Raw genomic sequence first — 57,671 nt, 5'->3', positions numbered from 1 at the left:
AACCAAAGGAAATTAATATGTTACTTAAACTTAGTAAAAAGAAAGTCAAAAACTTAAGCACATCAAACAAAGCGCTTAACCTGCAGCAAACTCCTCAGATCGGTGGTGGTCAGGGCCTAGATTCTCTGGGCTGTTTACCTACTGTTAAGTGTCCTGTTTCTTGGCAGTGCTATTCTGATAACTGCTAACATACCCCACACTTTAGCAGTCTTTAACCCTTGTTGTTGTAGGCCTTAATTGGCCTACTATAAAATATTACTCAGCCCCTGAATAAACTACTTCTAACCTGTTCAGGCAAATTGCATCTCAACAAACCGCACCGATTTCATACCGTAATACTTATTTCCTGTAGCACGATTAAAGTGTGTGCTGTAGTATCTTTTAACGCTAAAGTGCGCTAATTATTCAAAAGGAAGTTAAATGGAAACCACCATTAAAAATGTTGTATTTGATATTGGAAATGTTGTAGTTCGTTGGTCCCCAGAAGACATTATCAGCATGGCATTTGGGAAGTCACACCTTCAAACAGGATTAGTCGAAAGCGTATTTCACTCTGATATTTGGTTGGACTTAAACAAAGGCTTAATGACAGAGGAAGAAACAAAACTCAGGTATCAAAAGGAGTTAGACTTGAGTCAAGGTGATTGTGAACGCTTGTTCCATTATATTAAGCATTCTTTGATCCCTGTATACAACTCAGTAGCTTTGATAGAACGAGTTAAAAAAGCAGGTTATAAAGTCTATGCACTTACGGATAATGTCCATGAGATTGTTGACTACTTAAAGGCAACCTATCAATTTTGGCCGTTATTTGAAGGTGCTATTGTGTCGGCAGATTTAGGTGTACTCAAACCACAACCTGCTATATACGATGCATTACTGACACACTTTAGCCTAAACGCAAATGAAACCGTATTTATTGACGATATGCCACATAATGTAGCCGGCGCACAAGCGATGGGCATTGAAGCAATTCAATTTAAAGATGCAGGGCAATGTGAAGAAGAGCTTAAAAAGTTAGGATTAGCGTTTTAAGCTAAGCTTATAGAGTAGGCAAATTAAGCGCCAATGAGAGTGTACCTAGCTTGATTATGCCAAATAATAAAACTTTAATAATTTTCTAAAAGTTGGTGGTGATAAACCACCAATGCGATTTGATTACACGAGTTCTGAGTTATTCAATCTCTTTTTCTCTAATACGGATGTTTTCTCTGTACGATAAATAAATAGACTTTTTGTATTTCAGGTTATTGAAACAAAGTTGAAATTTTTAGGTTTGGAGCCGAATCTAACAGTTGGAAATAAGTAAATTTGCTTTTGGGTTTAGCTACCTTGCCTTGATATTTGCATCTTGAATTGCCAAAAATCGAAACTTAAGAAACAAATTCTTTGTAACGCCTCATGTATCAATGCTGAAAAGTAAGTATTACTTACTATATTTGTATGAAGTAGCGAACAAATAGTGGTCCTTCATGAACCTTAAAAGCCTCCAAGTAAAATACTCAATGCTTTTCATTGCGATTTCTGTGTTTTTTATCGTCGTTGTTTCAATAAATCTATTTCTTATTAGTAAGACCGAACGAAGTTTGGATGAGGTTGGTAATAAGTTTAACCCAGCTATTTCCGCTGTTATCAATGCCGATAGAGACTTGTATCAAGCGCTCTCTGCTGAGCAACATGTTTTGTATATAACGGAGTTACAAGCAGGTTACCAAACGTTATACGCAGCCTATCAAGAAAACGCGCAACAAGCGTTAGATCGGATGAATAAGTACCGAGCTTTCATGGCAGATTACCCCAGTGCACTTGCACCACTACGTGGATTTGATAGCCAATATCGAATCTGGTTAAGTGATTCACAAAAAGTTTTTGACCTTATTCGTCAGGGCGAGCGTGATGCCGCGATTGTCCAAAGTGAAGGTGCGGCGACGCAAAGTTTTAATGCGCTTAGAGATTATTTCAATGTTGCCGGGGAGGCTGCTGACAAAATTAGTAGCCGCGTAAGTTCAGAGTCCATAAGTGAGGTGAACAGTACTTTAACTGTGATCCTTATTTTCAGTGCTATTGTGATTGCGATGATCATCGCCATCGGCTTGATTGCACCTAAGAAAATGGCCAACGCACTTAACGACCTCGTTTACCAATTGAGAGATATGAGTAAAGGCGATGGTGATTTAACTAAACGAATAAACTCAACGCGTGAAGATGAGTTGGGCGATGTCGCGAGAGAGTTTGACAACTTCGTTGCTGGGTTGTCAGAGTTAATTCGTACGATTGTTGACGAGACCGTTGCTGTTACCAATGGCGTTGAGGCTTTGGAGAGGGGCTCTAAAAGTATTCATGATACATGCTCTAATCAGCTACAGGCGATAGAGGTCATCGTAACCGCAGTGAACGAGATGTCTTATGCGATTAAAGAAGTTGCAGAAAATGCGAGTTCAACGGCGCAGGACCTTTCTGATGTAAACCAGCTGACAGATGAAGGCACTAAAGTCACTAACAAAACAGTTGCGGAGATCAATCAGCTCTCGGATATTATCGCAACGGCCTCTCAAACTATTTCTAAAGTATCTGAAGATTCTACCAATATTACTTCTGTACTAGATGTGATACGTGGTATTGCTGAGCAAACTAATTTACTTGCGCTTAATGCGGCTATTGAAGCCGCTAGAGCAGGTGAGCAGGGAAGAGGTTTTGCTGTTGTTGCAGATGAAGTGAGAACGCTTGCTAGCAAAACGCAGCAGTCTACAGAAAACATTCACGAGATGATTGCAAACTTACAGCAGGGGGTAGATCAAGCCGTTACCTCAATAGAAAAAGGCAATGACTCTACACAGTCAACAGTGGAATGTTCAGCGCAAACGCTAGAGTCTTTGGGTGAAATAGCGACTGCCTCACAGCGGGTGTCTGATATGGCTTTACAAACAGCGACAGCAACAGAAGAGCAAAGTAAAGTGACAGATGATATTAGCAGCAACCTAACTCGCATGTCTGAGGGTACACGCGAAAACTTTGACACCGCAGTTGAAAATGAGTCCGTTGCCGACCAAGCAATGGCAAGTGCTAGTAAATTAAGGCAGGCCGTTGGTGGGTTTAAACTTGATTAGGTAATGACCGCTCTAGCCAGTGGGAGTTATGTTCACCTTCATGCTTATATATTTCAAGGGGATACCGTTACCAACTGAGTCTGCCGTATAATGTGTGAGCTTGTATCTTGTATTAGTTTGATAAAGAAAATTAAGGAGTACTCAGATGGCAAAGGTTTATCAAGGAGGGTGTCTGTGTGGAAATATTCGATTTGAGGCGTCTGGTCCCCCAAAAAATCCGCATACTTGTTCATGTAAAATGTGCCAGCGTCATGGTGGTTCGTTAACACAGGCATGGGTCGAATTTGAAAAAGGTCATGTCGCGTGGGTTGGTGCGGGTGGTGTGCCGAAACAGTGGCGCTCTTCAGAATATTCATCCCGCAGTTTCTGTAATAAATGTGGCAGTACAATCGGTGCCATTGATGATGCGCCTGTAATTGCATTAGTTTTGGGGATATTTGACTGGCCTAATAAAACAGAATTGCGCCCAACTTCGCACTCATATATTTCCAAGAAACCTAAATGGTGGTGTGTACATGTTGAAACGTAATTTCCTATAGGCCGTTTCAGCTTGTTTTACTGTCTAGGTTGGCGTTAGTATTCGTATACAGTGATAACTATAATTTGAAATTCTGTCAAAGTTTACGGAGCTTTAAAAGATAAATAAGAAATAAAAAAGGTTTAATATGAACCAACACGAAAAACTTAACTATGTAGAGTTTGCTGCAAAGAACTTGAATGCGACTAAAGCATTTTTCAGTGCAGTTTTTGCTTGGGAGTTTGTCGATTATGGGCCAGAATACACGACATTTTCAAATCAAGGTTTAGATGGTGGGTTTTACAAGGCAGACATGTATAGTCAGTCAAGTGGAGGCGGTGCATTATTGGTCTTTTACAGTAACAATATCCAGACGACCCTTGATAAAGTGGTGCAGCATGGTGGCAAGATAGTAAAGCCGATTTTTGATTTTCCTGGCGGATGTCGCTTTCATTTCAAAGAGCCTAGTGGCAATGAATTTGCGGTTTGGTCGGAACAAAAGTAGTCAGCTATGATTCTTTGCCAAACACTGTGATCCCTAATTAATTTTGCTTCGTTTAAGAAAGCGAAGCAATTAACGAGGTCGGTTATATGTTTGGTATTTTTAAATCCAATCCATCAAAAAAATTGAGAAAATCACATAGTATACTGCTTGAAAAGGCAATGCATGCGCAAAGAAACGGCGATATTAGAGGGTATGCTATGCTCACAGCTGAAGCTGACTCCTTGTGGCAAGAAATACAACGTATAGAGAAGCAGAATTAAATACTACTGAAAATTTAACCACTGTATTCGGCTTTTCTTAATGTTTTAAATATAAAATTTATATTAAAGTTTCAGGAACAAGGTAGCTTAAATTCGTCCCAAAAAACATAATAGTAAGGAACAATTACGCTAGCAGGGACACATAAAACGAAATATTTACCACTTGCGTGTGCACTTTATCTGAAGCAAAAGTACCTTGTAGTGTAAGCGGAACATTTGAGTTTGAGGTGAAGGCCACAGGCAAAGTCAACGGAGAAATTTTTCTGAATACTCAAGAAAATCTCCGAGATAGCCGCTCTGTTAGCATAGCCTTATCACCAGGAGTGATAAGAGCGTTTATTCGCAAAGAAGGACTCAGTCCTAAGGTTTAATTTTATAGGCAAAAAATTCAGGTCACTGGAGAGGCGAAAAGAAAGCAGGTATTTTTGAAGTCTAACGGTATAAAAATGTTAGCTACTTTTTCCTAACTGAAATTTAGTGTAACTTCTTTAGAACAGATTAAAGAAATCTAAACAGCTCTTCAAATAGTACTTGAATAGAAAACGAGCTTAGGAGCACACATATCCTAGCTCTTTTCAGGTCATTCCTACCTCGCGGGTATTTTAATTTTCATAATCTTGGTTTCTAGCTGTTTTTATCATTAAAACTCTATATCTTGTTATCGGTAGAAAACAGTATTGTTTTTAATTTTTACCGTATTAACTTCAAGCACTAAAAATAAGAAAATTTATGAAAACAAACTTTGCAGTATTACAACAACTTAAACTTGTCCTTCTTGTAGCCATATGCTTTTTCACTTCACTGTTTGTAAAAGCAGATGAAGTAGATACGATTATTACGCAGATAATGGCGGACCGCCATATTCCTGGTTTGCAACTGGCTGTCGTTAAAGACAAGAAGATTATAAAAACTCAAGGCTATGGCGTAGCAAATTTGCAAGATGATATTGCAGTGACTAACCATACAGTATTTTCCATTAACTCTATGACCAAAGCCTTTACTGGCGTAGCGCTTTTACAGCTGGTGGAAAAGGGCGTGATTAGCCTTGATGACGAAGTCGGTAAGCACCTTCCTGAGTTACCAAAGGCTTGGCATAAAATTCAGATTAAGCATTTGATGGCACATACATCGGGCTTACCTAAAATACTAAGTGGTTATTATATTGATTTGATTGTCAGAGGTGATCCGAAAGCTGCTTGGAAGAAGGTACAAACTTTGCCAATGATATCTGACATAAACACGCGTTTTGATTACAACCAAACAGGCTATGTAATCGTTGGTAAAATCATCGATAAATATGTTGATGGGAGCTTTGTTGAATTTATAACCGATCATCAATTAAAGCCAGTCGGTATGCATTTGACGGCAGAATCGGGTTTCGAATACATGACTCCGGTGATAAAAAATCAAGCTCGGCAGTATTTATACGAACGTAAAACCAAGCGCTTTGTTAATATCTATGGGCGATTTTTCTATATGATGAGAACGGCGGCGGGTATGAATTCAACTGCGACTGAGCTTGCACAATACTTAATCGCATTGCAGTCCAACAAGCTCGTTAAAAATACAAAACTGCTTTGGAACCCAATCAAATTAAACAATGGTAAAATAGGTGGCTTTAGTAAGTTGGAAAATGGCTATGCGATTGGCTGGCAAGTATTAGACCGCAAGCATTACCCTGCGGTAAGTGCAAGTGGCGGCAATGCGGTAACTATGATCCATTATCCTGAAAATAATGTTTCGATTGTCGTGTTAACAAATTTAGCTGGTGCTCTGCCTATCCAATTTGTAGATAACATTGCTGCTCACTACATTGAAGACTTTAAGCTCTAAACTGGGTTTATTTAGCAAAGCTTAACTCGGTTAATTAGGTGATTTGTGCAAAGTGCTCAAATCACCTACGGGTAATCACTTACGAAGTGAAATTGAAGTAGCTTCTATGTCAATTATACCTTGCTTGAAGAGTCCACCAATTGCTTTTTTGAAGTTCGCTTTACTGGTTGAAAAAGCTTGCTTAATTTGTTGAGGATCTGACTTATCACCCAGTGGTAAAAAGCCATTGTTCTCTTCTAGCTTGGCTAGAATTTGCTCACCTAAGCCTGAAATTTTCTCAATGCCTGGCTTTTCAAGTAAAACATCAATTTTGTCGCCATCACGTACTTGCTTTATATAGCCTTTCATACGCTGGCCAATATACATGCGCTTGAATACGGTGTCAAAAAACACCATACCAAAATGGGTTTCATTAATGACGACCTTGTAGCCAAGGTCGGTTTTTGAGGCAATGATCAGGTCCACTTCTTCGAACTTGCTGTAGTCCGCTGGTGTTTTATTTACAAACTTATTGATATTGCTCGATGCGCACAGGCGTTTACTGGCGTTGTCTAAGTAAAGCTTAACTAGATAGCTATAGCCTTCGCGCATTTTAGGCTTTTGCTCGTTGTAGGGCGCTAGCACGTCTTTAGCAATACCAAGATCCATGAATGCACCTACTTTGTTGATTTGTTTAACTCGAAGTAGTGCAAACTCTCCAACTTGAGCAATGGGAGCTTTCGTTGTCGCGCAGGGGTGCCCTTGGTTATCTGAATAGATAAACACTTCGACGTTATCGCCTTCTTCTAAATATTCAGGCTTTTCATCCAAAGGTAAAAACACATCACCGAGCTCTTTACCGTCTAGATATGCGCCTTCAGCGCTGATCTCTTCAATCATTAAAAATTGCTTAGTACCTAGCATGGTTTATTCCTCGGCTGGCTTTGGTTTTCTGCGAAGTGGTGAATTTCCATCCACATCAAATGGCGCTGCAATTGGCTTTTTAGGCGCCTTAGGCTTTTTCGTAAACTTGCGTTTGTGTTCAGGCTTTTTACCAGCAACAGGCTTTTTACCTTTATAAGCTGGCTTTTTAGGCTTTTCTTTAAAGCCTTTGAATTTACCTTCAAGACCTTCAATTGTGTGGAAAGTCAGTTTTTCTTTTAGATACTGTGCGATTGCTTGATAGCTATTCCAATCTTTTGGACCGACTAATGAAGCTGCGGTGCCTTTAAAGCCCGCGCGGCCTGTTCGTCCTATGCGGTGTACGTATTCTTCCGCTTGTTTTGGTAAATCAAAGTTGATTACGTGCGTGACGTTTAATAGGTCAAGGCCACGCGATGCCACATCTGTTGTGACTAACACTTTATAAATACCACGGCTAAACGCGTCCATAATATCAAGGCGTTTGTTTTGCGCTAAGTCGCCCGCTAAACCAATAGCTTTAATACCCATTTCGTTAAGTAAGTCACTCAAACGAGTTGTATCTTGACGCGTTGCAGTGAAGATAATGCATTGTCCAACTTCATCTTGTTGCACAAAGTGTTTAAGTAACGCTTCTTTGTGGTCTAGGTGATCTGCAAAATACAGGGCCTGTTGAATATCTTCGTGCTTTTCATTACTGCCGCTTAAAAGGATCTTTTTCGGCGACTTTAATAGTGCCTTTGCGGTAAGTTCTACTTGCGCATGCTCTAGTGTCGCTGAAAATACCATGGTTTGACGAAGACGGTGATCTGCTTGACTATTAATGGCATTGAGCTGTTTATCAAAACCTAAATCAAGCATACGATCTGCTTCATCAAAAATTAAAAGCTCAAGGCCCGCAAGGTGCAGAGACTGTTGTTCAAGGTGGTCAGTAATACGACCGGGTGTACCTATTACAAAGTGTGGGTTTTTACGCAGCGCTTTTACTTGGTCGTTAAAGTTTTCACCGCCAAGCACTTTGGTAGCTGTCATTGAAGTACCGGCAATTAGTAGGCGGCACTGGGAAAATACCTGATTGGCTAACTCGCGGGTAGGGGCAACGATGAGTACACGAGGATCGCGTTTACTTAGCGCTTTTTGCTTCATTACACGCTGGACAGCGGGTAACAAAAACGCCAAGGTCTTTCCTGAACCGGTTTTTGACTGTGCAAAAACATCGTGGCCTGCTAAAGCTGTGGGGATGGCATGTGCTTGAATTTCAGTAGGCTCATTAATTCCCTGATGTTGTAGTTGCTTTTCAAAGCGAAGGTCAAGGCCGAGTTCGGAAAATCTCAAAGTTACTTTCTCCAGTCATTATTCTAAAAAACGCGCCATTATAGCAAAGAGCTAGATAAAGGCACTACATAAATCTCAGTTTAAAATTGTTTTTGCTTTCGTTTTAATCACTTGGAATAAAAACTTAGCACTTGATTCCGCGCTTTTTGCATTTGTTCTATAAATCCGTAAAATACACGCCTCAGCGCCGGATTTACGATTCGGTTTGTGCCTACGCGTCGTGTTTAAGTGTAGGTTGTTTTAAAGCTTACAAAAGAGAATTATTATGACTAAACCTTATGTTGTTTGCGCAATGTATAAGTTCGTTTCGTTGCCTAACTTTGAGCAGATCCGTCAACCTTTATTGCAAGTAATGGAAGAGAATGAGGTACGTGGTACTTTACTGCTTGCAGAAGAAGGTATTAACGGTACTGTGGCTGCAAAACGTGAAGGTATTGATGCGTTACTTGCATGGTTGGACAAGCAACCGGATCTGGACAACATTGTTTATAAAGAATCTTTTGACGAAACATGTCCGTTCTACCGCACTAAGGTGAAGTTGAAAAAAGAGATTGTGACCATGGGTGTACACGGTATCGACCCGAAAAAAGTAGTTGGTACTTATGTTAAGCCTGAAGATTGGAATGCACTTATTTCTGACCCTGAAGTTGTATTAGTCGACACGCGTAATGATTATGAAATCGAAATTGGTACTTTCAAAAACGCAGTAGATCCTAAGACTAAAACTTTCCGCGAATTCCCCGAGTGGGCTGAAAAAAACCTTGATCCAGCAAAGAACAAAAAAGTTGCTATGTTCTGTACGGGCGGTATTCGCTGTGAAAAATCTACTGCTTACATGAAAGAGCAGGGCTTTGAAGAGGTATATCACCTTGAAGGCGGTATCCTTAAGTACCTAGAAAATGTGCCAAAAGAAGAGACAATGTGGGAAGGTGAATGCTTTGTATTCGACAACCGTGTAGCTGTAGATCACGACTTAAACAAAGGTTCTTACGAGCAATGTCATGCTTGTCGTATGCCAATCACTGAAGAAGAAATGAAATTAGAGCAGTACATGGAAGGCGTATCTTGCCACTACTGCTATGATAATGTGACTGAAGAACAAAAGGCACGCTTCGCTGAACGTCAAAAGCAAATGGAGTTAGCAAAAGAGCGCGGAGAAGGTCACATCGGCCATGAAGCGCAAGAAGCACTTCGTCAACGTAAAGAACAAAAGCAAGCGCAAAAAGAAGAGCAGCGTAAGCAATCAGCTTAATTTGCCCTAATTTTTAAATAGTTTTATCTATTTTAGACGCCCTCAGCCATTTTGGCTGGGGGCGTTTTTATTTATGCTCTTCACAAAGTCCACTCTAGTTTAGTCTGTTTTTGATGCATTCGAATTTTTTAAAATATGCATATATTCAGAAATTTATAATCATTCAATAAATGTGAGCGCGCTCAATTGTGATTGTTACTGATTTGGGCTCCTTGATGGTGAGCGCTTATACTGAAACGAGATAAGTTTATACCGTACAACAATAATGAATGTACCAACTCGGTCAGAACTGACAATTTAACTCCAAGCATTTTCAAAACAAAGTTACCAGTTTTGGTCATTACAGCTCCTTGGGTGGCTCGGATATACAATGGTGGTGTTTATTTCCATCATTCCCCCCGCAGTTTGACGACAACGATTTTAACTTAAGAGGTCAGTTGCTGAATTGATCTGTTGAGGTGATCTGTGGCTTCATTTTGTTTTTTAATGTGGTCGATTATTAGGCGGATTGTACATTGGCCGCTTAAGCGAACTTTGATTGCGAGTTTTGCTGTACTTGGTTTAGTGTTTAATGTCATCAAGTTGGTATCATACAAAACCATTGTATATCACCAAGTTTGGTACCAAGAGCTCAATATGACCGAGTTTTTGGGGCTGGTTTTTTTCAGTTTCTACCTTGTTTGTGTGGACTGCAATATTTTTCATTATGTTATACAACGCGCGTTTGCAAAAAGAGCATGAAATGTCGCTCAGAGCCCAAACCGCTGCCAAAGGGCAAGTGTTAGCTTTTAATGCTGTAGTCTCGATGATGCTGGTTGTTTTTGCAGTAAATCAAACGAGAGTACTGGCAATGTGGGCCATGCTAGCGGTCGGCTTGTTTAACTCTATTATGTTCCCAACAATTTTTAGTTTGGCCATTTCTGGTTTTGGCAAAGAAGTAAGTTGCGGCTCTGGCCTGTTGTGTTTAATAATTATTGGTGGTGCGATCATTCCCATTTTGCAAGGATTACTTGCTGATATTATTGGCCTACACGGCTCATTCTTTTTACCCGCAGCGTGTTATATCTTCATTGCTAATTTTTGGTCTTTGGGGGTGTCATAAAAAATCAAGTAAGGAAGCTGCGCAATGAAAAACATCAAACAAAAAGCCTTATTATGCGTTTGCGTGGTGAGTCTACTCAGCGCTTGCGAACAATCCAAGCAACTTGAAACACAAACAGCGAAAGATAAAGAACCATCAATTTGGCCTTATATTACATCGGAGGCCGTTGTTTCGAAAGATGTTGAATCGCGTGTTAAAACTACTTGCCGAAATGACAACTGAGCAAAAAGTAGCGCAAATGATTCAGCCTGAAATACGTGATATCACAGTTGAAGATATGCGCAAATACGTTTTCGGTTCTTATTTAAATGGTGACGGGGCATTTCCAAATGGCGATAAGCGTGCTTCTGTGGGTGGCTTAAAGGCAGGCGCACAGTCCGTTATGGCATCCTTTAATAGCTGGGATTGTGATAAGATCCATCGCAACAAGTATTTGCTGACTACTGTACTAAAAGATCGCATGGGGTTTGATGGGTTTGTGGTAGGGGATTGGATTGGTCACGGGCAGATCCAAGGTTGTACGAATGAGAGCTGTTCTCAAGCAATCAACGCAGGGTTAGACATGTTTATGGCCCCAACTAAAAGTTGGAAGCCTTTGTTCTATAACACTGTTAACCAAGTCAAAGATGGCACGATACCTTTGAGCAGAGTAAATGATGCGGTAAGCCGAATTCTTAGAGTGAAATTACGAGCTGGCTTATTCCGTAAACCAAGCCTAACACAGCGGCTTTACGCAGGTGACAGTAACATGATGGGTAATCAGCAACACAGAGCGCTCGCCAGAGAAGCTGTGCGCAAATCAATGGTGCTTCTCAAAAATAAAGTACGTATTTTGCCACTATCACCAAAACAAAATATCTTAATTACTGGTGATGGGGCACACAACATCGGTAAACAGTCCGGAGGATGGACCATTACTTGGCAAGCGACAAACAATACGAACGCTGACTTTCCCCGGTGGAACTTCAATCTTTGAAGGCATTAAGCAGCAAGTAGAAAAAGCGGGCGGTGAAATTACGTTAAGTGCGAATGGCTCATTTGAGAAAAGTAACCACGGCTTTACAGAAGATTTAAGTGCTTATGTAGAATCGAACGCATACTTAACTTTTGATATCTCAGTGAAAGAGGGTGCTATTTCTAGGGCTACAGTTGGGATGAACTGCATCAGTGAAGTGCAATGTGAGTCCGTGGTGAAAATACCGCATTCAAAACTTAAAAATCAATGGCAACGAGTTGCGGTGCCTATGGCATGTTTTGAAAGCCTTGGCGGAGGTTAGCTCATACTGAGTTTCCTTTTAATATTGCGTTAAATGGAGATGCTAAACTTGAGTTAAGTAAAATCGCGTTGCGAACATCAGCAGCTAAGGCGTTGGTTATTGCGTGTAATTGAAGTAATAGTTACCACTGGTAAAATGTAACCTCTGTGCGCACGTGCCAAGTTGATATTTAGAAGAACTATTGCACAAATTGCATTTGCGTGGCATGGTTTCTAACAGGTTACCCTGCCAAGAAAAATTAGCACAGAGGAAGCAATGACAGAAGAAGTTTTACCTAAGTCAATTACAGACGAACCTGCAAAAATGCACTTTTACATAGTATCAGCGAGAAAGCTTTGGACGCTCAACTTAATGACTTTTGGGTTTTATTCCGTTTACTGGTTTTATGAGCATTGGAGCGAGTATAAAAAGAGCTCTGGTGAGGATATTTGGCCTATTGCGAGAGGTATTTTTTCAATCTTTTTTGCTCACTCGCTGTTTTCACTATTTGAAACCAAACATGAAATAAACTGCAAAAAAAAGCCAAGTAGAATAATACATTTTGCAACCGTATTCGTTTTGATATCCATTCTTGGTAACATTTTAGGTCGTTTAGCTGACAAAGGAATAGGCTTACCACTCAGTGCATACGCAATGTATGTTACTTTGTTTGTTGCAAGTTTTTGCCTATACAAGGCGCAAACACTTGTGAACTTGGCCAGTTCAGATCCTTCAGGCAGTGCTAATGACAGATTCACATTATTAAATTTTGTATGGATTTTTATTGGTTTAGTATTCTGGTTTTTAGTGCTTATTGGCACACAAATGACCTTAACAGGGCAGTAAAGTTATTTACGTCGGTGCAACCTAAATTGATACATGCCTGACACATGTATATTCAGAACGAGGGCCAGATTAAATCAATTGGCCCTCAAATGGAGATTTATTGGTTTAGAATCATATTCGCTGCCATAACGACTAACAGTACTGAAAAGATTTTCTTTACCGTTGAAACTGGCAAGTAATTTGTCGCTTTGGCGCCTAAAGGCGCGGTAAACCAAGAGGTACAAACAATCCCCAGTAACGCAGGCAAGTAAACAAACCCAGCAAAGCCGTCTTTCAAATCAAAGTGCGCAATGCCAGAACTTATGTAACCGATTGAACCAAAAAGCGCGATAACGATCCCACATGCTGATGCACATCCAATTGCTTTTTTCATGTTCACAGAAAAGAAGGTCAGCAACGGAACTAATAAGGCTCCACCGCCTATGCCAATCATTGCAGACAGCCCACCAGTAATCGTTGTTAAGACCGTTAATAGGCCTTTGTTTGGCATCTTACGCTCTTCATCACTTTTAGCACTGCTATAAAACATTTTCACAGATATGAGCGCGACGCTTATAGCAAAAACCCACCTGACTATTTGCTCTGGTAACATTGCTGCTAGGAATCCACTTATCAGGGCACCTAGCGCGACGCCAGTCATTATCCACGGCGCTAGCTCCCAAGGGACGTTGCCATTTTTGTGATGCGCAATGGCTGAAGATGTCGATGTAAAAAGTATAGATGCCAATGACGTTGCAATTGCAGCTACAACCACTTGCTCAGCAGGTAACACTTCAAATTGAAGTAAAATAATACTTAATATAGGGACTATGACTAATCCGCCACCAATACCGAGTAGCCCGGCCAAAAAACCAACACCGCTGCCTAGCAGTGCACAATATACAATCAACAACAACAATTCACTCATTCCATTCACATTTTTTTATATTTGGGGCTGCAATACTACATGAATGAAATTACGTTCGCACCATGACGTTTTTAAGCATATTTAACTAGGTAACACCCAATAATTAACTTTTCAAATTAAATGTAATTTATAAAAAACAATAACTTAATTTTATAATGTGATGAAATGGCGGCTGATATTGAGAAAGTAAATCTAATTATGAATTTACCTCACGTTTAACATTAATTTCCATCAAGATGGCTAGATGTCCTTTGTGGGCCGCGGTTTCATTGGTTATGAATTTTACTCATGATCAATTTGAATTTATAACATTTTGAAATAACCCAGTATCCACGTATAAATAACTCAACGAAAAGCTCTAGACGTCTAGAATTCTAAAAATCCTAATGAGATGTAAACCAAACATCCGATTTTAGAATTATAAGATAAGGCTAAAAAGCCGAGTCTAGGGGGAGAAATTATTTAAGGTTTTACCTAAAATTTGGATACAAGATCATCATGAATAAAGAATTTACGTTTACAATTAAAAGCCTTCGTCTTGACGAAAATTATCACCCGTCAAACAGCACGCGTATTACAACCAACTTTGCTAACTTAGCAAGAGGCGAGAGCCGTCAGGCCAATTTACGTAATGCTTTACAAATGATTGATAATAGCTTTAACGCCTTGGCACATTGGGATAATCCAGCTGGTGATCGATATTCGGTAGAACTTGAGATAGTTTCTGTTGATATGGATATTCAAGGTAGTGGTGAGACCTTTCCTTCAATCGAAGTACTAAAAACATACGTCTTAGACAACAAAACAGGTGAGCGTATTGAAGGTATTGTAGGTAATAACTTCTCATCTTATGTTCGCGACTATGACTTTAGTGTGTTACTGCTAGATCACAACAAAGATCAGCCTCAGTTTAGTATTCCAGATAACTTCGGTGACTTGCATGGTAAGCTGTTTAAGTATTTCGTTAATTCAGAAACTTACAAAAACAATTTTAAAAAGCCGCCAGTTATTTGTCTAAGTGTATCTGATAACAAAACTTATCACAGAACAGAAAATCAGCACCCTGTGCTTGGGTTTGAGTACTTGCCAAATGAGTCTTCCTTAACCGAGCAATACTTTAAGAAAATGGGGTTACAAGTACGTTACTTCATGCCGCCAAATAGCGTGGCACCGTTAGCTTTTTACTTCTTTGGTGACTTACTCAACGACTATAGTAATCTTGAATTGATCAGCACCATTAGTACGATGGGTACTTTCCAAAGAATTTATCGTCCAGAAATATATAATGCAAACGCTGTTGCAGGTGCTTGTTATAGACCAAACCTTAAGAACCTTGACCATTCGATTACTCAAATTGTGTATGACAGAGAAGAGCGCAGTCGATTAGCCAAAGAGCAAGGTAAGTTTGCTGAAGAGAACTTCATCAAACCTTACCAGACTATTCTTGAACAATGGTCAGCTAGTTACGCTTAACTAAGTGAATAATCTATAGTTTGTTAGCTTGCATCGGTAGCTCTAGCTCGTTACTAGATAGAGTTCGCTTCACAAGACAAGCTAACGAAAACTTAAAACAATTTAAAATACAGCGGCATTAATTATGAAAACTTTATTACCCACATCAACAGCTGGTAGTTTACCTAAACCCTCTTGGCTTGCAGAGCCAGAAGTACTTTGGTCACCGTGGAAACTTGAAGGAGACGCACTAGTTGGTGGTAAACATGATGCACTTCGCGTTTCATTGCAGGAGCAGGAATTTTCTGGTGTTGATATTGTCAGTGACGGAGAGCAAACTCGTCAGCATTTTGTGACAACTTTTATTGAGCACTTGGACGGCGTAGATTTTGAAAAGCGTGAGATGGTTCGTATTCGTAATCGTTATGACGCCAGCGTGCCAACTGTTGTTGGCCCGGTAAGTCGTCAAAAGCCAGTGTTCGTTGAAGATGCCAAATTTCTTCGTTCGCAAACAGATAAACCGATTAAATGGGCACTACCAGGCCCTATGACGATGATCGACACATTGTACGACGCCCATTATCAAAGCCGAGAAAAGTTGGCTTGGGAATTTGCAAAGATACTCAACCAAGAGGCTAAAGAACTGGAAGCGGCAGGTGTTGATATTATTCAGTTCGATGAGCCTGCATTTAATGTATTCTTCGAAGAAGTAAATGCCTGGGGCATAGCATGCTTGGAAAGAGCTATTGAAGGTTTGAAGTGCGAAACCGCAGTACATATTTGTTACGGCTACGGAATTAAAGCAAATACGGATTGGAAAAAAACCCTAGGTTCTGAATGGAGGCAGTACGAAGAAGTATTTCCAAAGCTTCAGCAATCAAATATCGACATTATTTCATTAGAGTGCCATAACTCACGCGTGCCGATTGAATTACTAGAGTTGGTACGAGGGAAAAAAATCATGGTTGGCGCAATTGATGTTGCGACAAATACCATTGAGACACCGGAAGAAGTGGCACACACACTGCGTAAAGCATTAAAATATGTTGATGCAGATAAGTTGTACCCATGCACAAACTGTGGCTTGGCGCCATTGTCGCGTTCTGTAGCGAGAGATAAATTAAGTGCACTGAGTGCGGGTGCAGAGATTGTACGTAAAGAGCTTTCAGCTTTATAATTGCAAAAAGAAGAAATTTATAAAAATCAACGAATGTAATGCAACCGTTGCTTGAGTCTGATAACCAAAGGCAGGTTAATTGGTTATCAGTCTATGTTGGAAGTTGCGGTGCTACGACGCCTGAGTGAAATGCAGTGCCTGTACCCCTGCCGTGTGGTTTGTGACTGCATCGACATAGATGTCTACACCTGCTGCTTTACATCTAGAAACCATATCGACAAAAGCGTTGCAATCACCGCCTCGGCTTTTAAGTTGGTAACTCACTGGTTGATATCTAGTCCACGATTGATTGCATGTGATGTTCATTTGGTGGGGATATTTGGACCGCAGACCTAAAAATGTGTCGCACTCTTTAGCGACATCTGGCCATGACCATTCAAAAAGGTGAACAAATGTTGTTGAGGCAAGTACAGCAAAGCTTGCAGCGATTGGTAATTTTATTTTATTTACACTTGCAGCACTATGCTTTTGTTTGAGTCGCAAGCGCAAATCAATAAGTGGTGCCAACGTCATCACATGAATAAAGGTGATGTGCAACCAATTGAGCATGTTTGGGAGTTCGCTAAGGTGTGGTATGGCAAACATTTAAATCCAGAGTGGGAAAAATGGTTTATAACAGAAGCCAAAGCAATTTTTGAAAGGTTCAATCTAACCCATGATATTTGGTCATTACCTTGTGAAAATAGGCAATTTTAAAAGTGTGCACGGCTTATTTTGTTCCACTTAGAACATTTTTTATTTAAACGATATAGACTACGCATGATATAGCTTTTGCCGTGGGAGTAGCTGATGCAAAAAGTATTCGTTAGTGCGTGTTTGGTTGGGAATAAAGTGAGATATAACGGCAGCAGTTTATGTTTGGACAAAACCGATAGACAGTGGCTAGATTTAAATGTAGAACTCGCGATTTTTTGCCCAGAAGTATCCGCTGGTTTGCCAATTCCGAGAGCGCCTGCTGAAATTATAGGTGGCTATGGAAGTGACGTTATTAAGGGTAGCGCACGCGTAGTGGGCGATGATGGTGTTGATGTTACCATCGAGTTTTTAGATGGAGCAAGGCAAGCGTTAAGACTTTGCCAAGCACAGAACATTAAATATGCGATTTTGGCTGAGGGTAGCCCATCTTGCGGCAGTCAGAAAATTTACGATGGCACATTTTCAGGTAATAAGATTTCCGGATCTGGCGTTACTGCCCAATTACTCTCTGCTCATGGTATAAAAGTATACAGTCAACATACTGCTGCGCAGCTAATAAGTAAGCTTAATGTGTGTTAAACAAATTCGATAAAACATGGCTTCGAGTTTGTTTGATTATTAGCTTAAATCTAACAATTTCACGTTAAATGCTTGTGGTAACCCTAGGAACACAACACAATCTCCAATAATAAAATTATTTAATAAGTATCTACGTCAAATATAGGAAGCTAAGTGAGAAAGATTGCATTCATCTTTTTTAACGCAATGTCTATGCATGCAGCAGGTAACGAAACGTTTAATATTGAGTTGGTAGGCTGTAATCCTTATGGAACTAGTTACGCAGGAATTAGCCCTAACGCGACAAAGACAACACGCCCTTCTTAAGCTTAGTTTCCCATTCTTTCGCCCAATTTCTCAGTGGATCTAGGGTTGTCATTAAAGACACACCTAATTCTGTTAGTTGGTACCCTCTGACGAAGTAATTATCAATTGAGCCTCTGTTAACTGTTTAAGTCTGGAATTTACAACAGATGGAGTCATCCCATCGCATCTCGCCTGTAAAGCTCTAAAGCTCTAAAGCTCTAAAGCTCAATGAGCTCGAACTTAGCTCCCGTAGAATTCTCATATTCCATTTTCGGCCCAGCAAGTCAAATACCGCTATGATTGCGACACCTGAGCTGGAGCCTTTCACTGATTTATTTGGTAGTGGTGTGTTGAAACTCTTGCGCTTCTAATAATTTAAAAAAGCGAGGGAATTATGTTTCTAGTGGATATGAGCTTTATAAATATGGATATAGTCACACTAGAGTTGACAGAACAGCACAAGCGAGACCTTGAACGAGAATATTGAGCAAATAAACTGATGTTTGGCGGCAAAAAGTACCAAGAACGGGTGGGCTGCTGATTTCAATGAATCAAAGTATTAAATGCAGAACCATTTGTACAAAGTGGTGCAGTGAGTTTCACAATTACAGAGCTTGTTCCCGCTATGGCATCAAAAGACTACGAGCACCCCATTGCTTAGTTTTTCATGTGTAATGTCCATAGGCTTATTTAGGTTTAAATAAGCCTAAACAGAGATACTTCAACTTGTTTATAAAGAATAATCTTGCATAAGCTTGCAGATCACCTGTGTTAGCTGATTATCTTTTTGCATTAGCTGTTTCAACTTGTCGCAAGAGATCCACATTACATCGCATGGTGTTTCACTCACGCATTGCGTTTTACTGGTGGCGGTGAATAGCGTTAGAAGGGCAATGGACTCCCCAGGACCTTTGCTAGTGCATATATGCCTTTGTTCTGAGTCACTCATTACAGTCCAATGCTCTTTTATGCTGCCTCTACTTACTATGCCAATTTTATTTAGTGGCTGGTTTGCGTCACAGATTATTTGGCCGGCCTCATAAACGTTGTGTTCGATCAGTGTAGACAGCTTTTCTCGAGTCTGTTGGCAAAGGCGCCTTGCCCAAGGAATGTCGTTTACCAAGCGTTGTTCTTGCGTTGTCTTAAATATGGTCTGATTTTGAAGTGCTTGCATTCTGTCTTCGACAGACATAAGTAGCCTTTGAGCTTCGGGCTTGTCTAGAACAGCTTGTTTGAGTTGCTCGATTATCACCGCGCGTTCTCGATTTAGGAGAAGCCGAGTTGCAGCTTGTGATTGTAACGCTTGAATTATTTCCGGAAAGCTATCTCGAAGCGCTGCTATTTTTTCAAGTGTGGTCTTTTTATTCGCAATCACAGAGTTCATAACCTCTTGGGCAACTTGTTGATTTGGCGCAAGCGCATGTACATGGCTTTCTAGCGCCTCTTGTGCATGAATAAAACCGCGAGCAATATCATAGCCTAGGGCAAGTTTGTCAAAGTAAAGTTTAAGCAATAATCGATTCAGCCAATGGTAGCTTCTTATTGGGGCGAGCCAAGCAGGCATTTGCCAAGTACCGTAAATAAAGGCCCTTGGACCAATGCAGGGCTCTCCGTCAAGAGCTTGCTCTACCGCTTCAACAAGCTTAGCCGTTGCTTGTTTACTTAACATCCCTTGTTCAAACTGAGTCCAATAGTGTTTTCTTTCCGTTTCGAGCAATCTTCTTTTGTAAGCTACATCAAGTTCTTGCTCAGATACTGTGTCGGTATTTTTCACTTCGTCTACATGTTTTAACTGGGACTTTAGCTTTACGGCTTCCCAGTCTGCTCCTTTTAAGAATTCATTTGTCATCATCTGAGGCAGCATAGCGTGAAGTTCTGCACTAATTTTTGCGTGCGCCTTATCTACTGTAGCTTGTTTGGCGGGTGGTAAGGTGTTGAGACCCAGTAATTTTAGCAGCAGCCCCATTGTTGAACCATTTACTATAATCGTGAGCACCACAATTCCTGCACATAAAAAGAGCACGCGATCACCTATCTCTTTTGGTATGACATCACTTGCGACCACGGCTAATGCTAGAGCTAACGAAACCGCGCCTCGCAGACCACCCCAACAAAGTACAGAAGCTTTGGCGAGGTTTATCCCAATGCCGAGCCGTTTTAGTGCGGGCATAAACACCGCAATTGAAAAGGCGCGAATCAGCAAAATACCGCCATACAAAACAAACAGCATTTGCCAGGCTTGCATGTCATCTAATGGCACTCTGATAGCGACTAAGATTCCAACTAACAGGAATATTAAGGTATTAGCCATGTGTGCCATCATTTCCCAAAAATGATGCAAAAAACCTGCAACTTCGGGGCTAATGCGGGTACGGCCTATACTCGCAAAAATAATCGCCAGTGTTACAACTGCAACCACACCTGAAACGTGGAAATTTTCGGCGATAAAAAAGACTGAATAAGCAGCGGCAATAGTCAGAGAAATTTCAATCATAGGATCGTTAAAAACCCGTTCTATCCACAAAATACATAGCCAGCCAACTACAAAGCCAATAATTAAACCAACCAAAACGACCTTGATAAACTCAACAGTGACATGTAGAGGAGAGGTTATCCCGCCAATATCGGCACCAGAAAACGTCGCACTAACCCAAGTAAAAAATAGCGAAAAGAACACAATTGCCGTACCGTCATTTAATAAGGATTCGCCTTCAATCAATGTTTCTAACCGTTTACGAGAGCTTACTTCCTTAAGCAGTGCGACAACAGCGACAGGATCTGTGGCGCTTATCAGTGCCCCAAACATCAAGCACACAGCCCAGCTCCATTGCCACGAATACGGTGTTATTGCAAAAATAAGCTCTGCGGTAAGCCAAATGGCCAGCATGAGACCGGGTACGGCAAGTAATGCTATTTGAGTGAACATGCGTCTAAACAAATGTACTTCCATAACAAAGGCACTTTCGAAGATAAGAGTGGGTAAAAACAAGTAGAGAAACAAGTGAGAATCAATGTCGGCAATGAGTACTAGGCTGTCGCCAAAAGCTTGCGCTTCAGATTGAAATAGGTCGGCGCGCTGCAGTAATCCTATGATAATACCAAGTAATAACAGGGCTACGGTGTAAGGGATTTGAGTACCTTTTAATATATGGCGAACGAATGCCCCAGTAAAAAGTGCAAAAATCACAAAAAGCAGGACTAACAAACCAGTGCTAAAGTCCATAGCTGGCTTTCTCATGTAAGGTATGTTTTAGATAAGTTTAGAAAAGTTATAAGCAATTCGCGAAATTGTCTTCTTTTTATGTACATGACTATAATTGACTTGTGTCAAATTAAACAAATCAATTCTGGAAGTTGGCGTTATGGACTTAATAAAAGGTAGCTGCAATTGCAAACCAGTTAGTTTTGAGTTTTATGCCAATACAACAAGTGCACTCTTTAAGTGTCATTGCGCTATTTGTCGCAGAGCAACCGGGGCTAATGGAGTTGCTGGAATGATAGCTAAGAAGTCTAATTTCAAGTGGTGTTCAGGAGCGAGGCATGTAAAAACATGGCAAAAGCCCGAGCATGATTGGGTGTGTAGCTTTTGCACTGAGTGTGGTTCAAGTTTACCCGGTGAAAATGATGAAGAAAGAATGTATATTCCCGCTGGACTCATTTGCGACAAGTACCTTCAAGGCATAAGTGTAGTTCACCATTTATGGACAGAGTCACAAGCTTGCTGGGGTAAGATAGGTGATGACGGTAAGCTGCATTTGAAAAGTATTGAGTGACAAGCGTTCTCGATAATAAATGAATGTTTAAGCCACTCAATTGAGTGGCTTAAACATTCAATTGGACTTAGTCTTCTGTGTCGTTGTCTTCTTTAGGGCAAACAGCAGGGTAGCACTTAAATACTTCTCTAATACCTCTAAATATACCCACATGCAACACAGAGCCATGGTTTTCATCTGTTGTAATGTCATAACGAATTGTGGTGGCATCGGTATCGAGTAATTCTTTAGCGGTGCTCTCAATAGCATTAATGTGACGTAAATACAGATCTTGATGCTCAGGCGGGACATTGTCTTCATGAGCGGCAACGATATAGACAGAAAACGCTTTTTCATCGAACATATCATCAGCATCTTTAACCCAGTTTGCAACCACACCATTATCCCACCATAAAGAAGGGTCTACGGCAACAAACCCTTTAAACAAAGGTTGTATTTGTTCAGACAGTAAACTTGTAATACTAAACAACCCGCCTAATGAGTGACCAGACAAAACTCTAAATTCATCAGTACGATAAGCGCTATCAACAAATGGGATCACTTCATCTTTAATAAAAGCTTTGAGTAGATGACTTTGACCAGTTAACTCAGGAGTTGGGCTATCTTTTGGTTCTGTTGGAGTTAGGTCTCTTGCTCTATGGTGGCGTGTATTGATGGCGACTAAAATTGAGTCAGGTAACATGCCCATTCGATTTAAAAACCACATGTTGTGGCCAGTTAAGTACTGTAAATTTTCACCATCGGTTGTGTAGACCACTGGGTAGCGCTTGTCGCTATTCTCAGGTAAATGGTAGCCCTCTGGTAAAATCACCCAAACTTTTCGTTCTTCATTTAGAGTAGAGGAGCTTATAGTGTGTTCTGTGGGAACATGTTCGTATTTGTAATTTAGGTAAGATGCTTGAGCAAGGCTGCTAAAAATACATAGTAAGATAAAAGCAAGATGCTTCATAATAAGTTCACTCCTTTAGTTTTGTTATGGTTACGACGATACAGGCCCCATAGTATTTAAAAGAAAGCCTCTGATTTGACTAAAAGCTGACTTTTAAGTGTTAGCTGCTAATAAACGGTTTAGAAATTGAAAACTTAGCGCATCCGAGTAATATGGAACTAAAATCAATACAGGGAAATATGATATGACTATTCACAACACGCTGAGTGATTTACCAAAAGCAGAGCTCGGTTTTTTCCCAACGCCCATCATGCCGTTGAAGAATTTGTCACGCCATTTGGGTGGACCGGAGATCCTAATAAAAAGAGATGACTTAACGGGGTTAGCGCTTGGTGGGAACAAAACGAGAAAACTCGAATTTATCATTGGTGATGCAGTCGAAAAAGGTTGCGATTCGATAATTACCGCTGGGGCCCAGCAATCAAATCATTGTAGGCAAACAGCAGCAGCGGCTGCTCAATTGGGTCTTGAATGTCACTTGTTACTGGGAGGTACCCAGCCAAATCATATCAATGGCAACTTACTATTAGATAAGCTTTTTGGTGCGCATATACATTGGGCGGCAGAAAATCGTAAAGGCGAAGGTATACCCACTTTACAAAAAGCTCTAATTGCACAGGGAAAAATGCCATATGTCATTCCATATGGCGGCTCGAATGAATTGGGTGCTTGCGGATTTGTAAATGCAGGTATGGAACTCAGTGAACAGCTGGATTATCAAAATCTCAGCCACATATTTTTTGCTTCGAGTTCCGGTGGGACCCATGCTGGCCTTATGATCGCCAAGTCCATGTTGAATGCATCATTTAACCTAGTTGGCGTTCAGATAGATAAAGATGAATTAGAAGGCTGCACATTTAAAGCTCAGGTAAATGATTTGGCTAATCGAACCTGTCGTTTTTTAGGTCTAGATACCCTTTATGAAGAAAGTGAAGTTGTGCTTGATAATAGATATTTGGGAGGTGGATACGGTGTTATTGGCGCTGCTGAACAACATGCCATCGAACTCCTTGCCCATACCGAAGGCATTTTATTAGACCCAGTATATACAGGGAGGGCGATGGCTGCATTAATCGATTCAGTGCAAAGTGGAGAGCTCGATAATACAAAACAGGTCTTATTTTGGCACACTGGTGGTACACCAAGTTTGTTCTCTTACGCGAATAAATTTGAATAATTGAGCATTACCACGACTATTGAATATGTTGGCCAAGAAATTGGTTGCATTTACATAGGCAGCACATAGAATGTTGCTCGCATCAGCTTGATCCTCTGGTGATATTCGCATTGCAAAAAGCAGCGAGTAACGAGGACCCATATAAATAAACTATGTTAATCAAGCTATGCATACACGCATTTAGCTTAAAACCGATAAGAGCAAGCATTAAGTTATGGCTGTATTAGAAATTTTAACTGCACCAGATCCAAGACTAAAAATCAAAGCAAAAAAAGTAGAAAATTTTGAAAGGATACAAACCTTGATAGATGATTTACTTGAAACAATGTATGCGACCAGCAATGGTATTGGCCTCTCGGCAACGCAAGTCGGTAGTGAAGAGGCGGTTGTAGTTATTGATATTTCAGAAGAGCGCAACGATCCTCTCATTTTGGTCAACCCAGAAGTTACTGACGGGCAGAATAAAGAAAAAGGCCAAGAAGGGTGCTTATCTGTACCAGATTATTTTGCAGAAGTTGAGCGTTTTACTTCAGTTAACGTAACAGCGCAAGATAGAGCAGGTAAAACAATTAAAGTAGAAAGCGACGAGTTTTTAGCAATCGTAATGCAACACGAAATAGATCATCTTCATGGTAATTTATTCATTGACTATTTGTCGCCGCTAAAACAAAAAATGGCGATGAAAAAAGTCAAAAAATACCTCAAGCTCCATGCTTAAAGGTAAAGAGCATATTTAATAAAAGAATTTGCAACTCACGCCAGAAATCACAATAAAAAAGAAGAAAACTGGCGTTTTTACTTTGTTAAAAGCTACATAAGGATTTAATAAGTTATCTTTTAGAAGCATTTGGTTGTCAATACCTATGGATAGCAACATAGCCTAGTACTGATTGCGCCTAAATAGATACTGTAAATAAAGGATTTGACCATGCACTACCGTACGCTTTTCGTATATTCAGCCATCGCTTTATTATCAGGGTGCATGACAACCAACTCATCGCCTGTCTCAAAGCCTCCCGCAGTTTCCAGCAACAATCAAGGCATCAAAATGTACTTTGGTTTATCAAAGCCAAATGGCGGAGTGATATCACAACAACAGTGGCTTAAATTTGAAACAGGTCATTTGGCACGAGCATTTGAAGGGTTTGCATTGGTAGATTCTACGGGTTACTACAAAGGCAGCAAAGAGGGCTCAAAAATTGTCACATTGTATAACGCTACTGCTCATGATCTGGCAACTGCCAAGGAACTAGCCCGCGAATATTGCCGGTTATTTGGTCAAGACTCTGTATTGGTAGTACAGCTAGGTGTTAAGCAAATCCAGTTTGTAGGAAAGGAGTAAGGATCGTTGAATAATAAAACTGTTCACCAATACCTGATGACAAAGCCCTATGCCAGTGTCAGTCAGCCGTTTGGCCCTGAAGTTGACGTCTACAAAGTTAAAGACAAAATGTTCGCAACATTGTCGTTATCTAACATGAAAGCGAAAGCTGAAACTGACAGTCATTGGTGGCTAAACTTAAAGTGTGACCCTGATGAAGCACAAGCTTTGAGGGATATCTTTGATGCAGTTATTCCCGGCTATCATATGAATAAGCGACTATGGAACACGGTAATACTGGATGGCTCTATACCTCAAGGAGAGATAGAACGCATGATTGACAATTCTTTTTTATTGGTTGTTCAAAAAATGCGCAAACCCGACCGGTGTTCAATTTTATTACACTTAGCCTCCGGTACTGAATAACAACTAAAGTCACCTTATTTTGAGAAGAAAATCCAATCAATTTGATACCAAAAAGAGGCCAATTTACGAGTGTTTCATATACTTTAAAGTCTCTTTTTGACGACTAAAGGTGACACTTACACATTCATTTCAAAGTTTCAATGACGTGAGATTACGTTCCTGATTGTGGCTGCATAAGAGAACGGATGGCCATAATAGTGTATTGCCCCATAAACATGAATAGTTTGACACTATATGCGTTTTAGTTTACTTGTATGGTTAAAATTCACCACATGATAAATAGTGAAAAGTATACAAAATTAAGCCCAAAAACCACACATATTATTGGGTAATTGGGTAATTGGGTACAATATAAAGGAAGTAAACAATAAGCGTTAAGGGAGATAAATTAATAGTAAAACGCTGGTAAAGTTAATCTGTATTTTAGCTACTATCTTTAATATAAATGCCCATGCCTCTGCTTGCATAGAACCCTTGATCGGTGGCTTAACCGATTGGGAACAAGCAATGGAGATAGAGCAATATGAATTATGCTTAGAAAAACAGAAAGCTCTTTTAAAGGTTTCACAAGCTTGGAAGGTTAATACCGACCGAGAATATATTCCCATTTCGTTAGGCGGCATATCTTTCCCCTTAGTTAGGGAAGAGTCGTATGTTCAAAACAGTAAAGTAGGTAAGTTCACAATACGGGATGAACAATTACACTCTGTTTCTGTAAATGCAATGTATCAAGGTAAAGCCAAAAGCAGTGCTAGATTTTCGAAGCGTCCAACCCTATACGTTTCACTTCCTGGGTTTAAGAGAAGTAATACGAGCATAGATCCTTGGCAAAAAGAGTTAGAAAATCGAATCTTAGAAAATACGCTCGAACATAGCCAGTATAGACATATGCAGGTTGAGTGGGATTCTGATGAAAATATGCGAGATCAGGTTCGTGACCTTGGAGACGTGGTTTACGAGTTTTTGAATGAACGAAAGTATAAATGGGATATTGTAATTGTAGGTTTTAGTCGAGGTGGTATATTTGCTCACGACTTAGGCATGCGTATTCGTGAAAGTAACAAGATACAAAATCTAGTCACGGTTTTACTAGACCCAACAGCTGCACCTCTCTATGGTGATAGCTACCCTAAAAGTGGGATCTCTGTTCCACACGGCAAACATCATGGATATCTTTTCTACGATAATGCTGGCTTCATCTGTGGTAGTCAGTACCCCAGTGCGCTATGTCGCAGTCAATTTTCAACGACTTCGGATAAACCAATTTCTGGATATACCAACAATGATCGTGATGACTTTGCGACCGGTTTGACCAATCATGAAGCAGTTGCGGAAAAATGGGCTGACAATACAGGCCCTGGTAGTATGCGCTTTTCTACTTTATGGCATGACCTTAACCTAATGAAGCCTGCGGGCAATTATGAAGCGGACGGTTTGTCTGGTCTGGACGTCGTTAAAATTAGCCGACGCAATATTCAACTTAATGGCGATATAACTCTTGAAAATGATACGTTGAAATTAGCAGGAGAACTCGATCTTGGTAAACTTGGAACCCAGTCTATTGAATTTTCTGCTGGCAAAGATGGTATTGAGCTAGGTGCTAATGTGCTTGTTGCATCGGCTTATGCTCTAGCGTCTAAAGACAGAATCGAAGCATCAACCTCCATCGTTGTTTCAGACTTAGGTGCAAAGCTAGATGCTAATGGTTTTGAAGCGAAATATGAAACCTTAGGCGTTGTATCAGGAGAAGTGAAAGCAGACCTTGGTGAAATGGCCATTTCTGTCGAAATATTCGGTAGTGAAGTAGATTTACAATTCAACACAGGTAAAGTTGTATTGTCTGTTGGTCGAGAGTTTTTGAGAACAGTCGAAAGAGTTGGCGGTCTGCTAGAAGACGCCGTCGGTGGGGCTAAAAAACTAATCAAAGGACTATTTTAACTAACTGGGTGGGCCCGCTTGCCGGGTTCACTGACTCCTATCACCTAATCTACCCACAAACCAATCAAGAGGTGTAATATAAAACGCCAGGACAATGAGCAAAACATATTTGCTGTCTTCTTAAAAAAATTTGTCAGTAAATTGAACTTCAACGCCTTGGGTTGCTCAAAAAGACTCAATGTGTTCAAGGAAAATGAATCTCATGTTCCCAATCGAAGTTTTTTTTGCCTATACATCAGCTTGCATCTTACTCGTGTTGTCTCCAGGGCCTGATAATATTTTGGCTATAGCCAGAGGAGTGAGTCAAGGGAAGCTGGCTGCGAGTGTTTCTGGGACTGCGTCTGGGATTGGGATCTTATTTCATGTTGTGGCAGCCACAGCCGGGCTGACATTACTTATTCAAACATCTGTGGTCGCGTTTTATGTGATTAAGTTTATTGGTGCTAGTTATCTTATTTGGCTAGGCATCAAGGTGTTACGTAACAGAGATCTGATTTTGATTGAAAGCGTTGAGAAAAAGCCGCTTAGCAATATTTTTGTGACTGGATTTCTATCCGCCGCACTTAACCCCAAACCCGGCTTATTTGTATTAGCATTTATTCCTCAATTTGTGAATCCAGAATTGGGAAGTGTGTCTATCCAAATGATTGTTTACGGGTTTTGGTTCGCCTTGATGACGACGGCCGGTTTTTCATTAATGGGGATATTTTCGCACCGTCTTAAACATGTGTTACAAGCTAAACCAAGATTACAAGGTAGCTTAAATATTTGCGCAGGTCTGACATTTGTGACTGCGGGGCTAGCGGTGGTGTTTATGAAACAAAAGTAATTGAATTAAAATTTACAAGTAAGCTGAGCTAAACTGGCTCACGAAGGGCGACTAGAATCGTAGTTGCCCTTTTTTATTTTTTAAAACTTTAAACATTAAATTGTACTTCATTCTTCATGATTCGTTACACTTTAAGTAGGTAATTTATTGTAAGATATGTATTTTCTCTTTATTGTATCTAAAAAAGAGTCAGGAGAATAATACATGTACAGATCGTTAGTTGCGCTATCTGTTGTCGCAGTACTTACCGGGTGTCAAGCGAACAATTCACAAAACCAAACCAACTCAAACGCCACGCAAACAGTTGCTGCAACCATGAGTAGTGTTGAAAAAGAAACTAAAAGAGTAAATGAATGGTTCGCTGAAAAATATGAACAACAACTGCAAATGAGCCCTATGCGGATGACCATTTATGGGAGAAAAGATAGGTACAGCGAAATTGATGATGTCACTATTCAGGGCGCGCGTAGAGACCTAGCTTGGTTAGCAGGCACCGTGGCAGAGTTGAGAGCGCAGTTTGACTACACTAAATTAGATGCCGAAGCGCAAATCTCATACGATTTATGGATTTATCAGTATGAACAGCAGAAAAAGGATCTAGATTTTGTAAATAACAGCTATATCTTCACGCATATGTTCGGCATACAGTCTTGGGCTACTCAGTTTATGATGAATTTCCATAAGGTTGATACGCAGCAAGATATGGAAGACTACAACAAACGCCTGATTGCCATATCGCATGCGCTGAATGAACTACTTGCTCAAACAAAAAATAAAGCCAGTTTGGGTATACGGACACCAAAATTTTCTTACCAGGGCATCATTAAGCAATCCAAAGCAATGATCATAGGTGCCCCATTTTCAGAGAGTGAAAAAGATGCACCGCTATGGGCTGACGCCAAGAAAAAAATAAATAGCTTGGTCGAAAAAGAGGTCATTTCACAAACGGTGGCAGATAATCTGTTGGAGGAAACGAAACAGGCGCTGACAACAGAGTATAAAAACAGCTATGAGCAACTAGTAAGCTGGTTTGAAAAAGATATACAAAATCTAAAACAAGAAGATGGGTTTGGTGTGAGCGATCAGCCCAACGGTCAGGCTTTTTACAATTATCGATTAGCAAATCAAACATCAACAGACTTAACTGCGGATGAAATTCATCAAATAGGTATTTCTGAAGTGGTAAGAATAAAAGGGGAGATGTTAAAAGTCGTTGAGCAGGTGGGGTTCGAAGGGGACCTACAGGCATTTTTTGAGTTTTTCAGAACTGATGCACAGTTTTTCTATGAAAATAATGATAAAGGTAGACAAGGGTATATCGATGACTCAATCGCTTACTTAGATAAAATTAACGAAAAACTTCCTGAGTATTTTGGTATTTTGCCTAAATCGGAACTATTGGTTAAACGAGTCGAGCCTTTTAGAGAGCGCCCAGGTGCTGCGCAACACTATATGCCAGGTACTAAAGATGGCAGCAGACCAGGTGTTTATTACGCGCATCTGATAGATATGACGAGTATGCCGAAGAATAATATGGAAGCGATTGCATATCACGAAGGTAACCCCGGCCACCACATGCAGCTATCCATAGCTCAAGAGTTGGCAGGTATACCAGAGTTCAGAACCAAGGCTATGTTCACGGCTTATTCTGAAGGTTGGGGTTTATATGCTGAGTTGCTCGCAAAAGAAATGGGTGGCTACGAAGACAGTTACAGCGATTTTGGACGGTTGGTGAATGAAATGTGGCGAGCAGTCCGTTTAGTAGTAGATACAGGCATTCATTCTAAAGGATGGAGTGAAGAGCAGGCTGTTGCGTACTTTAAAGAAAATACGCCAATTCAAGAAACATCAATCCGCTCTGAGGTTCACCGTTATATGATCAATCCAGGGCAGGCGACGTCATACAAAATCGGTATGAACAAAATATTGGAAATGAGAAAGCGCGCGAAGAAAGAACTAGGAAGCAAATTTGATATTAGAGGCTTTCACGACACGATTTTGGGTGGAGGCGCGATGCCTCTTTCCATACTTGAAAAGCGTGTGAATCATTGGATTGAAGCACAAAAGCGTATCTAGCATGAGCTTAAACCAAAAATCTTGAGGGCCTTAAGTGGAGAAAATTAAGGAGCTTAGCTAAGCTCCTTAATACTCCTTAAGATTTACGGGCTAGGGTTTTTTTGCAAAACATTGAAATAGACCCACAAACGATCTCGATTACATGGACTCTTCTATGTACGGCGCTCGTATTGCTTATGCAGCCGGGATTTACCTGCTTAGAGAGCGGTCTGGTTCGCAATAAAAATAATATTAATGTTGCCCTAAAAAATGTGGCTGACTTTTGTATCAGCGGCGTATGTTTTTGGTTGATAGGCTATGGACTCATGTATGGCGCCAGTGCAAATGGGTTCTTTGGTACGAGTCAGTTCGCGCTTGATAGTTTCGATAACCCATCTGTTTTAGCTTACTTCTTATTTCAAATGATGTTTTGTGGCACGGCAGCGACGATTTTGTCAGGCGCTGTAGCAGAGCGTATGCGGTTTTCGGGCTATATAATTTGTTCGTTTCTTACAGCAACACTGCTGTTTCCAGTAGTCGGACACTGGGTATGGCATGGAAAACACTTTGACCAGTTCCCTCAAGGGTGGCTATTAGAACTTGGTTTTATTGATTATGCAGGCGCAACTGTAGTGCATTCAGTTGGTGGATGGATTGCTCTTGTTGCGTTGATAATTGTTGGCCCGAGGCTGGGCAGGTTCACGCGAGAAGGTGAGCCCAAAGAAATGTACTGTCAAAATTTACCGTTATCAGCCCTTGGTACATTCCTATTGTTCATAGGCTGGTTCGGCTTTAACGGTGGTAGTGTAAGTAGTCCAAGTACGGAGCTCGCTCGGGTATTTTCCAATACGGCTCTTTCGGCATGTGCTGGTGGGGTCAGTGCGCTCTTGCTGTCATGGAACTTACATTCAATGCAAGGTATTCGATATGTGTTAAATGGATTGTTGGCAGGCTTGGTTGCGATTTCTGCCTGTGCTGATTTAGTCACTTTACCATCTGCAATTGTAATTGGTGCGATATCTGGGTGTATAAGTGTATTGCTTGCAGACCTTTTAGAGAAGTTTAATATTGACGATGTTGTTAGTGTGGTTCCAGTGCATTTGGGCGGTGGTATTTGGGGGACTGTGGCCGTCGCTTTGTTTGTACCTTTAGAAAAACTAAAACTTGAATCTCATACAGAGCAGCTCATCGTGCAATTAGCGGGTGTTTTCGCTTGTGCTATGTGGGTCTGTGCAATTGGTTTTGGCTTCTTGTGGCTGGTTAATCAAATTCACCCCTTAAGAGTATCAGCACAGACTGAAACCATCGGTTTGAACTTTGGTGAACATGGCATGAAAGACGAATTGATCGACTTAATGGAGCAATTTGACAAGATAGCCAAGAATGAGAGCTATTTGCAACACTTGAACGTAGAGCACGGTTCAAACAATGCGTCTTTATGTATGACATACAATTATTTGCTTGATCACACCAGTAGACACTTTAAAGCTAGAGAAGACGAACTCCTTAGGCTGGCAAGCTTAGATCCGCTAACAGGTATTGCAAATAGGCGTGTTTATGAACAAGTATTGTCAGAAACTTTTGAGTTAGCAAAAAAACAAAAATCCAGTTTTTGCTTACTCATCATTGATGTAGATAACTTTAAGCAGTACAACGATCATTATGGTCATCAGCTTGGAGATTACTGCTTGCAAAATGTATGTCAGGCGTTGTCTAGTAAGTTAAAAGTCAAAAATGGGCTGCTGGCGCGAATTGGCGGTGAAGAGTTTGCCATTATTTTGCCAAACACGAACGAGAAAAATGCCAAGGAGATTGCACAAGAGATACGCGCTGCAGTACGTGCTCTTGAGATACCGCATTGTAAGGGTAAAGACGAGTTTGTCACCGTGAGCATTGGCGGTTCAAGTTGGGAGCCCCATTATGAGGTGAACCCGCAGTTGCTATTTGATGAAGCTGACATGGCGCTCTTTAGAGCTAAGGCTGCGGGTAGAAACCAAGTGCGATTTAATGGGGAGGACTGATTTACCCTAAACTAGAAAAATAAGGATTAAAAATGAAAGTTAAAGTATTGATCACCTGCCTATTTTTGAGTGGCTGCAGTGCGACAGGCATGTCTAATTCCTCTGTCGTTGAAAGAGAGCTGGCGAGAATACATGATATTACGTCGGCGCCCAATTTAGAGACTGTACCATGGATATACGGGGCACAGCGCTGCGAAACCAGTAAACAGCCGACTTTGGATGTCTTTAAACATGACAGTCGCTCCACAATTATTAGACAAAACAAATGCCTAACATTTGAAGCACCATTCAGTTATGTTTTGGAGGGTAATGATAAAATCTTGGTGATTGATACCGGAGCGCTTCCAGATGTAGTGGATTTTTCATATGCGCAAGCGCTTAGAGCTGTATTGGGTAAGGCCACATTTGAAACAAAAGAAACAATTGTTATTCACTCGCATAGTCACAGCGACCACCATCAAGGAGATTCGGGGTTTCGCGTGTTACAAAATACGCAAGTCATTTCACCTAACATGACGCAAGTACAAAACTTTGTAGGGGTTTCAAACTGGCCCAACGGACAGTACCAATTAGATTTGGGCGAACGCTTGATTACGATACTGCCAACACCTGGGCATCAAGAGGAAGCCATTACTGTGTTCGACCACAAAAATAAATGGTTGATAACTGGCGACACTTTATATCCTGGCTTGGTATATGTAAAAGACTGGGAAGCGTATAAACAAAGCATTGCCAAACTTGTTAAGTTTGCTCAGCAAAATGATGTCAAATACATACTCGGTGGTCATATTGAAATGACTAAAACTCATGGTAAATATTACCCAATTGGCTCGACCTATCAACCTAATGAAGCACCCTTACCACTATCGGTTGTAGACCTTTACGCATTAAATGAAGCCCTGCAAAGAAGTGAAAACGAGCAACAAATCATTCTTAAGTCTTTTGTGATCCAACCAATGAGCTTGTTACAAAAGTCTATTAGCAACCTATTTAGATGGTTAACCAATTAAAAGAACCTAATTACATGAGCAATATATCTATAGTAAAAGATGATATAACCTCTGCAAGCCAAGATGCGATAGTCAATGCCGCTAATCCCAAAATGCTTGGGGGAGGTGGTGTCGATGGCGCTATTCATCGCGCAGCAGGGCCTAAATTGCTAGAATCTTGCAAAAAAGTTAAGTCAATTGATGGTGTACGCTGCCCATTTGGAGAAGCAAGAATAACACTCAGTGGAGATTTACATTCGAAGTATGTGATCCACACTGTTGGTCCAATATATCGTCAAGCACAAAACCCAGAAGCCACGTTAACTTCGGCATATTCAAATGCACTTCAGTTGGCTGTAGATAATGGCTGTCAATCTATCGCGTTTCCAGCAATTTCATGTGGTGCCTATGGCTACCCACTAGAGGAAGCAGCACGTATTGCTATATGTACGGCTCTACCTTTCGCTGCTGATGGCCTAGAGGTCGTATTTTATATGTTTGATGATAAATTAACCCAAATATGGAAAGACGCACTGTCACGCTATGTATTAACTTAATACAATGAAATATAAAACAAGTTGCTAAGCGGTGATGCTGTAGTGGAATATACATCACCTTTTAGCATGTTAAATGTGACGCTCAGAGCACGGTAGGCAAAACAGACGCAACGAGTAAGAAAGCCAAAAAATAATTCAAAGCTTGTACTTTACGTTTATCCTTAAGTACTTCAGATAGCTTGTCACCTACAAGTAGCCATGAGAGGATACAAGGCAAGTTAATTATGGCAAATATGACAGCCACGATTAACGTTGATTCTAGCTTGTTTGATGGCGCGTAAACGGCTATCGCTGATAAAGCCATTGACCAAGCTTTAGGGTTAACCCATTGAAAAAGAGCCGCTTGTATAAAAGTCATAGGATGCGTGTGTGTTTGCTCTGTTGTAATGGTTGAGGCGCTACTAGCTATTTTATAAGCGAGATACAATAGGTAAGCTGTACTTATCCACTTTAGACATTCATATAAAATTGGGAAATGTTTAAATACTTCTCCCATCCCTAAGCCTATTGTCAGAATCATCACCATAAACCCAAGGTTTATGCCAAGCAGCAGCGCTATACATCGTCTAGCGCCAAATGAGATACCTGAGCTAAGTAAGATTAGATTATTTGGACCTGGCGAGATGGAAGACACAAAAGCAAATAGCGCCAAAGCAGATAGTAATTCTATATTCATTGGTATAACCTCTAAGTATTGTATAAAACAACTTTACGCTGTTTGATAAACAATTGGGTCGCGTATTGAATGCTATTATTCGTATTGTGAGCAATAAAAAATGGAAATGGATAGGTTTAACGAAATTATCTTGCAAGAGCTTTCGCAGGATGGCCGTATTTCAAATGTTGAGCTTGCAGAAAAAATAGGGCTTTCTCCTTCTGCATGCTTACGTAGAGTACAAGAGCTTGAATCCAAGGGAGTCATTAAGGGGTATCGGGCAATATTGGATGGTGAGTTATTAGGCGTGCAGTTCATAGCTTATGTGGGGGTGGGTCTCAGAGATCACTCAACACCTGCTCAGCGAGCTTTTGAAGAAGCAATTGAAGTAGCTGAAGAAGTTAAAGAATGTCACAATGTTACAGGTACTTTCGAGTACTTACTACGGGTAGAAACAAGCAACTTACACGCCTATAAAAGCTTTCATGCAGACGTATTAGGCGCGATACCTCAAGTGAGCAATATCACCACGCATGTAGTGATGGATTCTACTAAAGATGAAAGGGCTTAAACCATTCATAGGCGAGTGTTTGTCGGACTTAACTGTATTAACAACTAGGCGGTGTTAAGTTAAATGAGATACCTTTATTTAATACCCATGTTTGTTTCGTATTTTAGTATTGCATGTTCAGGTCATGGCAAAAGTGATGAGTTGAAAGCCTTTATCACACAACAAAAACTCGCTGAAACGATTGAAGTGGCTGTGTATTTCCCTGAAAAAGTGGAAGGTGGAGCTGCTGCGTATGCACGCATCGCAATTTTAGATGAAAATTATGAAAGCACTTTTTCTACAGAAGCTAAAATTATTGAATACCAAGGGCCAAATGATAAGCTTGTTGGGTATGCTTATTCTCAGGTAAATGTAAGGGCTGATCTGTTTGACAAGATACGGCTGACCGTTAACTATCATTTGCCCAAAAAAGTAAATGAGGTAATTACCATGTGTGTTCCAACGAGATTTTATGAATTCGGTTACCTACCAAAACGCAATCTAGGTGGGTAGAACAGCCACTTTATTATGAAATTCAGTGGCTGTTGTTTGAGGTTATAAAAGCTCTAAAATAACTTCAGCTTTACTTACTTCAAACGTTTTTGGTGCTTCTAGATTAAGTTGTGTAACGATACCGTTTTCAACTACCATTGCATAGCGCTGCGACCTTACACCACCAAAACTTTCGGTATTCATTTCGAGGCCCAGAGCTTTGGTAAAGCTTGCGTCACCGTCACCTAGCATGCGGATTTCTTCAGCGTTATGTGCTTCGCCCCAAAACTTCATAACAAATGCATCATTTACAGATACACAAATGATGTCGTCGACACCCTTTGCTTTAATTTCATCAGCGAGAGTGACAAACCCAGGAAGGTGAGATGCAGAACAGGTTGGTGTGAATGCGCCGGGTACTGCAAAAACAACTACTTTTTTGTTGGCAAATAAATCTTGGGTTGAAAGCGTTTGCATGCCATCAGCAGTTAATTCAGATAGTACCGACGCTGGAATATTTTGTCCTTGTTCAATCATATGATTTTCTCTTTATATTGAATTTAGTGCAGTGTATTACTTTCTTAAACATTAAAACACCGACAAGCAGCAGGGTTATAGAGATATGTTGCCTACAGCTAAACAACTGTAGGCAAAAAAGCGGGCTTAGTCATTTTCATAGGCATCATTGTGCACATTTGCCGCTCGGCCTGAGGGATCTGCATTTTCTTCAAAGCTTTTGTCCCAAGCAAGCGCTTCAGGAGTTGAACATGCGACTGACTTTCCGTGTGGCACACATTTAGCGGCGGCGTCGCCTGGAAAGTGTTCTTCAAATATTGTGCGATAGAAAAATGCTTCTTTGCTATCAGGCGTGTTTATCGGGAAGCGGTATTGTGCGTTTGCTAAATCTTGATCAGAGACTTGTGATTCAGCATACTCGCGCAGAGAATCAATCCAAGAGTAGCCAACCCCGTCTGAGAATTGTTCTTTTTGACGCCAAAGCACGTCATCTGGCAGGTAACCATCGAACGCTTCGCGGATAATGTGTTTTTCTATACGGCCTTCTTTACACATTTTATAATCTGGGTTGGTACGCATGGCGACATCGACAAATTCTTTGTCTAGGAAAGGCACACGCGCTTCAACACCCCAAGCTGCCATAGACTTGTTTGCTCTTAAACAGTCGAACATATGCAACTTAGAAACTTTGCGATTTAGTTCTTCGTGGAACTCTTGACTATTGGGTGCTTTGTGGAAATAGAGGTATCCGCCAAACAGCTCATCGGCTCCTTCGCCAGACAACACCATTTTGATTCCCATTGCTTTAATGTATCTAGCCATAAGGTACATCGGAGTAGAAGCGCGTATGGTGGTGACATCATATGTTTCAAGATGATAAACAACTTCTTTTAAAGCATCGATCCCTTGTTGGACTGTAAAGTGAATAGGGTGGTGAACTGTGCCAATTCGATCTGCAACTTTTTGGGCAGCGGCTAGATCTGGAGAACCTTCAAGCCCAATCGAGAATGAATGCAGTTTAGGCCACCAAGCATCGCTTGCGTCATTATCTTCGACACGCTTTGCTGCATATTGCTGTGTGATAGCTGATATTACTGAGGAGTCGAGGCCTCCGGATAGTAAAACACCATAAGGCACATCACACATTAGTTGTCTTTTGACTGATGACTCGAGCCCTTCTTTAACATCTTGAGCGCTTGCAGTGTTGTTTTGTACTGACTCAAAATTTTGCCAGTCTCTTTGATAATATTTATGGAAAGACCCCTCTTTCGAATACAAATAATGCCCTGGAGGAAACTCTTCAATTTGAGTGCATATAGGCGTGAGTGCTTTCATCTCGCTGGCAACATAAAAGTTCCCATGCTGATCTCTACCTGTATAGAGAGGAATGATACCGATATGGTCCCGACCAATTAAATAAGCGTCATTTTCTTCGTCGTAAAGACAAAATGCGAAAATCCCATTTAGATCATCTAAAAACTCAGGGCCTTTTTGTTTGTAAAGTGCCAAGATAATTTCGCAGTCAGATTTAGTTTGAAAGTCAAAAGGTACACTTAGTGTCTCAGCAAGTGCCTTATGGTTGTATATTTCGCCATTAACCGCTAAAACGTGTGTTTTCTCTGGGTTGTATAATGGCTGAGCTCCACTTGCAACCCCCACTATAGCGAGCCTCTCATGGACTAAAATTGCTTTGTCGCTTGCATAGACACCAGACCAATCTGGGCCACGGTGCCTTAGCTTTTTCGACATTTCAATAGCTTGCGATCTTAATTTATCAGCTGAACCTTTTATTTCTAAAACACCAAATATTGAACACATAGTACCCTCATTCCTGTTGTGTTTGATGACGCATTTTTTAGTTATGCTGCCGACGCAGAAGTTTTGTTGTAGTGATATTTTTACTGCTTAGAGGATATAACTATCAGAAAATTTTGCATAAGTCACATACAAAATTACCAACATGGTGTGGGAGGAAAGTAACCACGTTGGTGCGGTTTTGCACCAATGTGGTTAGAAAAGATCAGTGCGTAGTACCTGCCGCGATCTCGAGATCCTGATCATGCCTTAACGCAGAAGAAATCATCGATTTCAGGGCGGAAATAACAGTAGACTGGGACATGCTTGGTGCACCGTTGTGGTGCACTGCTTGGCTAGGTAAATAAGGGATATGAATAAAACCGCCCTTTAAATTTTGCTTATGATTGTCAATATAGTGACAAAGGCCATACATAACATGATTACATACATAAGTACCGGCGGTATTTGAAATACTGGCTGGTATATGGTTCTCATGCAAATCCCAAAGCATGTGCTTGATGGGCAGCTTGGCAAAAATAGCGTCAGGCCCCCCCTTAACAACGGGCGTATCTATTGGCTGGTGGCCTGCATTATCTTGTATTCGCGCGTCGTTAATGTTGATTGCAATACGTTCTATACTGATATCGCTTCTACCACCAGCTTGCCCAACGCATAAAACAAGCGCAGGTTCATGCAAGGCGATGTTGTTATAGAGCGTCTCCAGAGAAGTATCAAACTCACAAGGCAATTCTCGTGTTATCACTACGTGGCCTTCAATAATAAGGCCTTCCAATTGCACAGCAGCTTGCCACGAGGGATTCACTTCCTCGCCGCCAAATGGTTCAAAGCCGGTGATCAGCACTGTAGGGTGGTTTGCATTAGTCATTAAAGATAACTCCGTACATGAGGAAGATGTTAACAATCAAAAGCGCGATTGCTGTAGGGGTCTGAATCTTGATCACTTGATATTTGTCTTTTAAATCTAACAAAGCAGCTGGGATAATGTTGAAATTAGCGGCCATAGGCGTCATCAGCGTACCGCAATAACCAGAATACATGCCAATTGCAACCAATGGAGCAGGGCTTGCTCCGTGGCCATGGATTAAAAAAGGCACCGCGATACCTGCTGTCATGACTGGAAACGCAGCAAATGCGTTACCCATGATCATAGTAAACAATGCCATACCAACACAGTACAACACGACCAACATGAAGCGATTATCTGGGGAAATAAACAACGTTACGATGTCTTGTATAGCTGTACCTGTATTTGCAACTATAAATACACCGCCTAACATAGCAAGCATTTGTGGAAGGATGGCTGCCCAGCCTATAGAGTCCACTAGTCTTCTCGATTCACCCAGTGCTTGAAAAGGGCTTCCCGATGTAAACTTCCAAGCCACCAGCAGTGCGCCACCGCAGGCAAGTGTAAGAGATGCAAGTGTTAAGTGGTTTTGATCAAAAAGAAAAACGCCGCCAAAATTTAGGCCACCTAAAAATACAGTACAGATTACGGTAATGATTGGAATTAATACTGCGGGAATGAAAAGCTTATTGCCTATACTTTGTGAGTGCCGTTCTAGTTCGTCTTCTTTTGGCATATTGTATGTGCCCATTGAGACTTGGCCCAATCCAGCTAAAGTAGCGATGAGTAAAACGCTTACCCCAACCCATTGATAGGTTATTGTTTCACCCACCAAGGCGATAGATAAATCTCCGAATAAGAAAACGTTACCAAATAGCATCCAAAATAATGCCGTGGTCAAACGCTTCGGATGGTTTTTGTCTTGCAGTGTTTTGACTACTAGCAATAGAACAACAAATCCTATTAACAAGTAAATATTGTCAATGGATAGAAGTGCAGGCTGAGCGCCTTGAGCATTTGAACTTACTGCGCTCATGCTATCTCCTGACGGTCGATTGATTTATTATAATTTGCAGAGGTGTTTTTAAGTTCCACAATTTTATCGCAGATTTTCGCTTCAAGCCTAGCCAGCCTAAACAAGTGAACAATTAATGCCGCAATTGCAGTAGGGATGGCCCACAAGCCAATATGAAGTGGCTCAATACCAGCGATGCCATTTTCTTTCAAAAACGCATCCATTAGCAGTACTGCACCGAATGCAATAAAGATATCTTCCCCAAAAAATACGGCGATATTGTCGCAAGCAGCAGAATGAGCACTAATCATATCTTTAACTTCTTTTGGCAATTCACCGTGGGTGTTTGCCGCAGCTCCTAGTGCCATAGGGGCCAATAGCGGACGCACTGTTTGTGCTTGACCAGCGAGGCTCAGTAACCCCAAAGCCGCGGAGGATTCCCGCACTACAAAATAAACGCTTAGAATGCGTGCTGTAGTGGCTCCTTTAATATTCGCTATCCAACTTTTGGCTCTATTTTGCAATCCATATCGCTCGAGAATGGCAATAACAGGAAGAATTAATAAAAAGCTTGCTAGCTGTCTGGAGTTCATAAATTTTTCGCCAAATGTAGCAAGCAACTCAGCGAAGTTTAGGTCTGCCGCCCAGCCAGTAATTAGGCCGGCTGCGGTGACAACTAGTAAAGGGTTGAAGCGAAAGGCAAACCCTAACACTACAACAAGAATCCCGGTTAAAGGCAGTAAGTTTAGTGCACTCATATTGCGTTCTTATCGTTGTTGTTTATGGCGATTTTAAACTGAGCAAGATGTTGCTGTTGTTCAAGTAGCGCCTTTCTCGCATCTTGATGGGTTACTAACTCAAACGAGCAGTACTGGTTTGAAGCAAGTTGGCTTAAATGTCTTAAATCGGCTTCAATGACATGCGCGATGATAGGGTAGCCTCCCGTTGTTTGACAATCATTACTGAGAATAATGGGTTTTCCATTAGGCGGCAATTGTACTATGCCTGGAGTTACAGCTTGGCTTGGTATGCTTTGCGTATGACACAAATCTAGTGTGCTATCTATACGAATACCCATCCTATTACTTTGAGGTAGAACTTGCCAATGTTGTTCAAATAACTGTTTGTATTGCTCTTCACTTATTAGGTCAGAATGAGGCCCTGCTAACACGCGAATTTTTTTGTCGTAAAGTGGCAGAGCAGCTCCGATGCTTGGCAATGGTGGCTTGCTATCGTAATCGAGTACATCACCATCTTTAAGCGAATTTCCCGTTAACCCTCCAAAGCCAGCTTGAAGGTCGGTTGAGTTAGAGTCTAAGACTGGATTCAATTTAAATCCGCCTTGAACTGCTAAATAGGCTCTTAGTCCATCCTTGCTTGAACTAAAAGTCAGTTTGTCACCAGCTGCGGCAGAGTACCGCCAGCCACTAATAATCTGTTTGTTATTTAATTTTGCACCTAAATCTGAACCCGTTATCGCGAAATTAGTCGTTTCTTTGAACTCAAACTGACATAAGCCAACAGTAATTTCTATCACTGCGCAGTCATCTTCATTGTGAAGCAACGCATTAGCGTAATTCATCGCAAGAGGGTCGAGCACACCCGCTTGAGACACCCCTAAATGCCTATAGCCTCTGCGCCCACCGTCTTGTACGCAGGCTTGAATCCCTCCCTTCAGAGTCTTTAACATATGCTCTCCTTGCTTGGAATAAACTTCACAATATCTCCTGGTTGAAAAATACTTGGCGTTTTTGAGTGATGATCAAATAGTACCATGTTTGTTTGGCCTATAAGCCGCCAGCCACCGGGTGATTCACTCGGATAAATTGCTGTAAGGTCTTGTGCTATGGCGACCGAACCTCTGGGTACATGTGTTCTCGGTGACGCTAATCTTGGCAAGTGAAGCTGCTTGTCTAAATCTCCTAAATAAGCGAACCCAGGTAAAAACCCTAAAAACTTGACTAGGTATGCTTGAGATGAATGCAGCTCAATTACCTGAGAGGGTGATAATTCGAGTAAATTCGCGACCTCTACTAAATCAGGCCCTGTTTCACCTCCATATTGAGTAATGATTTTATGTGTTCTAGGTTGATATTGCTCGGGTTCAATATTGTCCCAAGCGTCTTGCATTTTTTGCAGCCAATAATCTGGATCTTGCGAATGCATTAAGTAGCCAGTGATCGTTGTTTTAGCGGGAACGATATCAATAAAGACTTTTTTTTGCCGCATCCAAGTATGCATCGCAAATAGTTTATTTTGTTGCTGCTGTGATAGGGTAGTTTGGGCGATTTCAATAACGAGTGCACGTTCGCCCAAAATATAGGTCTTGTTGTTTGTCATTCAATTGTCTTTACTGTGATTAGAACGCGACTTTATTATTATATTTTCGTTGCCATTACATTTTTGTTGCGCATTCAATATACATTTTTGGAAGAAGTGTGACCATACGATAAAAGGATATAACCCATACAAAAAGGCCATGCTGATGCATGGCCTTTCTCTCAAGATGATTAATTATCGCTCAATAACCATTCGCTTAGAATTCTTACACCGTAACCAGTACCACCGGCAGGTACTTCATCTTTGGTTTTCTTAGAAATTGCGTTCCCAGCAATATCTAAGTGTACCCAGCGAGTATCGCCAACAAAGTGTTGTAAGAAAGTGGCTGCTGTTGAAGCGCCAGGGCCGTATGAACCGATGTTAGTTAAATCTGCAATGTCTGACTTAAGTGCGCCTTTATAACCAAGCGGTAGCCTCCAAACTTGCTCGTTTACTGTTTTACCAGCTAAGGTAAACTCTTTAACAAGCTGATCATCTTCAGAAAAAATTGCTGAGTAATCATTGCCTACAGCTCTAATTTTAGAGCCTGTTAGAGTCGCTACATCCACCATGATTTCTGGTTTGTAAAATTGACGAGCGTACCAAAGTGCATCACTTAAGATCAGTCGCCCTTCAGCATCTGTATTTAATACTTCGACGCTTAGACCTTCAGCGGTGCGCAAAACGTCACCAGGTGCGAAAGAGTTTTCAGAAACCATATTTGCGGCCATTGGCATAACAGCAACAACGTTAACATCAGCTTTTGACTTGGCCATTGCTTGAACAGTACCAAGAACAGCAGCAGCGCCTGCCATGTCTACTTTCATTAAAGCAATTGATTTACCAGTTTTTACATTGTAGCCACCAGAATCAAAAGTAATGCCTTTACCTACTAGGGCGATAGGTTTGTCATTATTGCCTTTGTAGTGTGCAATAACCAGTCTAGACCCTTGAGCACTGCCACGCCCAACCGCTTCAAGTGCACCCATACCTAATTCTTTGATTTCAGCAGGCTCTAATACCTTTACTTCAACCCCATACTGCTCAAGCTGTTTTGCAGCTTTGGCAAAATCCACAGGTGTCATTTCTGAAGCGATTTCAGATGTTAAATCACGTGCTAAGAAAACGCCTGATTGAATGTGCTCAAGTGTTAAATATTCTTTTGCGGCTTTACGTTTGCTGTCTACGTCGATGCTATAACTAACGTTAAAGTTATTTGGCTCTTTTTTGTATACTTCAAAAGTGTGGTCACGAAGGTTAATACCATGAGCTAACTGAGCTGCAAGTTCTGAGTTATTGACTTCACCTTCAAAGTTTTCAAAAGCAATGGCAACAGTATCAGACTTTTTAGCTTCGAGTTTTGCGTGTAGGTTTCCACCGAGCTTTGTCATTTTACTTGCGTTTAGCTCGTCTTCTTTACCTAGGCCAACTACAAGAATACGAGCGTATTCAGAAGAAACGGGGGCTAACACTTCTACTGTCTTACCGAATTTACCTTGGAATTCTTCGCTTTCTAGTGCTTTATTTAATTGCGTTCTAGTCGCCTTATCTAAAAATTTGAATGCAGGCTTTTGTTCTTCAGTTTTGAATACAACTAAAGATTTAGCTTCTTGCAGCTTTGATGTAAATTGAATATCGGCTGCTTGTACAGAGACTGATGCGCCTAGAGCAACGGCAATTGTTGAAAGACGAGAAATAAAAGACATGTTAAAAATCCTCTGAATATTGAGTGACAATGTTTTACCTTATTTTCAATAGCATATTAATTTAATGTCGTTGAATTGCTTGGATTCTAGGGTGAGTTGCAAGTGCAACTAGAAATAACTCACTGTGGTTATAGTGTAGCAATTAGTTATACGGTTTGCAGCGGATTGAAAACCGAACATGATTAGGTTGTTGAAGCCTGTACGTTACAGTTAGTTTAAACACGGATTCTGTCGACTAAAGATTTCTAAGAGCAAACCCAAAAAAGCTAGTTCGATTGAAATGGATTTGACTGAAGTTCGGTCTGATTAGTCAGATAAACAAAATTAAGGAGCATATGTGTGAAAAGTAATCTAATAGTTGCTTTTGTACTAGGCTGTTACACTTTTAGCGCGTTTGGTACCGAAATGCCAAAACCACAAATGGACAATGCTAGCGTCAATGTGAAAACCATTGTTTTGGGCTCTGGCTGTTTTTGGGGCCCTGAAAAGCGTTACGAGGCGATGGTAGGGGTCATAGACGCAGAATCCGGCTACGCAGACGGTAAAGGCTTTAAAGCAACCTACAAAAACATCATTAGTTCGCAAAGACGATTTGATAACAATAATTATGCGGAGGTAGTTAAAGTAACTTATAACGCTAACTTGCTTTCGACAGAGCGTTTAATCAAGGCATATTTTGAAAGTCACGATCCCACACAAAAAAACAGACAGGGCAATGATGTCGGTACGCAATACAGATCAGTGATTTTGTACAACAATGAGGAACAAAAAGAAACAGCTTTTCGACTTAAGTCTGAATACCAGCTCCTTTTACAAGAAAAAGGATATAGCGACATTCAAACTAAGATAAAGCCGCTTAAAAAATTTTACCCAGCTGAGGAATATCATCAAAATTACTTAGCTAAAAATCCAAACGGATATTGCCCAGATCACAGCACAGGTGTTACTTTCAACAAAATGGCTGATAAGCCGACGGTAGATAATAAAGATCTGCTCAGGGGTAAGCACATCGTTGTTCTAGATTCTCGTAGCTATTGTCCATATTGCGAAAAATTTAAAAGTAATGTTGTAAACGATTACAAAGGCTCAATTCCATTACACTATCGATATGCTGACCAACTTAACAGGTTGGAGATTATGTCGGCCACTTGGGCTACACCGACTATCATTTTTATTGAGAATGGCAAGGAGGTAGCGGGCTTTCAGGGTTACATGGACAGAGAAACTTTCTATAAAGTACTGGGAGCATTTAAATTGAGTGACTCAGAAGCGTACGATATAGCCTTCCAAAAGGGTACAGAAAGACCTTTTTGTAAACAGTATGATATTTTCAAGAATACACCGGACGGACTGTTTGTTGATAAGCTAAGTGGTGCCCCCCTGTTTGATACACGAGATAGGTTTAATTCGGGTACAGGTTGGTTGTCTTTCAAATATCCTGTTAAAGATAGTGTCACTTACCATAGAGATCTGAGTCATGGGATGGTACGAACAGAGATCAGGTCAAAATCGTCGGGTATTCACCTTGGACATGTTTTTAAAAACGAAGGCCCGAATGGCACAGACAGATATTGTATTAATGCAACGGTATTAGACTTCAAAGCACGCGGTTAACGGCCGCATATCAATTTTCATTGCCCTTTGCTTGCATAGGCAAGGGGCAAACATATCTAAATGTACAGCCGAAAGTACGATAAAATCACGACACTTACAGCGTTTTCAACCTGCCATTAAGTTTGCTCATTAGTAGAGAGTATATTTGCACTGGTCTTGCTTTAAGCGTTTTTCAAAAGCCAAACAGTATAATGACATAGCGACCTTACTTAGGACCTAGTCTATAAGAGTGTGGCCTGAACTTTTTATTGTCAAACATAAAGAAGTTAATTATCTTGTGTGGCCAATAGATTGGCAAATAGTCTTATTTTGAGCAATTGGGAGTTTTATGTTCGATTTAAACACACGGTATGGTGAACAGAATAATAGGCTATTGTTTTGGTAGAGTCTTTAGAGTTCTTCAGGGCTACATTTTCCTCGGTCAATCAGTTTCTTTTGTTCTGTCTTTTATTGCTACTGCCTGTTTATCTAGTTAAATGGCGTGTTCAGCTGGTATCTTTGATCAAAACAAAAGAGGGAAGTGATTTATCTCACCAACAAGCGTGTTGGTGTATTGTCGCTTCTATGACTTTATTAAATTGGTTCGGCAGTGTGTACACTGATGATTTAGTGCTTAGTCTAAGTACAGATTACATCACAAAGAGAAAGTTATTTTATTTATGTAAAATGCTGTTCGTACTATTTGCAGCCGCTTCTTTATATGCGCTTCATAAGTTTACTCAAGTTCACATAGAGCAGCCTTCGAAGCTATTTGTATATATGTTGATTAATAACCTGACGCTTTGCTTCATCCAATTCATATTGCGTGGGTATGAGATTACAGAGATTTTTAATGGCCCATACCTTTTTATGTCTATGTTTGTTCAAACTTTGGTTCACATGTATATCGTTTGCCACCCGTATCGTGAATTTTTATCTAAGAGCATGAAACTTAATCTTTGAAGACAAAGAATGGGAGAAGTTAAAGCTCCCATTCTTTTATTGGGCACAAATATTAACGCTATACGAGCACCATTACAGTAAGACATGAAGTTTTATGTCTCATATCTCTTCACAATTGACCGCCGAGCTTCATTAACTAATCCCCAAAGTACTAGAATAATGACATCTATGGGTAAGCAGCCCCTTTGAGATCATATTATCCTCACAATTTATAAAACAGATAAAAAGCGAAGTAGCGTATTAAGAATAGACAATTGCAAGTTTAGTAAAATGGTCTCGTAAGTGATTCTCTAGAGGTGTCTTCGTTAACTAAAAAAGTAAAGAGGTCATATAGGTATAGCTGTTCAGTGGACGAAACGCGGCACAATACGTTCTTGTTTGAGATAAAATGTTTGGTCTAACAAGCAGTCTTTCACGAGCAATTTCATTAAGATGAGTGTTATGTAATAATAACCATTATCATTAAGTTCCTAATTTGTATATAATCGCGCCAATATTTTTAAAAGAACAATGAAGAACAAGGAGCACGCGTTTGTATACTTTCTTTATCGTACTGCTAGTAATAACTGGCACACTGTTAATTTACCTAACTAGCCGTCACCAACGTTTGTTAAAAAAGCCATTAAGCAAATTGACTAAAAGGCTTGGATGTTTTTTTCTGTTGGCGAGCGTGGTCATAGCGCTGTTGAATTTTACTGCTTCGGCAGCGGTCTTTTTATGGTTAATGCTTTTAATGACAGCACTGTTCAGCATTCCTATGCTTATTTTGGTATTGAGGAGAAGCTAGTTGCTATGAACGAAACTAAAATTCAGCCTCATTGGTGGAGTAAAACTCTCGCTGGCCTTTTTGCCGGTTTCTTTTTGAGTATGGGGATCGTGGGTATTTTTGCTTGGCTAGGTCCGGATGGATTGACTCTGCAAATTTCAGAAGAGCAGCGGCTTTGGAAAACACAGTTTAATATGTGGATCATTACACCTATTTGGTTAACCATCTTAAGCTTTGTCTATTTATTTAAAACAGGAAAGCAAGCTTGGACGTGGTTAGGCGGTTTAGCGTGTTTAACAATTACAATCGTTGCGGGTTTAAGGGGAGTTCTATGAAAATAAGGTCTGACATTCTTAGAACTTATCAAAGTGTACACACATGGACAGGCATAACCGCTGGCTTATTACTATTTATCGGCTTTTTTGCTGGGGCATTGACGATGTTTGGTAGTGCGATTGATGACTGGGCTACGCCACCTGATTATCAATTACAGCAAGTTGCTACTGGCCAGCATGATGTATTATTACGACAAGTTTTTGCTGCGCATCCGGATACTTTAAAAAATGTTACGGTGAGTTTTGACGAGCATAGCTCACCAGTATATTGGTATGGTAGTGGTTCAGCGCGTGGGTTTTCACTCAATGATCAGATGCTGCATGCCTCCTTGGATGCGCAAGGTCAGTTAGTATCAGAGTTACGGCATGTAAATGAACTTTCTATGCTAGTCGATTATTTACACCGTTCTGCGGGTATCATCGGTGAAATAGGTCATGACCAAGCTGGTGTATACGTTCTAGGTGTTGCAGCATTTCTGTATTTTATTGCACTTGTTTCAGGTTTGATATTTCTTTTACCTAGTTTAGTAAAAAGCTTTTTTGCGTTACGTCAGGAAAAAGGTGCCAATAGGTTTTGGCTAGATAGTCACAATCTAGTGGGTATTGCGAGTCTACCTTTTCATATCATCATAGCTATTACGGTCGTTGTATTTTCATTTCATGATTTGTTCTACGGTGGTTTAAGCCAAGTGTATGGCGATAAACCTCTATTTGGTGGTGATGAGCACCACGAAGAAGTACGTTATGAGATCAGCGCTTTACCCAATTTAAGTGAAATTCGCAAACAAGTAGAGCTGTATGCGCCTGGCTACGAAGTCCAAAGCATAAATTTACGTGGATTAACAAGTGAGCACCCTTCAGCGAGTGTTGCAGTTTTGAGCGAAGAGTCGCTCATGCGTGGCCCGCATAGTGACTTTTTATTTATGAATCCATTCACTTTAGAAATCGACACAAGCAGTGTGACCAATGGCAATGGGCAGCAGGGAGTGTGGGGCTCGGTGGTAACAACTTTTTTTGGCCTTCACTTTGGGAGTTATGGAGGTGAGTTAGGCCGTTGGATCTATTTTATCATGGGATTGGGCGGTGCATTTTTATTTTATAGTGGCAACTTAATTTGGCTTGAAAAGCGACGAAAGAAACAACTGGTTACGCAAAGTAAATCCAGCAATTTCATGGCAAGCCTTACTGTTGGAGTGTGTCTTGGCAGTGTAATTGGTATCGCAGGTGCTTTTGCTGTGAGCAAGTGGCTTACTTTAACCGCTTTAAATATCAATATTGCATATATGTGGGTGTATTACAGTTTGTTTTTTGCTTCCATGATAGGCGCGTTTATTTTAGGTGCCGCAAGATTTAGTCTTCTTGGCCTGTATAGCTTTGCTCTATTATGTTCAATTGTACCCTTAACATCGTTATGCGGTTTATTGCTGCCTAACATAGGAATTTGGGTACCGTCTTCTGCGGCAGACTTTGGAATTGAAGTCTGTGCAATCTGTTTTGCGATAGCTAGCCTATTAGCCGCTAAAAGAGTAAAGCAGAGGGTGTATCACGGAGAAGAAAATAGCATTTGGTATTGCCAAAATTTAACTTCAAAGGCGTCATCTGCACATCTTGCATAGCAGCATAAGAACCAGTAGGTAATCTACTGGTTCTTATGTATCTAAAGTTGACCCTAGAGAAACTTGGTTTCTGCCATGTTGCTTTGCACAATAGAGCGCCATGTCGGCTTGTTTAATTAACTTATGCGGCTCCAAGTCATGTCCCCAGCCTGTGGTTACACCAATACTTACGGTCATTTTTATCGCGCAATCTTCAAACCTGACCACTGTAGCTTGTGTTCTTTTACGGATTATCTCACCAAGCTCTAGAGCGTCATGCTCATTACATTCTGGCAATAAAATACAAAACTCTTCACCACCGTACCGAGTTACTGTGTCTCCAGCTCTTGTACATGCTCCTTTTAATACACTGGCGACATGAGAGAGGCATTTATCACCACATTGATGACCGTATGTGTCGTTTACCTTTTTAAAGTGATCGATATCAACCATTAAAAGGCTAATAGAATGAGCAAACCGTTTAGCGCGCAAGCATTCTGTATTGAGTGCTTCATTTAGGCTTCTTCGATTAAATACTTGAGTTAGCTCGTCTATTCTAGAGGTGTGTTTCAACTTATCATAAGCATCTTGAAGCTCTCTTGTTCGCGACTCGACTTCTACTGCGAGCAGTTGATTCGCTTTTCTTATCTCTGACATACTCTTAGCTTGTGCGACAATTCGTTTTTTTCGTTCCGAGTTGATACGTTCAGCCATAGCGAAAGACAAGCATGCAACTTCAATAGTTGTACCAATAGTTAAAGCGTGCTCTGTGAACCAGTTGCTGGGTAAAAAATTAAACTTGTTCGCAGCGAGGATTATTCCGCCACAAAGTGCAGCGTTCCAAGCGAGTGAATAATACGTTGAAAAGTGAGAGCCCTCAAACAGTCGGACTGTTCGCGTGATCACTCCCCATAAACATGCAAGCGATGCATAGGTGATTATTACCCGGATCATCACGCTATAGCTAAAGTAGATTGAAAGAAATAGCAACACAATTCCTGCCAGAGCAATAAACACACATCCGTAGTAGAGGGTTCTGCTATTTTTACGCAGCTCCAAAAGCTTAACAATAAACAATGTGCCAGCGAGTACGGCAGAGATTAAAAAAAACAGGATAGATTGGTCGTTCCACCACAGGCTATTTTGCCATAAATACCGAAAGCCGAGACCTGAAAGGCTCACATAAAAGGCGATGATCGCACTGACATAAACAACATAGTAAAGCAGTGTTTTGTCTCTGAGTGACAAATACATGAGAAGGTTATAGATGGCCATAACACTCATCAAGCCAAAGTAAACGCCTAAGAAGAGCATATTAATTTGATCTGTTTCGTAAAATTTTTGCTGTGACCATAAACGAAGAGGGACCTGAAGCGCACTAGAAGACGCTATTTTGATGTATAAAACAAGTTCACCTGAAGCCTGTTGTGAGATAGGAATTATATAATTATGGTGTTGTATTGGCCTATCTGAAAATGCGTACTTGTCACCCAGTTTAGCGTATTTAATAACTTCATCTTGCTGCATTAGATACAGTTTTAAACTATCGAGTACAGGGTAACCAATTTCCAAAAAATAAGTTTGGTTTGCGTCTGGAATAATAAAGTTAACTTTTATCCAATAATGGCGAGATGTATAGCCCAAGTTTAAGTTATCTGACTTATTTTCGTTCCATGAAGATTCTGGCAAAGAGAGTACGTCAACAATACCAAAGTCATTGTCTTGGATATATTTGCTTTGAGAGCTGAGGTTTACGTAATTACTGGTTTGGCTAGCATTTGAAAGCTCACTGCCACTGACAACCCAACCACAGCACAGTAAAAACACGAAAAATATTTTCACAATAGAAGTAGAATTTAGTCTTACAGCGCAACATTAAGCTTAGGAAGGGAATTTGATTTGGGCAAACGTGTTGCAATGTAAAATATTAAAAGAACACATCTTACATTTACATTAGGTATGTATCATTTGAAGCTTTGCCGTTAAAATTGACACCATTTGAACAGGGGATAGCGCTTCGTCATTTAGACCACGAAGTAAAGTCATAAAATAGCAGTCCATCATAGCAGAAGCTTTCATATCATCGTATTTATGCCCTTCGAAAAGCATCTGTTTAAAACTATCTACTTGCTGTTCAAAGTACTGGCTATGCCACATTAGGTCCTTTAATAGCTCTTTGCTGAAAGACCTGTTCTCACAATAGAAGCCATATAGGTATTTAGCATAGTGGCGCAGTCTTAACCTTGGGCTAGTTTGCTCGTTCTCATCATGTGCCTTTGCAATAACTGCATCAATTTGCTGATGCATTGCTAATTTCAAAATATCAATCTTATTGGGGAAGTGACTAAAAACAGTACCAGTAGCAACAGAAGCGTGAGTTGCTATCTGCCTCGTTGTCGTTTCCGCATAGCCAAGATCTTGAAAAAGTTGCCAGCTTACGTCAAGAATTTTCTGTGCTGTTTTCTCTCTTTTTTTCATATTAAATCAATGTTTTGTAGATTGTACGGAGAATATCATAAAACCTCGGCAATGTGATAAAGATATCTTTCACTTGACTTAATTGAGCGTGCTCATTAAATTAAATGAGCACGCTCAATTAACAGGGGGTATTTGATGATAACGCAAATTTTAGGGTCTTTAATTTTCCTGCCATTTATATTTTTTTATAGCTATGTATTGGGTCCTGCCTTAAAAGTAGCTCTTCTGCCAGGTGGGCTAGCTTTGCTATTTTTGATACTTGGCCCAAAAGCCTTTAAACAACATTGGAAAGCAGCTTATAGCGAAACGAAACACGAAGAACCAACCGAGCAGGGGGAGGTGGCATAAGCAATCATTTCACCTAATTGTTCTGTAGCAAAAAACATTGAAATCCCAGATGTTTACAACAAAAAACCGCACTTAGCGGTTTTTTACATTTATGCTGTTCGCTTTAACTTTTCTCTCGGGTATAATACTTGCGATTTCGGCGCAACCCCTTTAGCGCTGTAGTAAGTATCGTTTAATTTAGAATTGAGGAAATATTATGACGGTTGGCATTATTATGGGTTCAAAATCAGATTGGCCTACAATGCAACATGCGGCGGATATGTTAGATAAGTTTGGCATCGAATATGAAACAAAAGTAGTTTCAGCTCATCGCACTCCTCAATTATTGGCCGATTATGCAACGACGGCGGCAGAACGTGGTATTAAAGTAATCATCGCGGGTGCGGGTGGTGCAGCGCACTTGCCGGGTATGGCAGCGGCTTTCACAAGCCTACCTGTATTGGGTGTACCAGTAAAATCGAAAACATTAAACGGGGTAGACTCGTTACTCTCGATTTGCCAAATGCCTAAAGGCGTAGCTGTAGGTACTTTAGCAATCGGCGATGCTGGCGCAGCCAATGCGGGTCTATTAGCCGCGCAAATATTGGGTTGTCAGCAACCTGAGATCTTCGAGAAAGTTGAAGCGTTCCGCAAAGCTCAAACAGAAACAATTTTAGCTAACCCAAATCCTGCAGAATAATATGAGAGTCTTAGTTTTAGGCGCTGGGCAGCTAGCAAGAATGATGAGTCTTTCATCAATTCATCTCGGCATAGAAGTTTTGGCTTATGATGTAAGTACAAAACAAGTAATTAACCCTGTGACATTTGAAGTGTCAAACTCAACGCTTGAGCAAGAAGTCGAGCGTTCATTTGCTATTACAGCAGAGTTTGAGCACATCCCCGAAGATGTTCTCGCGATTTGTGAATCTAGTGGTAAATTCTACCCAGGTGCACGTTCAATTGCGACGGGAGGCGATCGCAGCAAAGAAAAAGTATTGTTAGACGAAGCGCAGGTGTCATGTGCGCCATATGCTCTGATAACAGAAAAAAGCCATTTTTTAGCAGCTGTAGACAAACTCGGTATGCCACTCGTCATTAAAACCTGCCAAGCTGGATATGATGGTAAGGGTCAATGGCGATTAAAATCTGAAGATCAGGTTGAGCGGGTATGGTCTGAGATGGCAGGCTTTATTGAATCTGGTACGCTAAGTGCACCACACTCAATCATCGCTGAAAAAATGATCCCTTTTGACAGAGAAGTTTCAATCATCGGTGTACGCAGTAAAGATGGTGAGTGTAAAGTATATCCACTTACTGAAAACCAACACACCAATGGCGTATTAACTTTATCTATAGCTGGTAAAGAAAAAGCTGCAATACAAGGCCAGGCAGAAGCTGCATTTGAGAAGCTTGCTACACAGCTTAATTACGTAGGCGTGCTTGCAATCGAGTTTTTCGATGTTGGAGGTCAGCTACTTGTAAACGAGATTGCACCACGGGTGCACAACTCGGGACACTGGACGCAGCAAGGTTGTCAAACTAGTCAGTTTGAAAATCACATGCGTGCGATTACAGGTCTGCCAACTGGCTCTACAAGCTTGCTCCGGCCAACAGCTATGATTAATGTACTGGGACAAGAATCTATACCTCATACCGTACTGTCTGTACCCGGCTGTTCTAGTCATTGGTATGGGAAGCAAGCAAAACCTGGGAGAAAAATGGGACATATCAATGTCTCGGCAGACAACCTCCATCAATTAGGTGAAAGGCTAGCTGAATTGGCAGATATACTACCCGAAGATGACTATCCAGGAGTGCAAGACACCAGTCATGCGTTAATTCTAAACTAAGAAAAGCCGAGCTCAAGCTCGGCTTTTTTATTACAAGTGTAATTAATATGCTTAAGAGTAACTTCTTAAATTCAAACAATTCATTAGTCCTAAAAATTTCGTTTGTTGCTTTCTTTTTCTTGTGTGTAACGCCTTTTGTGGGTTCTGCTTTAGCATTACTTTTTGGCATTGGTTTTGCTCTATGTCTTAAAAACCCATTTGAAGAACAAAGTGCAACGCTGTCTAAATGGCTGCTTAAAATATCTGTTGTCGGCCTAGGATTTAATGTTGATGTAATGCAAGTGATAGAAGTAGGGCGAAGCTCATTGGTTTTAACCATTGTTAGCATCACCGCGATAATCGGTCTAGGTGAGATATTAACTCAGCTTTTTAAGCTCAATCGCAATACTGGTACACTCATTTCTTTTGGCACTGCGATTTGTGGTGGTAGCGCTATTGCGGCGATGGCACCTGTTATAAAAGCAAAACAAGACGAGATTGCAGTTGCATTGGCAACTGTATTCTCTTTGAATGCCGCGGGCTTGTTAATCTTCCCATGGCTTGGCCACTACTTTGAATTAACTGAAAGTCAATTTGCACTTTGGAGTGCATTAGCGATACACGATACCAGTAGTGTTGTTGGCGCGGCGGCTGCTTATGGGCCAGTAGCCTTGGCAATGGCTACTACGATCAAGCTAACACGTGCTATGTGGATTGTGCCATATACAGCACTAGCGGGCGTATTTTGGCGTTCTGAAGAGCGCGCTAGCATTCCGTTATTTATTGTTGGATTTTTATTGGCTGCAGCCATTAATACGATGCTCCCAGAGTATAAAGGTATATGGGATACATGCTACTCCATTGCTAAAGAGTTGCTTGTTGGGACTTTATTTCTAATCGGTGCAGGGATATCAAAGCAAGTGCTTAAGCAATGTGGTTGGCAACCTTTTGTAATGGCTTTAGTTTTATGGATTATCGTGAGTTCAGTATTACTGCTACTAATTTTTGACGGAATTATTCAATAAATTTACCAAATTTTTTTGAACTTTTTTATATTACTCAAGTCAGAGTAATTGAGGCGTGGATATGCCTCATTTCATACTCGTTGTCCATCAACGACTATGTGAGCGCAGAGAGTATTTGGCCAGTAGCTTTACTGGCCTTTTTTTGTCTAAAAAGTATCTAAGCCGTCCCAAACTTTGCCACCAAGCTAAAAACTTTGTTTATTTGTCTTAAACCAGTCGAATGTTGCTCTATCTTCTGATTAAATTAGCCAGATTTATAAATTAAAAGAAGAGCTCTGATGAAAAAATCCCTTTTGAGCATTGCTGTGGCAGGATTACTGCTGACAGGTTGTCAAACAACAAGCCAGACTTCTAATACAGAAGTTGCTATTTCTAAAGCACCAGTCGTAGCACCAATTGTACAAACGCCATTAGATTTTGGTAGTGAGCATATCACCCTAGAACAAGCAATGGCAGATCCTGATTGGATTAGCCGTACTCCAGAAAGTGCATTCTGGGGCGCTGACAGCAGCACTATTTATTTCGGTCAAAAGAAAAAAGGTAATCAATTAAGAGATACATTTGCGATTGATAGCAATAAAGGTATCAATCAAGTTTCGCTCTCAGATTTACACGAAGTAGGCAATGGCAGCGCGATTTACTCAAATGATGGGCGCTTCCAAGCGTATACTTTCAAAGGCAATATCTTTGTTAAAGATCTTCGCACTAATAAAGTTAAGCAGCTAACCAAGACTTCTGCTCAAGAGCGCATCGTGCAGTTTATGTTGTCTGGTGACTTGGCCTATAGAGTGGACAACACCTTTTTTTCTGTCAATGTTGAAACTGGGCTAACTTCTGAGTTGGTCAAACTGCATAACGGAAATAAGCCAAAGGGTACGCAAGAACCTAGTACTTATATTGCAAAAGAACAGCACAAGCTAATCGATTATGTTGCGCTAACGCACAAAAATTCACTAGATGCTGAAGCTCGCAAGGCTGAAATTAAAGACCAAAACCTATCAATTGCTAATAAGCACATTTACCTTGGTGAAGGTAATAACCTTGTTGATGCAAGTCTTTCTCCAAAGGGCGACAAATTGATTGTAGTTGTAAGTGAACACAATGTTTACTCTCAATCTACAGAAAAAGACATGATGCCAAATTATATTGGTCAAGATGGCAACATCGACCCAGTTCCTGCGCGTAGCCGCGTTGCAGATAACAAGCCGGTTGAAGTTGAAGTTATTTACGTTGATTTAGCCACAGATACTCAGAAGTCAGTTGGCTTCGAAACTCTTCCAGGGTTCGATGAAGATGTACTGGCTGCGGTAAAAAAAGAAAACGCAGAAGCAATTGGTGAAAGCTATAAATCTGAAAAGTCTCCACGTGCAATCAAATTAATGCGTGACTGGTACTGGTCTCAATCTCCAATTCAATGGAACAGTGCTGGCGACGAAGTGGCTTTGATGTTCAAAGCTTGGGACAATAAAGACCGTTGGCTTACTACGATGGACTTTGAAAAAGGAGAGCTAACGCCACAGCATAGGCTTCATGATAGTGCTTGGGTAAACTACGCGTACAATGATTTTGGCTGGTTAAACGGTGAAGACTCGCTGTACTTCCTTTCAGAAGAAAGCGGCTACAGTCACCTATACGTAAAACCAATCGACGGTAAAGCAAAACAACTGACTTCTGGTAAGTTTGTTGTTTCAGAGCCAAAGCTTACAAAAGACAACAGTCAGTTTTTCTTTAAAGCTAATGTTGATCACCCAGGTATTTACGAAGTTTATTCAGTAGACGTAAAAACGAAAAAGAAAGAAGCCATCACTGATTTGAATGGTATGACTGACTTTTCGTTGAGTCCAGACGAGTCAAAACTTCTACTTAGACACTCAACGATCATGATGCCAACCGAGCTTTATGTTGCGGATGCAAAACCAGGGACTCAGCCTAAGCGCCTGACCAATACTGTTTCTGATAACTTCCTAAACAAGAAGCTAATTGCACCTAAAATTGTAGCAGTACCATCAAGCCATACTGATGAGCCAATCTACGCGAAAGTTTACTATCCAGCTGATTACAAACCTGGTGAAACAGGTAAAAAGCGTAAAGCTGTGATCTTTAACCACGGTGCTGGTTATTTGCAAAACTCTCACATGGGTTGGTCTGTATACTTCCGCGAATTTATGTTCCATTCATTACTAGCAAGTGAAGGCTATGTGGTAATGGATATGGACTACCGAGCATCAAAAGGTTATGGCCGTGATTGGAGAACCGCGATTTATCGCCAAATGGGTACGCCTGAAATTCAAGATTTGGCAGACGGTGTAAAATGGATGGCAGAAAATGCTAACGTAGATGAAAGTTCAGTAGGTACTTATGGTGGGTCATATGGTGGCTTCATGACTTTCATGGCACTGTTTACACAACCTGAGCTGTTCCAAGCAGGTGCTGCACTTCGTCCAGTTACAGATTGGGCGTATTACAATGACCCGTATACATCCAACATTCTTAACCGTCCAGCAGATGATCCTATCGCTTACAGACGAAGTTCACCAATATACTTCGCTGAAGGTCTTAATAAGCCAATGCTTATTAACGCACCGATGATCGATGACAACGTATTCTTCCAAGATGTTGTACGTTTGGTACAACGTCTAATCGAGCTGGAAAAAGAAAACTATGAAACAGCGATCTACCCAGTTGAACCTCATGGTTTTGTTCAGCCTTCAAGTTGGTTAGATGAATACCGTCGTATTTATAAGCTGTTTAAAGAGAACTTATAAACCTTCAAAAAAAGCCAGCGTAACGCTTAATGCCGA

At 40.7% G+C, this 57,671-nt stretch carries 52 protein-coding genes and 2 pseudogenes; 37 read left to right on the top strand and 17 right to left on the bottom strand.

From position 1 onward, the window contains the following. The first annotated feature begins 17 nt into the window (after positions 1-17). From N482_RS24860 to N482_RS12095, 7 genes are all read left to right on the top strand, one after another. Positions 18-188 carry a hypothetical protein gene (locus N482_RS24860; protein WP_155730579.1) on the top strand — a complete coding sequence of 57 codons (171 nt, stop codon included), beginning with the start codon at positions 18-20 and terminating at the stop codon, positions 186-188. 232 nt (positions 189-420) lie between these two features. Next, entirely contained in the window at positions 421-1,035 is a 615-nt protein-coding gene (locus tag N482_RS12115) for an HAD family hydrolase (RefSeq protein WP_063377280.1), read from the top strand. Between the two features lie 437 nt (positions 1,036-1,472). Then, positions 1,473-3,107, top strand: a complete 1,635-nt coding sequence (locus tag N482_RS12110) for a methyl-accepting chemotaxis protein (protein ID WP_063377279.1) — start codon at positions 1,473-1,475, stop codon at positions 3,105-3,107. 145 nt (positions 3,108-3,252) lie between these two features. Then, a complete protein-coding gene (locus tag N482_RS12105) occupies positions 3,253-3,636 on the top strand; it encodes a GFA family protein (RefSeq protein WP_063377278.1) in 384 nt (127 codons plus the stop codon). Positions 3,637-3,772: 136 nt separating this feature from the next. Further along, positions 3,773-4,129 carry a VOC family protein gene (locus N482_RS12100; RefSeq protein ID WP_063377277.1) on the top strand — a complete coding sequence of 119 codons (357 nt, stop codon included), beginning with the start codon at positions 3,773-3,775 and terminating at the stop codon, positions 4,127-4,129. 86 nt (positions 4,130-4,215) lie between these two features. Then, positions 4,216-4,389 (top strand): DUF6435 family protein, encoded by a 174-nt coding sequence (locus tag N482_RS24855; protein ID WP_155730578.1) that lies wholly within the window; start codon positions 4,216-4,218, stop codon positions 4,387-4,389. Positions 4,390-5,118: 729 nt separating this feature from the next. Beyond that, positions 5,119-6,222 (top strand): serine hydrolase domain-containing protein, encoded by a 1,104-nt coding sequence (locus tag N482_RS12095; RefSeq protein WP_063377276.1) that lies wholly within the window; start codon positions 5,119-5,121, stop codon positions 6,220-6,222. A 75-nt stretch (positions 6,223-6,297) separates the two neighbouring features. Here the strand turns inward: N482_RS12095 and N482_RS12090 are convergent, their stop codons facing one another. Together N482_RS12090 and N482_RS12085 are read right to left on the bottom strand one after the other, a co-directional pair. Then, on the bottom strand, positions 6,298-7,125 hold the full coding sequence (locus N482_RS12090; protein ID WP_063377275.1) for a S1 RNA-binding domain-containing protein: 828 nt from the start codon (positions 7,123-7,125) through the stop codon (positions 6,298-6,300). Between the two features lie 3 nt (positions 7,126-7,128). Continuing rightward, entirely contained in the window at positions 7,129-8,457 is a 1,329-nt protein-coding gene (locus N482_RS12085) for a DEAD/DEAH box helicase (RefSeq protein ID WP_063377274.1), read from the bottom strand. 265 nt (positions 8,458-8,722) lie between these two features. Here N482_RS12085 and N482_RS12080 point away from each other — a divergent pair, with 265 nt between their 5' ends. The 4 genes and pseudogenes from N482_RS12080 (at position 8,723) to N482_RS12055 (ending at position 12,913) form a co-directional block, all read left to right on the top strand. Beyond that, on the top strand, positions 8,723-9,709 hold the full coding sequence (locus N482_RS12080) for a rhodanese-related sulfurtransferase (RefSeq protein WP_063377273.1): 987 nt from the start codon (positions 8,723-8,725) through the stop codon (positions 9,707-9,709). Positions 9,710-10,451: 742 nt separating this feature from the next. Further along, complete coding sequence (locus N482_RS12070) at positions 10,452-10,811, top strand: hypothetical protein (protein ID WP_063377271.1); 360 nt, start codon at positions 10,452-10,454, stop codon at positions 10,809-10,811. A 24-nt stretch (positions 10,812-10,835) separates the two neighbouring features. Then, positions 10,836-12,088, top strand: a pseudogene (locus N482_RS24340) (glycoside hydrolase family 3 N-terminal domain-containing protein). Between the two features lie 255 nt (positions 12,089-12,343). Then, positions 12,344-12,913 carry a hypothetical protein gene (locus tag N482_RS12055; protein ID WP_063377268.1) on the top strand — a complete coding sequence of 190 codons (570 nt, stop codon included), beginning with the start codon at positions 12,344-12,346 and terminating at the stop codon, positions 12,911-12,913. 97 nt (positions 12,914-13,010) lie between these two features. Here N482_RS12055 and N482_RS12050 read toward each other — a convergent pair whose 3' ends face one another. After that, positions 13,011-13,820: a sulfite exporter TauE/SafE family protein gene (locus N482_RS12050; RefSeq protein WP_063377267.1), complete on the bottom strand. Its 810-nt coding sequence runs from the start codon at positions 13,818-13,820 to the stop codon at positions 13,011-13,013. Positions 13,821-14,318: 498 nt separating this feature from the next. On the opposite strand from N482_RS12050, the gene N482_RS12045 reads away from it, so the two are divergent. Together N482_RS12045 and N482_RS12040 are read left to right on the top strand one after the other, a co-directional pair. Beyond that, complete coding sequence (locus tag N482_RS12045; RefSeq protein WP_063377266.1) at positions 14,319-15,293, top strand: DUF1852 domain-containing protein; 975 nt, start codon at positions 14,319-14,321, stop codon at positions 15,291-15,293. Between the two features lie 124 nt (positions 15,294-15,417). Next, positions 15,418-16,449, top strand: coding sequence for a methionine synthase (locus tag N482_RS12040; protein WP_063377265.1), 1,032 nt, complete (start codon positions 15,418-15,420; stop codon positions 16,447-16,449). A gap of 147 nt (positions 16,450-16,596) precedes the next feature. Here the strand turns inward: N482_RS12040 and N482_RS25650 are convergent. Further along, positions 16,597-16,962: pseudogene (locus tag N482_RS25650) on the bottom strand (alpha-amylase); the annotation flags it as partial. Here N482_RS25650 and N482_RS12030 point away from each other — a divergent pair. The 3 genes from N482_RS12030 (at position 16,912) to N482_RS24850 (ending at position 18,030) form a co-directional block, all read left to right on the top strand. Beyond that, positions 16,912-17,145: an organomercurial lyase gene (locus tag N482_RS12030; protein ID WP_081227925.1), complete on the top strand. Its 234-nt coding sequence runs from the start codon at positions 16,912-16,914 to the stop codon at positions 17,143-17,145. The pseudogene N482_RS25650 and the gene N482_RS12030 overlap by 51 nt on opposite strands. Positions 17,146-17,238: 93 nt before the next feature. Continuing rightward, positions 17,239-17,724 carry a DUF523 domain-containing protein gene (locus N482_RS12025; protein WP_063377262.1) on the top strand — a complete coding sequence of 162 codons (486 nt, stop codon included), beginning with the start codon at positions 17,239-17,241 and terminating at the stop codon, positions 17,722-17,724. Positions 17,725-17,877: 153 nt separating this feature from the next. Beyond that, on the top strand, positions 17,878-18,030 hold the full coding sequence (locus N482_RS24850) for a hypothetical protein (RefSeq protein WP_155730577.1): 153 nt from the start codon (positions 17,878-17,880) through the stop codon (positions 18,028-18,030). A 709-nt stretch (positions 18,031-18,739) separates the two neighbouring features. Here the strand turns inward: N482_RS24850 and N482_RS12020 are convergent. Next, complete coding sequence (locus N482_RS12020) at positions 18,740-21,247, bottom strand: cation:proton antiporter (protein WP_231100850.1); 2,508 nt, start codon at positions 21,245-21,247, stop codon at positions 18,740-18,742. Positions 21,248-21,371: 124 nt separating this feature from the next. Between N482_RS12020 and N482_RS12015 the strand changes: the two genes are divergently transcribed. Continuing rightward, complete coding sequence (locus tag N482_RS12015; RefSeq protein ID WP_063377260.1) at positions 21,372-21,782, top strand: GFA family protein; 411 nt, start codon at positions 21,372-21,374, stop codon at positions 21,780-21,782. A gap of 67 nt (positions 21,783-21,849) precedes the next feature. Here the strand turns inward: N482_RS12015 and N482_RS12010 are convergent, their stop codons facing one another. Beyond that, the gene (locus N482_RS12010) at positions 21,850-22,731 is read right to left on the bottom strand and encodes an alpha/beta hydrolase (RefSeq protein ID WP_063377259.1); all 882 of its coding nucleotides are present in this window, start codon (positions 22,729-22,731) and stop codon (positions 21,850-21,852) included. A gap of 184 nt (positions 22,732-22,915) precedes the next feature. On the opposite strand from N482_RS12010, the gene N482_RS12005 reads away from it, so the two are divergent. From N482_RS12005 to N482_RS11960, 10 genes are all read left to right on the top strand, one after another. After that, the gene (locus tag N482_RS12005; RefSeq protein ID WP_063377258.1) at positions 22,916-23,908 is read left to right on the top strand and encodes a D-cysteine desulfhydrase family protein; all 993 of its coding nucleotides are present in this window, start codon (positions 22,916-22,918) and stop codon (positions 23,906-23,908) included. A gap of 214 nt (positions 23,909-24,122) precedes the next feature. Then, positions 24,123-24,626: a peptide deformylase gene (def, locus tag N482_RS12000; protein WP_063377257.1), complete on the top strand. Its 504-nt coding sequence runs from the start codon at positions 24,123-24,125 to the stop codon at positions 24,624-24,626. A gap of 210 nt (positions 24,627-24,836) precedes the next feature. Further along, complete coding sequence (locus N482_RS11995; protein ID WP_063377256.1) at positions 24,837-25,250, top strand: DUF3574 domain-containing protein; 414 nt, start codon at positions 24,837-24,839, stop codon at positions 25,248-25,250. Between the two features lie 6 nt (positions 25,251-25,256). Then, a complete protein-coding gene (locus N482_RS11990; RefSeq protein WP_063377255.1) occupies positions 25,257-25,655 on the top strand; it encodes an MmcQ/YjbR family DNA-binding protein in 399 nt (132 codons plus the stop codon). Positions 25,656-26,162: 507 nt separating this feature from the next. Then, complete coding sequence (locus N482_RS11985; protein WP_063377254.1) at positions 26,163-27,593, top strand: hypothetical protein; 1,431 nt, start codon at positions 26,163-26,165, stop codon at positions 27,591-27,593. Positions 27,594-27,795: 202 nt separating this feature from the next. Beyond that, on the top strand, positions 27,796-28,422 hold the full coding sequence (locus N482_RS11980) for a LysE family translocator (RefSeq protein WP_063377253.1): 627 nt from the start codon (positions 27,796-27,798) through the stop codon (positions 28,420-28,422). A gap of 204 nt (positions 28,423-28,626) precedes the next feature. Further along, the gene (locus tag N482_RS11975; RefSeq protein WP_063377252.1) at positions 28,627-30,498 is read left to right on the top strand and encodes a DUF885 domain-containing protein; all 1,872 of its coding nucleotides are present in this window, start codon (positions 28,627-28,629) and stop codon (positions 30,496-30,498) included. Between the two features lie 101 nt (positions 30,499-30,599). Next, positions 30,600-32,498, top strand: coding sequence for an ammonium transporter (gene amt, locus N482_RS11970; protein ID WP_196765338.1), 1,899 nt, complete (start codon positions 30,600-30,602; stop codon positions 32,496-32,498). Between the two features lie 32 nt (positions 32,499-32,530). Beyond that, a complete protein-coding gene (locus tag N482_RS11965) occupies positions 32,531-33,508 on the top strand; it encodes an MBL fold metallo-hydrolase (protein ID WP_063377251.1) in 978 nt (325 codons plus the stop codon). Positions 33,509-33,522: 14 nt separating this feature from the next. Next, positions 33,523-34,044 (top strand): macro domain-containing protein, encoded by a 522-nt coding sequence (locus N482_RS11960; RefSeq protein ID WP_063377291.1) that lies wholly within the window; start codon positions 33,523-33,525, stop codon positions 34,042-34,044. Positions 34,045-34,126: 82 nt separating this feature from the next. Here the strand turns inward: N482_RS11960 and N482_RS11955 are convergent, their stop codons facing one another. Beyond that, entirely contained in the window at positions 34,127-34,720 is a 594-nt protein-coding gene (locus N482_RS11955; RefSeq protein ID WP_063377250.1) for a LysE family translocator, read from the bottom strand. 106 nt (positions 34,721-34,826) lie between these two features. Here N482_RS11955 and N482_RS11950 point away from each other — a divergent pair, with 106 nt between their 5' ends. Together N482_RS11950 and N482_RS11945 are read left to right on the top strand one after the other, a co-directional pair. Then, positions 34,827-35,270, top strand: coding sequence for an Lrp/AsnC family transcriptional regulator (locus tag N482_RS11950; protein WP_196763600.1), 444 nt, complete (start codon positions 34,827-34,829; stop codon positions 35,268-35,270). A 141-nt stretch (positions 35,271-35,411) separates the two neighbouring features. Next, the gene (locus N482_RS11945) at positions 35,412-35,762 is read left to right on the top strand and encodes a hypothetical protein (protein ID WP_155730576.1); all 351 of its coding nucleotides are present in this window, start codon (positions 35,412-35,414) and stop codon (positions 35,760-35,762) included. A 42-nt stretch (positions 35,763-35,804) separates the two neighbouring features. Here the strand turns inward: N482_RS11945 and N482_RS11940 are convergent, their stop codons facing one another. The 8 genes from N482_RS11940 to N482_RS11905 all read right to left on the bottom strand — a co-directional run bounded on the left by N482_RS11940 (position 35,805) and on the right by N482_RS11905 (position 43,959). Further along, positions 35,805-36,278 (bottom strand): peroxiredoxin, encoded by a 474-nt coding sequence (locus tag N482_RS11940; protein ID WP_063377247.1) that lies wholly within the window; start codon positions 36,276-36,278, stop codon positions 35,805-35,807. A gap of 126 nt (positions 36,279-36,404) precedes the next feature. Next, positions 36,405-38,075, bottom strand: coding sequence for an asparagine synthase B (gene asnB / locus N482_RS11935; protein ID WP_063377246.1), 1,671 nt, complete (start codon positions 38,073-38,075; stop codon positions 36,405-36,407). Between the two features lie 202 nt (positions 38,076-38,277). Then, positions 38,278-38,940, bottom strand: coding sequence for a pyroglutamyl-peptidase I (pcp, locus tag N482_RS11930; RefSeq protein WP_063377245.1), 663 nt, complete (start codon positions 38,938-38,940; stop codon positions 38,278-38,280). Further along, positions 38,933-39,955, bottom strand: coding sequence for a DUF979 domain-containing protein (locus tag N482_RS11925; protein ID WP_063377244.1), 1,023 nt, complete (start codon positions 39,953-39,955; stop codon positions 38,933-38,935). Before N482_RS11925 ends, pcp begins: the two co-directional genes overlap by 8 nt. Continuing rightward, a complete protein-coding gene (locus N482_RS11920; RefSeq protein ID WP_063377243.1) occupies positions 39,952-40,692 on the bottom strand; it encodes a DUF969 domain-containing protein in 741 nt (246 codons plus the stop codon). The genes N482_RS11925 and N482_RS11920 overlap by 4 nt, the downstream gene beginning before the upstream one ends. Next, positions 40,689-41,624: a biotin-dependent carboxyltransferase family protein gene (locus N482_RS11915; protein ID WP_063377242.1), complete on the bottom strand. Its 936-nt coding sequence runs from the start codon at positions 41,622-41,624 to the stop codon at positions 40,689-40,691. The genes N482_RS11920 and N482_RS11915 overlap by 4 nt, the downstream gene beginning before the upstream one ends. Further along, on the bottom strand, positions 41,618-42,274 hold the full coding sequence (pxpB, locus tag N482_RS11910; RefSeq protein WP_063377241.1) for a 5-oxoprolinase subunit PxpB: 657 nt from the start codon (positions 42,272-42,274) through the stop codon (positions 41,618-41,620). Before pxpB ends, N482_RS11915 begins: the two co-directional genes overlap by 7 nt. 170 nt (positions 42,275-42,444) lie before the next feature. After that, positions 42,445-43,959: a leucyl aminopeptidase gene (locus N482_RS11905; RefSeq protein ID WP_063377240.1), complete on the bottom strand. Its 1,515-nt coding sequence runs from the start codon at positions 43,957-43,959 to the stop codon at positions 42,445-42,447. Positions 43,960-44,364: 405 nt separating this feature from the next. Here N482_RS11905 and msrA point away from each other — a divergent pair, with 405 nt between their 5' ends. The 3 genes from msrA to N482_RS11885 all read left to right on the top strand — a co-directional run bounded on the left by msrA (position 44,365) and on the right by N482_RS11885 (position 49,232). Continuing rightward, positions 44,365-45,573, top strand: coding sequence for a peptide-methionine (S)-S-oxide reductase MsrA (gene msrA, locus N482_RS11900; RefSeq protein ID WP_063377290.1), 1,209 nt, complete (start codon positions 44,365-44,367; stop codon positions 45,571-45,573). A 1,734-nt stretch (positions 45,574-47,307) separates the two neighbouring features. Beyond that, entirely contained in the window at positions 47,308-47,616 is a 309-nt protein-coding gene (locus N482_RS11890; protein WP_063377289.1) for a hypothetical protein, read from the top strand. Further along, positions 47,613-49,232: a PepSY-associated TM helix domain-containing protein gene (locus N482_RS11885; protein WP_063377238.1), complete on the top strand. Its 1,620-nt coding sequence runs from the start codon at positions 47,613-47,615 to the stop codon at positions 49,230-49,232. The genes N482_RS11890 and N482_RS11885 overlap by 4 nt, the downstream gene beginning before the upstream one ends. A gap of 33 nt (positions 49,233-49,265) precedes the next feature. On the opposite strand, the gene N482_RS11880 is transcribed toward N482_RS11885, so the two are convergent. Then, positions 49,266-51,053 (bottom strand): sensor domain-containing diguanylate cyclase, encoded by a 1,788-nt coding sequence (locus N482_RS11880; protein ID WP_081227922.1) that lies wholly within the window; start codon positions 51,051-51,053, stop codon positions 49,266-49,268. 111 nt (positions 51,054-51,164) lie between these two features. Further along, a complete protein-coding gene (locus N482_RS11875; RefSeq protein ID WP_063377237.1) occupies positions 51,165-51,689 on the bottom strand; it encodes a TetR/AcrR family transcriptional regulator in 525 nt (174 codons plus the stop codon). Between the two features lie 135 nt (positions 51,690-51,824). Between N482_RS11875 and N482_RS11870 the strand changes: the two genes are divergently transcribed. From N482_RS11870 to N482_RS11850, 5 genes are all read left to right on the top strand, one after another. Then, entirely contained in the window at positions 51,825-52,037 is a 213-nt protein-coding gene (locus N482_RS11870) for a hypothetical protein (RefSeq protein ID WP_063377236.1), read from the top strand. 196 nt (positions 52,038-52,233) lie between these two features. Further along, positions 52,234-52,716, top strand: a complete 483-nt coding sequence (gene purE / locus N482_RS11865; protein ID WP_023397540.1) for a 5-(carboxyamino)imidazole ribonucleotide mutase — start codon at positions 52,234-52,236, stop codon at positions 52,714-52,716. Between the two features lies 1 nt (position 52,717). Then, complete coding sequence (locus N482_RS11860) at positions 52,718-53,866, top strand: 5-(carboxyamino)imidazole ribonucleotide synthase (RefSeq protein WP_063377235.1); 1,149 nt, start codon at positions 52,718-52,720, stop codon at positions 53,864-53,866. 47 nt (positions 53,867-53,913) lie between these two features. Continuing rightward, positions 53,914-54,870 carry a YeiH family protein gene (locus N482_RS11855; RefSeq protein ID WP_063377234.1) on the top strand — a complete coding sequence of 319 codons (957 nt, stop codon included), beginning with the start codon at positions 53,914-53,916 and terminating at the stop codon, positions 54,868-54,870. Between the two features lie 278 nt (positions 54,871-55,148). After that, positions 55,149-57,635 carry a prolyl oligopeptidase family serine peptidase gene (locus tag N482_RS11850; protein WP_196763607.1) on the top strand — a complete coding sequence of 829 codons (2,487 nt, stop codon included), beginning with the start codon at positions 55,149-55,151 and terminating at the stop codon, positions 57,633-57,635. The last annotated feature ends 36 nt before the right edge of the window (positions 57,636-57,671 follow it).

It is taken from the genome of Pseudoalteromonas luteoviolacea NCIMB 1942 (genome assembly GCF_001625595.1).
GTDB lineage: Bacteria > Pseudomonadota > Gammaproteobacteria > Enterobacterales > Alteromonadaceae > Pseudoalteromonas > Pseudoalteromonas luteoviolacea_A.
The sequence above is the reverse complement of the archived record's forward strand: the minus strand, read 5'-3'. Positions and strand labels throughout refer to the sequence as shown.

What these genes read in the sequence shown, in the direction of transcription:
- pxpB (WP_063377241.1), bottom strand. Translation starts at nt 42,274, where the DNA reads ATGACAAACAACAAGACCTATATTTTGGGCGAACGTGCACTCGTTATT.
- N482_RS12080 (WP_063377273.1), top strand. Translation starts at nt 8,723, where the DNA reads ATGACTAAACCTTATGTTGTTTGCGCAATGTATAAGTTCGTTTCGTTG.
- N482_RS11925 (WP_063377244.1), bottom strand. Translation starts at nt 39,955, where the DNA reads ATGAGCGCAGTAAGTTCAAATGCTCAAGGCGCTCAGCCTGCACTTCTA.
- N482_RS11855 (WP_063377234.1), top strand. Translation starts at nt 53,914, where the DNA reads ATGCTTAAGAGTAACTTCTTAAATTCAAACAATTCATTAGTCCTAAAA.
- N482_RS12040 (WP_063377265.1), top strand. Translation starts at nt 15,418, where the DNA reads ATGAAAACTTTATTACCCACATCAACAGCTGGTAGTTTACCTAAACCC.
- N482_RS11870 (WP_063377236.1), top strand. Translation starts at nt 51,825, where the DNA reads ATGATAACGCAAATTTTAGGGTCTTTAATTTTCCTGCCATTTATATTT.
- N482_RS11950 (WP_196763600.1), top strand. Translation starts at nt 34,827, where the DNA reads ATGGATAGGTTTAACGAAATTATCTTGCAAGAGCTTTCGCAGGATGGC.
- msrA (WP_063377290.1), top strand. Translation starts at nt 44,365, where the DNA reads ATGCCAAAACCACAAATGGACAATGCTAGCGTCAATGTGAAAACCATT.
- N482_RS12070 (WP_063377271.1), top strand. Translation starts at nt 10,452, where the DNA reads ATGTCGCTCAGAGCCCAAACCGCTGCCAAAGGGCAAGTGTTAGCTTTT.
- pcp (WP_063377245.1), bottom strand. Translation starts at nt 38,940, where the DNA reads ATGACTAATGCAAACCACCCTACAGTGCTGATCACCGGCTTTGAACCA.
- N482_RS12015 (WP_063377260.1), top strand. Translation starts at nt 21,372, where the DNA reads ATGGACTTAATAAAAGGTAGCTGCAATTGCAAACCAGTTAGTTTTGAG.
- N482_RS24855 (WP_155730578.1), top strand. Translation starts at nt 4,216, where the DNA reads ATGTTTGGTATTTTTAAATCCAATCCATCAAAAAAATTGAGAAAATCA.
- N482_RS11975 (WP_063377252.1), top strand. Translation starts at nt 28,627, where the DNA reads ATGTACAGATCGTTAGTTGCGCTATCTGTTGTCGCAGTACTTACCGGG.
- purE (WP_023397540.1), top strand. Translation starts at nt 52,234, where the DNA reads ATGACGGTTGGCATTATTATGGGTTCAAAATCAGATTGGCCTACAATG.
- N482_RS11885 (WP_063377238.1), top strand. Translation starts at nt 47,613, where the DNA reads ATGAAAATAAGGTCTGACATTCTTAGAACTTATCAAAGTGTACACACA.
- N482_RS12095 (WP_063377276.1), top strand. Translation starts at nt 5,119, where the DNA reads ATGAAAACAAACTTTGCAGTATTACAACAACTTAAACTTGTCCTTCTT.
- N482_RS12005 (WP_063377258.1), top strand. Translation starts at nt 22,916, where the DNA reads ATGACTATTCACAACACGCTGAGTGATTTACCAAAAGCAGAGCTCGGT.
- N482_RS12045 (WP_063377266.1), top strand. Translation starts at nt 14,319, where the DNA reads ATGAATAAAGAATTTACGTTTACAATTAAAAGCCTTCGTCTTGACGAA.
- N482_RS11890 (WP_063377289.1), top strand. Translation starts at nt 47,308, where the DNA reads ATGAACGAAACTAAAATTCAGCCTCATTGGTGGAGTAAAACTCTCGCT.
- N482_RS11955 (WP_063377250.1), bottom strand. Translation starts at nt 34,720, where the DNA reads ATGAATATAGAATTACTATCTGCTTTGGCGCTATTTGCTTTTGTGTCT.
- N482_RS11960 (WP_063377291.1), top strand. Translation starts at nt 33,523, where the DNA reads ATGAGCAATATATCTATAGTAAAAGATGATATAACCTCTGCAAGCCAA.
- N482_RS11860 (WP_063377235.1), top strand. Translation starts at nt 52,718, where the DNA reads ATGAGAGTCTTAGTTTTAGGCGCTGGGCAGCTAGCAAGAATGATGAGT.
- N482_RS11920 (WP_063377243.1), bottom strand. Translation starts at nt 40,692, where the DNA reads ATGAGTGCACTAAACTTACTGCCTTTAACCGGGATTCTTGTTGTAGTG.
- N482_RS11915 (WP_063377242.1), bottom strand. Translation starts at nt 41,624, where the DNA reads ATGTTAAAGACTCTGAAGGGAGGGATTCAAGCCTGCGTACAAGACGGT.
- N482_RS12025 (WP_063377262.1), top strand. Translation starts at nt 17,239, where the DNA reads ATGCAAAAAGTATTCGTTAGTGCGTGTTTGGTTGGGAATAAAGTGAGA.
- N482_RS12105 (WP_063377278.1), top strand. Translation starts at nt 3,253, where the DNA reads ATGGCAAAGGTTTATCAAGGAGGGTGTCTGTGTGGAAATATTCGATTT.
- N482_RS12100 (WP_063377277.1), top strand. Translation starts at nt 3,773, where the DNA reads ATGAACCAACACGAAAAACTTAACTATGTAGAGTTTGCTGCAAAGAAC.
- N482_RS11875 (WP_063377237.1), bottom strand. Translation starts at nt 51,689, where the DNA reads ATGAAAAAAAGAGAGAAAACAGCACAGAAAATTCTTGACGTAAGCTGG.
- N482_RS12020 (WP_231100850.1), bottom strand. Translation starts at nt 21,247, where the DNA reads ATGAGAAAGCCAGCTATGGACTTTAGCACTGGTTTGTTAGTCCTGCTT.
- N482_RS12050 (WP_063377267.1), bottom strand. Translation starts at nt 13,820, where the DNA reads ATGAGTGAATTGTTGTTGTTGATTGTATATTGTGCACTGCTAGGCAGC.
- N482_RS12055 (WP_063377268.1), top strand. Translation starts at nt 12,344, where the DNA reads ATGACAGAAGAAGTTTTACCTAAGTCAATTACAGACGAACCTGCAAAA.
- N482_RS11995 (WP_063377256.1), top strand. Translation starts at nt 24,837, where the DNA reads ATGCACTACCGTACGCTTTTCGTATATTCAGCCATCGCTTTATTATCA.
- N482_RS24860 (WP_155730579.1), top strand. Translation starts at nt 18, where the DNA reads ATGTTACTTAAACTTAGTAAAAAGAAAGTCAAAAACTTAAGCACATCA.
- N482_RS12110 (WP_063377279.1), top strand. Translation starts at nt 1,473, where the DNA reads ATGAACCTTAAAAGCCTCCAAGTAAAATACTCAATGCTTTTCATTGCG.
- N482_RS11940 (WP_063377247.1), bottom strand. Translation starts at nt 36,278, where the DNA reads ATGATTGAACAAGGACAAAATATTCCAGCGTCGGTACTATCTGAATTA.
- N482_RS12010 (WP_063377259.1), bottom strand. Translation starts at nt 22,731, where the DNA reads ATGAAGCATCTTGCTTTTATCTTACTATGTATTTTTAGCAGCCTTGCT.
- N482_RS12115 (WP_063377280.1), top strand. Translation starts at nt 421, where the DNA reads ATGGAAACCACCATTAAAAATGTTGTATTTGATATTGGAAATGTTGTA.
- def (WP_063377257.1), top strand. Translation starts at nt 24,123, where the DNA reads ATGGCTGTATTAGAAATTTTAACTGCACCAGATCCAAGACTAAAAATC.
- N482_RS12090 (WP_063377275.1), bottom strand. Translation starts at nt 7,125, where the DNA reads ATGCTAGGTACTAAGCAATTTTTAATGATTGAAGAGATCAGCGCTGAA.
- N482_RS11965 (WP_063377251.1), top strand. Translation starts at nt 32,531, where the DNA reads ATGAAAGTTAAAGTATTGATCACCTGCCTATTTTTGAGTGGCTGCAGT.
- N482_RS11905 (WP_063377240.1), bottom strand. Translation starts at nt 43,959, where the DNA reads ATGTCTTTTATTTCTCGTCTTTCAACAATTGCCGTTGCTCTAGGCGCA.
- N482_RS11985 (WP_063377254.1), top strand. Translation starts at nt 26,163, where the DNA reads ATGGAGATAGAGCAATATGAATTATGCTTAGAAAAACAGAAAGCTCTT.
- N482_RS11850 (WP_196763607.1), top strand. Translation starts at nt 55,149, where the DNA reads ATGAAAAAATCCCTTTTGAGCATTGCTGTGGCAGGATTACTGCTGACA.
- N482_RS12030 (WP_081227925.1), top strand. Translation starts at nt 16,912, where the DNA reads ATGCTTTTGTTTGAGTCGCAAGCGCAAATCAATAAGTGGTGCCAACGT.
- asnB (WP_063377246.1), bottom strand. Translation starts at nt 38,075, where the DNA reads ATGTGTTCAATATTTGGTGTTTTAGAAATAAAAGGTTCAGCTGATAAA.
- N482_RS11980 (WP_063377253.1), top strand. Translation starts at nt 27,796, where the DNA reads ATGTTCCCAATCGAAGTTTTTTTTGCCTATACATCAGCTTGCATCTTA.